Source organism: Pelomonas sp. Root1237, from assembly GCF_001425055.1.
GTDB lineage: Bacteria > Pseudomonadota > Gammaproteobacteria > Burkholderiales > Burkholderiaceae_C > Pelomonas.
In genome coordinates this window covers 1-56526 of the sequence record NZ_LMDK01000019.1, presented here as the reverse complement: position 1 = coordinate 56526, position 56526 = coordinate 1, and the positions used below count along the sequence as shown (strand labels likewise).

General features: G+C 68.7%; 47 protein-coding genes and 1 pseudogene (1 of these 48 only partly in view). 28 read left to right on the top strand and 20 right to left on the bottom strand.

All coding sequences use genetic code 11. From position 1 onward, the window contains the following. A protein-coding gene (locus tag ASC91_RS23135; protein ID WP_056202698.1) for a PAS domain S-box protein crosses the window boundary here: on the bottom strand, positions 1 to 2180 show its 5' portion. Its footprint begins 211 nt before the window's first position; only the first 2180 of its 2391 coding nucleotides appear in the window; the start codon lies at positions 2178 to 2180; its stop codon lies beyond the left edge, outside the window. A 94-nt stretch (positions 2181 to 2274) separates the two neighbouring features. Between ASC91_RS23135 and ASC91_RS23130 the strand changes: the two genes are divergently transcribed. Then, entirely contained in the window at positions 2275 to 3471 is a 1197-nt protein-coding gene (locus tag ASC91_RS23130; RefSeq protein ID WP_056202695.1) for a vanadium-dependent haloperoxidase, read from the top strand. Between the two features lie 6 nt (positions 3472 to 3477). Here the strand turns inward: ASC91_RS23130 and ASC91_RS23125 are convergent, their stop codons facing one another. The 3 genes from ASC91_RS23125 to uvrA all read right to left on the bottom strand — a co-directional run bounded on the left by ASC91_RS23125 (position 3478) and on the right by uvrA (position 12417). After that, positions 3478 to 6210: a prolyl oligopeptidase family serine peptidase gene (locus tag ASC91_RS23125; RefSeq protein WP_235532092.1), complete on the bottom strand. Its 2733-nt coding sequence runs from the start codon at positions 6208 to 6210 to the stop codon at positions 3478 to 3480. Positions 6211 to 6292: 82 nt separating this feature from the next. Then, positions 6293 to 6685, bottom strand: coding sequence for a hypothetical protein (locus tag ASC91_RS23120; protein ID WP_056202685.1), 393 nt, complete (start codon positions 6683 to 6685; stop codon positions 6293 to 6295). Positions 6686 to 6792: 107 nt separating this feature from the next. Beyond that, positions 6793 to 12417 carry an excinuclease ABC subunit UvrA gene (gene uvrA / locus ASC91_RS23115; protein WP_056202682.1) on the bottom strand — a complete coding sequence of 1875 codons (5625 nt, stop codon included), beginning with the start codon at positions 12415 to 12417 and terminating at the stop codon, positions 6793 to 6795. Between the two features lie 225 nt (positions 12418 to 12642). Between uvrA and ASC91_RS23110 the strand changes: the two genes are divergently transcribed. Beyond that, positions 12643 to 13155: a response regulator gene (locus ASC91_RS23110; protein ID WP_056202681.1), complete on the top strand. Its 513-nt coding sequence runs from the start codon at positions 12643 to 12645 to the stop codon at positions 13153 to 13155. Positions 13156 to 13167: 12 nt separating this feature from the next. On the opposite strand, the gene ASC91_RS23105 is transcribed toward ASC91_RS23110, so the two are convergent. Both ASC91_RS23105 and ASC91_RS23100 read right to left on the bottom strand, forming a co-directional pair. Next, positions 13168 to 16278 carry a ligand-binding sensor domain-containing diguanylate cyclase gene (locus ASC91_RS23105; RefSeq protein WP_162247853.1) on the bottom strand — a complete coding sequence of 1037 codons (3111 nt, stop codon included), beginning with the start codon at positions 16276 to 16278 and terminating at the stop codon, positions 13168 to 13170. A 148-nt stretch (positions 16279 to 16426) separates the two neighbouring features. Beyond that, a complete protein-coding gene (locus tag ASC91_RS23100; RefSeq protein ID WP_056202670.1) occupies positions 16427 to 17155 on the bottom strand; it encodes a response regulator in 729 nt (242 codons plus the stop codon). Between the two features lie 141 nt (positions 17156 to 17296). Here ASC91_RS23100 and ASC91_RS23095 point away from each other — a divergent pair, with 141 nt between their 5' ends. The 6 genes from ASC91_RS23095 (at position 17297) to ASC91_RS23070 (ending at position 25248) form a co-directional block, all read left to right on the top strand. Then, complete coding sequence (locus ASC91_RS23095) at positions 17297 to 17494, top strand: hypothetical protein (RefSeq protein WP_056202667.1); 198 nt, start codon at positions 17297 to 17299, stop codon at positions 17492 to 17494. Positions 17495 to 17507: 13 nt separating this feature from the next. Continuing rightward, positions 17508 to 17933 (top strand): globin family protein, encoded by a 426-nt coding sequence (locus ASC91_RS23090; RefSeq protein ID WP_056202664.1) that lies wholly within the window; start codon positions 17508 to 17510, stop codon positions 17931 to 17933. 39 nt (positions 17934 to 17972) lie between these two features. After that, complete coding sequence (locus ASC91_RS23085; RefSeq protein ID WP_056202663.1) at positions 17973 to 19964, top strand: PAS domain-containing sensor histidine kinase; 1992 nt, start codon at positions 17973 to 17975, stop codon at positions 19962 to 19964. A gap of 30 nt (positions 19965 to 19994) precedes the next feature. Then, entirely contained in the window at positions 19995 to 20945 is a 951-nt protein-coding gene (locus ASC91_RS23080) for a tripartite tricarboxylate transporter substrate binding protein (RefSeq protein WP_056202661.1), read from the top strand. Between the two features lie 109 nt (positions 20946 to 21054). Next, positions 21055 to 22569 (top strand): malonyl-CoA synthase, encoded by a 1515-nt coding sequence (locus tag ASC91_RS23075; protein WP_056202659.1) that lies wholly within the window; start codon positions 21055 to 21057, stop codon positions 22567 to 22569. 54 nt (positions 22570 to 22623) lie between these two features. Next, positions 22624 to 25248: a diguanylate cyclase domain-containing protein gene (locus tag ASC91_RS23070; protein WP_162247852.1), complete on the top strand. Its 2625-nt coding sequence runs from the start codon at positions 22624 to 22626 to the stop codon at positions 25246 to 25248. Between the two features lie 4 nt (positions 25249 to 25252). On the opposite strand, the gene ASC91_RS23065 is transcribed toward ASC91_RS23070, so the two are convergent. Then, the gene (locus tag ASC91_RS23065; RefSeq protein ID WP_056202650.1) at positions 25253 to 25747 is read right to left on the bottom strand and encodes a hypothetical protein; all 495 of its coding nucleotides are present in this window, start codon (positions 25745 to 25747) and stop codon (positions 25253 to 25255) included. Positions 25748 to 25805: 58 nt separating this feature from the next. Further along, positions 25806 to 26384, bottom strand: coding sequence for a hypothetical protein (locus ASC91_RS23060; protein WP_056202643.1), 579 nt, complete (start codon positions 26382 to 26384; stop codon positions 25806 to 25808). Between the two features lie 153 nt (positions 26385 to 26537). On the opposite strand from ASC91_RS23060, the gene ASC91_RS23055 reads away from it, so the two are divergent. The 5 genes from ASC91_RS23055 (at position 26538) to cfa (ending at position 33270) form a co-directional block, all read left to right on the top strand. Beyond that, positions 26538 to 28121, top strand: a complete 1584-nt coding sequence (locus tag ASC91_RS23055) for a methyl-accepting chemotaxis protein (protein ID WP_056202640.1) — start codon at positions 26538 to 26540, stop codon at positions 28119 to 28121. 224 nt (positions 28122 to 28345) lie between these two features. After that, complete coding sequence (locus ASC91_RS30810) at positions 28346 to 30064, top strand: methyl-accepting chemotaxis protein (RefSeq protein WP_082532946.1); 1719 nt, start codon at positions 28346 to 28348, stop codon at positions 30062 to 30064. 39 nt (positions 30065 to 30103) lie between these two features. Further along, positions 30104 to 31018 carry a dihydrodipicolinate synthase family protein gene (locus tag ASC91_RS23045; protein WP_056202635.1) on the top strand — a complete coding sequence of 305 codons (915 nt, stop codon included), beginning with the start codon at positions 30104 to 30106 and terminating at the stop codon, positions 31016 to 31018. Beyond that, the gene (locus ASC91_RS23040) at positions 31015 to 31950 is read left to right on the top strand and encodes a 4-hydroxyproline epimerase (protein ID WP_056202632.1); all 936 of its coding nucleotides are present in this window, start codon (positions 31015 to 31017) and stop codon (positions 31948 to 31950) included. The genes ASC91_RS23045 and ASC91_RS23040 overlap by 4 nt, the downstream gene beginning before the upstream one ends. Before the next feature lie 114 nt (positions 31951 to 32064). Next, positions 32065 to 33270 carry a cyclopropane fatty acyl phospholipid synthase gene (gene cfa / locus ASC91_RS23035; RefSeq protein ID WP_056202629.1) on the top strand — a complete coding sequence of 402 codons (1206 nt, stop codon included), beginning with the start codon at positions 32065 to 32067 and terminating at the stop codon, positions 33268 to 33270. 37 nt (positions 33271 to 33307) lie between these two features. Here the strand turns inward: cfa and ASC91_RS23030 are convergent, their stop codons facing one another. Continuing rightward, the gene (locus tag ASC91_RS23030) at positions 33308 to 34069 is read right to left on the bottom strand and encodes a hypothetical protein (RefSeq protein WP_056202626.1); all 762 of its coding nucleotides are present in this window, start codon (positions 34067 to 34069) and stop codon (positions 33308 to 33310) included. A gap of 24 nt (positions 34070 to 34093) precedes the next feature. Further along, positions 34094 to 34837 carry a YoaK family protein gene (locus tag ASC91_RS23025; RefSeq protein WP_056202624.1) on the bottom strand — a complete coding sequence of 248 codons (744 nt, stop codon included), beginning with the start codon at positions 34835 to 34837 and terminating at the stop codon, positions 34094 to 34096. A gap of 64 nt (positions 34838 to 34901) precedes the next feature. Between ASC91_RS23025 and ASC91_RS23020 the strand changes: the two genes are divergently transcribed. After that, the gene (locus ASC91_RS23020) at positions 34902 to 35078 is read left to right on the top strand and encodes a ribbon-helix-helix protein, CopG family (protein WP_056202621.1); all 177 of its coding nucleotides are present in this window, start codon (positions 34902 to 34904) and stop codon (positions 35076 to 35078) included. Positions 35079 to 35271: 193 nt separating this feature from the next. Here the strand turns inward: ASC91_RS23020 and ASC91_RS23015 are convergent, their stop codons facing one another. Next, the gene (locus ASC91_RS23015) at positions 35272 to 35616 is read right to left on the bottom strand and encodes a nuclear transport factor 2 family protein (RefSeq protein WP_056202618.1); all 345 of its coding nucleotides are present in this window, start codon (positions 35614 to 35616) and stop codon (positions 35272 to 35274) included. 105 nt (positions 35617 to 35721) lie between these two features. Between ASC91_RS23015 and ASC91_RS23010 the strand changes: the two genes are divergently transcribed. The 6 genes and pseudogenes from ASC91_RS23010 (at position 35722) to ASC91_RS22985 (ending at position 42529) form a co-directional block, all read left to right on the top strand. Next, the gene (locus tag ASC91_RS23010; protein ID WP_056202614.1) at positions 35722 to 37173 is read left to right on the top strand and encodes a peptide MFS transporter; all 1452 of its coding nucleotides are present in this window, start codon (positions 35722 to 35724) and stop codon (positions 37171 to 37173) included. Between the two features lie 273 nt (positions 37174 to 37446). Next, a complete protein-coding gene (locus ASC91_RS23005) occupies positions 37447 to 38676 on the top strand; it encodes a cyanophycinase (protein ID WP_056202603.1) in 1230 nt (409 codons plus the stop codon). Between the two features lie 99 nt (positions 38677 to 38775). After that, on the top strand, positions 38776 to 39864 hold the full coding sequence (locus ASC91_RS23000) for a substrate-binding domain-containing protein (protein ID WP_056202601.1): 1089 nt from the start codon (positions 38776 to 38778) through the stop codon (positions 39862 to 39864). Positions 39865 to 39981: 117 nt separating this feature from the next. Then, positions 39982 to 40527 (top strand): annotated as a pseudogene (locus ASC91_RS22995) (DUF1003 domain-containing protein); the annotation flags it as partial. A gap of 446 nt (positions 40528 to 40973) precedes the next feature. Next, entirely contained in the window at positions 40974 to 41708 is a 735-nt protein-coding gene (locus tag ASC91_RS22990; protein ID WP_056202599.1) for a Crp/Fnr family transcriptional regulator, read from the top strand. Between the two features lie 56 nt (positions 41709 to 41764). Then, a complete protein-coding gene (locus ASC91_RS22985) occupies positions 41765 to 42529 on the top strand; it encodes a Crp/Fnr family transcriptional regulator (RefSeq protein ID WP_082532944.1) in 765 nt (254 codons plus the stop codon). Between the two features lie 73 nt (positions 42530 to 42602). Here the strand turns inward: ASC91_RS22985 and ASC91_RS22980 are convergent, their stop codons facing one another. Further along, a complete protein-coding gene (locus ASC91_RS22980; RefSeq protein WP_056202596.1) occupies positions 42603 to 43067 on the bottom strand; it encodes a fasciclin domain-containing protein in 465 nt (154 codons plus the stop codon). Positions 43068 to 43150: 83 nt separating this feature from the next. After that, positions 43151 to 43987 carry a beta/gamma crystallin-related protein gene (locus tag ASC91_RS30805; RefSeq protein WP_056202593.1) on the bottom strand — a complete coding sequence of 279 codons (837 nt, stop codon included), beginning with the start codon at positions 43985 to 43987 and terminating at the stop codon, positions 43151 to 43153. Positions 43988 to 44181: 194 nt separating this feature from the next. On the opposite strand from ASC91_RS30805, the gene ASC91_RS22970 reads away from it, so the two are divergent. Continuing rightward, complete coding sequence (locus ASC91_RS22970) at positions 44182 to 45045, top strand: DUF6920 family protein (protein WP_056202590.1); 864 nt, start codon at positions 44182 to 44184, stop codon at positions 45043 to 45045. A gap of 35 nt (positions 45046 to 45080) precedes the next feature. On the opposite strand, the gene ASC91_RS29690 is transcribed toward ASC91_RS22970, so the two are convergent. After that, entirely contained in the window at positions 45081 to 45296 is a 216-nt protein-coding gene (locus tag ASC91_RS29690; RefSeq protein WP_157282001.1) for a hypothetical protein, read from the bottom strand. After that, positions 45293 to 45445, bottom strand: coding sequence for a hypothetical protein (locus ASC91_RS29685; protein ID WP_157281998.1), 153 nt, complete (start codon positions 45443 to 45445; stop codon positions 45293 to 45295). The genes ASC91_RS29690 and ASC91_RS29685 overlap by 4 nt, the downstream gene beginning before the upstream one ends. 188 nt (positions 45446 to 45633) lie before the next feature. Between ASC91_RS29685 and ASC91_RS22965 the strand changes: the two genes are divergently transcribed. Beyond that, complete coding sequence (locus tag ASC91_RS22965) at positions 45634 to 45921, top strand: BON domain-containing protein (protein WP_082532943.1); 288 nt, start codon at positions 45634 to 45636, stop codon at positions 45919 to 45921. 23 nt (positions 45922 to 45944) lie between these two features. Here the strand turns inward: ASC91_RS22965 and ASC91_RS29035 are convergent, their stop codons facing one another. Next, positions 45945 to 46103 (bottom strand): DUF3309 family protein, encoded by a 159-nt coding sequence (locus tag ASC91_RS29035; protein ID WP_082532942.1) that lies wholly within the window; start codon positions 46101 to 46103, stop codon positions 45945 to 45947. Between the two features lie 63 nt (positions 46104 to 46166). Continuing rightward, complete coding sequence (locus tag ASC91_RS29680) at positions 46167 to 46313, bottom strand: hypothetical protein (RefSeq protein WP_157281995.1); 147 nt, start codon at positions 46311 to 46313, stop codon at positions 46167 to 46169. Positions 46314 to 46714: 401 nt separating this feature from the next. Here ASC91_RS29680 and ASC91_RS22960 point away from each other — a divergent pair, with 401 nt between their 5' ends. Next, complete coding sequence (locus tag ASC91_RS22960; protein ID WP_056202586.1) at positions 46715 to 47086, top strand: hypothetical protein; 372 nt, start codon at positions 46715 to 46717, stop codon at positions 47084 to 47086. A gap of 11 nt (positions 47087 to 47097) precedes the next feature. Here ASC91_RS22960 and ASC91_RS22955 read toward each other — a convergent pair whose 3' ends face one another. The 3 genes from ASC91_RS22955 to ASC91_RS22945 all read right to left on the bottom strand — a co-directional run bounded on the left by ASC91_RS22955 (position 47098) and on the right by ASC91_RS22945 (position 52393). Then, positions 47098 to 47439, bottom strand: a complete 342-nt coding sequence (locus ASC91_RS22955; RefSeq protein ID WP_056202584.1) for a hypothetical protein — start codon at positions 47437 to 47439, stop codon at positions 47098 to 47100. 297 nt (positions 47440 to 47736) lie between these two features. Next, positions 47737 to 51756, bottom strand: a complete 4020-nt coding sequence (locus tag ASC91_RS22950; RefSeq protein WP_056202581.1) for an LAGLIDADG family homing endonuclease — start codon at positions 51754 to 51756, stop codon at positions 47737 to 47739. 67 nt (positions 51757 to 51823) lie between these two features. After that, entirely contained in the window at positions 51824 to 52393 is a 570-nt protein-coding gene (locus ASC91_RS22945) for a DUF1134 domain-containing protein (RefSeq protein ID WP_235532072.1), read from the bottom strand. Between the two features lie 101 nt (positions 52394 to 52494). Here ASC91_RS22945 and ASC91_RS22940 point away from each other — a divergent pair, with 101 nt between their 5' ends. Genes ASC91_RS22940 through ASC91_RS22920 form a run of 5 tightly spaced genes read left to right on the top strand, consistent with a single transcriptional unit; the run spans position 52495 to position 56333 of the window. Beyond that, a complete protein-coding gene (locus tag ASC91_RS22940; protein WP_056202576.1) occupies positions 52495 to 52932 on the top strand; it encodes a hypothetical protein in 438 nt (145 codons plus the stop codon). A gap of 33 nt (positions 52933 to 52965) precedes the next feature. Beyond that, positions 52966 to 53364 (top strand): PilZ domain-containing protein, encoded by a 399-nt coding sequence (locus tag ASC91_RS22935; protein ID WP_327082894.1) that lies wholly within the window; start codon positions 52966 to 52968, stop codon positions 53362 to 53364. A gap of 55 nt (positions 53365 to 53419) precedes the next feature. Continuing rightward, positions 53420 to 54517 (top strand): sensor histidine kinase, encoded by a 1098-nt coding sequence (locus tag ASC91_RS22930; RefSeq protein WP_056202570.1) that lies wholly within the window; start codon positions 53420 to 53422, stop codon positions 54515 to 54517. After that, a complete protein-coding gene (locus tag ASC91_RS22925; protein ID WP_157281992.1) occupies positions 54514 to 55566 on the top strand; it encodes a sensor histidine kinase in 1053 nt (350 codons plus the stop codon). Before ASC91_RS22930 ends, ASC91_RS22925 begins: the two co-directional genes overlap by 4 nt. After that, positions 55563 to 56333: a LytTR family DNA-binding domain-containing protein gene (locus ASC91_RS22920; RefSeq protein ID WP_056202566.1), complete on the top strand. Its 771-nt coding sequence runs from the start codon at positions 55563 to 55565 to the stop codon at positions 56331 to 56333. The genes ASC91_RS22925 and ASC91_RS22920 overlap by 4 nt, the downstream gene beginning before the upstream one ends. Positions 56334 to 56526 lie beyond the last annotated feature (193 nt).

The window sequence follows — 56526 nt, the reverse complement described above, 5'->3', positions numbered from 1 at the left end:
TCGAACTGCAGCACGGCGGGTTCATCAAAATCGATGACATGCAGGGTCACGGGGCTGACGCCGCGCGCGTACTTCAGCGCGTTGGACAGCAGATTGCGCAAGGCCAGGCGCAGCAGGCTCATGTCCATCAGCGCCGTGCGGGTGGCCGTGTGGCGATGCACGACGATGCGGTCGCGCTGCTCGCGCGGCAGGTCGGCAATGGTGACGGCGATCAGCGTGTCGATGTCGGTGTCCTCGCGCGCGATGCGCCCGCCGCCCGCCAGCAGGCTGGCCGCAGCCAGCGTGTTGTCGACGCCGGCCAGCACCTGGCCGAGCACGGCCTGGGCGCGGTTCAGCCTCTCCTGGGCCTGGCGCTCACCGCGGCCGGCCAGGCTGGCGGCCGCGCCCTGCAGGGCCGCGCTGGCGTTGTTCAGCGGCTGGCGCACCTCGTGGGCCAGTACGTCCAGCATCTCGGAGCGCTCATGCAGCAGTTGGTCCAGCTCCTGCACGTGGCGCTCGGTCTGGCGGCGCATGCGCTGCTCGTGCGCCAGCTCGGCGCGGCGCTGCAGGTCCTCGGTGATGTCATCCACCAGGGCGAGGGCACGCAGTGGCCGGCCGTCGGCCGTGTATTCCGCGACCGCCGAGACCAGCACGTCGCGCAGCCGGCCGTCGGCGCAGATCAGCTGCACGGGGCAGTCGCCGACATGGCCGTCGCGCCACATCGCCGGGCGGTAGACCTCGCGCACCTGCTGCGACGACTCCGGTGTCATGAAGTCGTCCATGGCGCGACCGATGACCTGCTGGCGCTTGTAGCCCAGGCGCTCGAGCCAGCGGTCGGACACGCTGAGCACCCGGCCGGCCGCATCTACCGAATGCATCAGCGCCGGCGTCGACTCGTACAGCGCGCGCAGGCGCTGGCGGTTGTGCTCCAGCTCGACAGCCGCGCGGTGGTGCTCGGTGACGTCCTGGAAGGCGCCTACCAGCCGCACCGGCACGCCGTCCTGCCAGTCGACCTGCCCCTGGGACAGCACCCAGATCTCACGCCCCTTGGCCGTCACCAGCGGCAGCTCCAGGCTCCAGGGCTCGCCGTGCTGCATGCCGCGCAGCACGGCCGCCTCGATGGCGGCGCGCGCCTCGGGCTTGTAGTAGCCAATGGCCTCCTGCAGCGTTGGCCGGTGGCCGGCCTCGAGGTCGTGGATGCGGCAGGTCTGGTCGCTCCAGACCAGCTCCTCGGTCTGCAGGTCCAGGCTCCAGCCGCCGATGCCGGCGACGCGGCCGGTGCGGTCCAGCAGGGCCTTGCTGTCGCGCAGCTCGCGTTCGGCGGTGATGCGGTCGGTGACGTCCTCGGTGATGCCGACATAGCCGCGCAACCCGCCATCGGGCGCCAGCAACGGCCGGGCACGGGTCCAGACCTGGCGCACGCCGTGGCCGTTGCCGCCGCGGCGCAACCGGTAGCGCATCTCGAATGCCTGACGCTGGGCAACGCAGCGCCGCCAGTGGGCCAGCACCGACGTGCTGTCCTCGGTCGTCAGCGTGGCTGCCCAGCCCTCACCCAGGGCAGCACGCGCCGGCAGACCGCAGATGCGCTGCCAGTTTGCGTTCGTGAAGATGAAGTCCCCTGCCGCGTCGGTACGGAAGATGCCCAGCGGTGCCGTCTCGGCCAGCACCTGGAAGGGCTGTTCCGCCGCCTCGAGGTCGGCGCCACGCAAGGCGCGCTCGCGCATCATCAGCGCTTCGGCTGCGGCGTCGGCCAGGCGGGTCAGGGCCTCGCGCTGCGCCTCGGTCAGCTCGCGCGGCTGGAAGTCGACGACACACAGGGTGCCGGGGTGGCTGCCGTCGTCCAGGCGAATGGGCACGCCGGCATAGAAGCGCAGCGCGGGGCGGGCCAGCACATCGGGGTGGTCGACGAAGCGGGCGTCCAGCCGGGCATCGCGCACTTCGAAGAGGCCATCGGCCAGCAGCGTGTGGGCACAGAAGGTCTGGGCCCGCGGCGTCTCGCTGCGGCCAAAACCGACGGCGGCCTTGAACCACTGACGGCGCTCGTCCAACAGGCCGAGCAGGGCGACGGGCGTGCCGCAGATCTGCGCCGCCAGGGCGGTGAGGTGGTCGAACAGCGGCTCGGGCTCGGTGTCCATGACGCTCAGCGCCGCCAGGCGGGCGAGGCGGCGGTCTTCGTCGGGCGGCAGGGGCGGGGTCACCATGGCCGACAGCTTAGGGCAGGTCAGGGCGTCGCTCCTCATTGCGCAGGCCGTCCGCGCGGCGTAGCGTCGCCGTCTTTCTTCCAGGGAGAACCTCATGCTCAAGCTCTGCGCCCTGCTGCTGGCGCTGCTGATCGCGCCGGTGCGCGCCGATGTCGTCAGCGACTGGGCCGAAGCCACGCCCAAGGTGCTGCAGAAGTCGCCGCGTGGTCAGGTCCTGCCCGCGACGCTGCTGACCGACCTGGCGATGTTCAACGCGCTGAATGCGATCACGCCGCGCTACCAGGCCTATGGCGCAGCGCCGGCGGCGGTGCCGGATGCCTCGCCGGAGGCGGCCGTCGCCTCCGCCGCCCGCGTCGTGCTCGGCAACGTGCCGGGCGCCGACCAGGCCCTGCTCGACAAGACCTACGAGGCCTCGCTGAAAGCCGTGACCGACGCGGCCGCGCGTGCCAAGGGCGTGGCGCTGGGCCGGCGCGTCGCGCTGGCGCTGCTGGCCGCGCGGGCGGATGACAGCTTCGCGCGCGTCGAGCCGCCCAAGGTCGAGCCGGCGCCGGGCATCCATGTGCTGACGCCCGAGTACAAGCAGGAGTCGGGCATCGGCCTGGCGCGCATGAAGCCCTTCGCGATCAAGGACGTGGCGGCCTACGACCCTGGCCCGCCGCCGGCCGTGGGCAGCGCCGTGGCGCTGCGCGACCTGGCCGAGGTCAAGGCCGTCGGCGGGCGCGTCAGCACGCAGCGCACGGGCGAGCAGTCGGTCATCGCGCTGTTCTGGAACTCCGGCGAGGGGGAGGACGCCGTGGCGATGCTCAAGAAGCTGGCCGAGAGCACCAAGGCCACGCCGCTTGAGTTCGCGCGCATGCTGGCCCTGATGGACATGGCCGACCTGGACTCGCGCATCGTCTACACCGGCATCAAGACCAAGTACCGCCACTGGCGGCCCTACAACGCGCTGCGCGGTGCCTTTGCCGATGCCAAGCTGCGCGACGCGAGCTGGGAACCGCTGATCCACACGCCGCCCAACAGTGACTACCCCTCGGGCGGCGCGGTCGGCGGCGGCACGCTGCAGGCTCTGCTGAAGGACTTCCGCGGCGACAGCCAGGCGCCACTGGTCTGGGTCAACTCGGCGCTGTCGATGACGCGCAGCTGGAGCTCGCCCGAGGCCATGGGCCAGGAGCTGGCCAATTCACGCGTCTGGAGCGGCGTGCATTTCCGCAACTCGGTGGACGTGGGCTACCGCCTCGGCCAGAAGGTGGCCGAGGAGGTGCTGGCGACGCAACTGCGGCCCTTGCCCTGATTTTTCTCAGGGAGTCGCGCGGCCCAGGTTGCGCAGCCAGAAGGCCTCGTACCTGCGGTGCCAGCCGGCGGGCTTGACGACACCACCCATGGCATGCACGCCGTCGGGGTCGAGGAAGAGCTCGACCAGCGACTCCTTGCCCGAATCCAGCAACTCGCGGTAGACGTTGACGGTGTCCTGGTACAGCACGTTCGGGTCCTGCATGCCGTGCACCAGCATCAGCGGCTTCTTCAGGCCCTTGGCCAGCGGCAGCAGCGAGTATTTGCGCAACACCGGCTTGGTGCGATCCGTGGCCTTGCCAATGGTGCGGCCGCTGTACCAGCTGTTGTAGTTCTCCCATTCGGTCGGGCCGGCGCCCGCGATGCCGGCGGCGAACAGGTCGGGTCGCGTATACATCGTGTACTGGGTCTGGAAGCCGCCAAAGCTCCAGCCGTTCAGGCCGATGCGCCGGGCGTCCACGCCGAACTGCGTGGGCAGCAACTTGACGAGGTCTTCCAGGTCCTCGGCCTGGGGCTCGCCGGGGCGCTCCCAGTTGGCGTCAGAGAACTTGCGGCCATAGTTGCTGTGGCCGCGCGGGTCGACGGCGATGGTCACATAGCCATGCCTGGCGGCCATGTATTGGCCGAACAGATAGGCGGTGTTCTGGAAGCTGTCGACCTCGACGATGTGGCGGTCGTTCAGCGGGCCGCCATAGACGTAGACGATGGCTGGGCGCTTGTCGGCCGCGGTCCAACTGGCGGGCTTGAAGGCATAGGCCTCGATGCGGTCGCCATGACGGTTGGTGAAATTGAAGCGTTCGGGCCGCAACAGTTTCAACTCGCCCCAGGCCTTGTCATTGCTGTCGGTCAGCGTGCGCGCCGGCGTCTTGCCGTCAGTGGCCAGCAGCTTGAGCTCCGGGCGCTGGGCCCAGTTACCGGCCACGGCGCCGACCCATCGGCCGTCCTCCGAGGCCGCCGCGGCGCGGTGGTACTCGCCCGCTGCACCCAGGGCCTGGGTGGCGCCGCTGGCCAGGTCGACACGCAGCACATTCATGGCCGCCATGTCGCCCTGGTTGGCCAGCACGAACATGGCCTTGCTGTCGGCCGTGAAGCCGATCACCTGGTGGGCCTCGAACTCGCCCTTGACGAGGGGGCGCAGCGCCTTGGTGGCCACGTCGATGGCATAGGGCTGGCGCCAGCCGGCTTCGTCCAGGGCCAGCACCAGCGTCTTGCCGTCGGGCGTGAAGCGGGGCTTGAGCACGTTGACAACCTCGTGGCCGACCTCGCCGCGGCGCTCCAGCACCATCTCGGGCTTGGCGGATTCGTCGCAGGCCGCCGGGCCGCTCCCAAGGCCTGCAGCGCCCCCTTGGGGGGCAGCCGTCGTACCCGACGGCTGGGGGCAAGAAGTCTTACCGATGTAGACGCGCAGCAGCTCCTTGTCGCGCTCCCAGGTCGTGAAGGCATAGCGGCTGCCGTCACGGGCCCAGGCCACATCGCTCATCTCGAACCAGACATCGCCACCGTTCTGCGTGAACACAGGCGCAGGCTGCTTGCGGGGCGGCTCATTGCCGGTGGGCAACTGGCGGATATAGAGGGCCAGCGGCTGCTGGTTGCGCTTGTCGTCGGACACCTCGCGGTTGACCTTCTTGGCCGTGGCCCAGCGCTCGCTGTAGTTCATGATCTCGACCTGCTTGGGCGGCGGCGCCGGCTTGTCGTCGGCCGTCTTCAGCGGCGCCTTGGCCAGCAGCGACATCCAGCGGCCGTCCTCGCTGATGGCCGTCTGGTCGATCTTGTATTTCTTCTGCTCGTCGTCCGGGTGGATGAGCTCGCGGTTGATGACCTGCACGCCGGTCTGCTTGAAGCCGCTGCGCAGCACGCGGGTCTCGTCCGTGTAGATGACGCCGCTGTCGTCGGCCGTGTAGGCGACGAGCTTCAGGTCGCGCTGCGTGGCCACCAGCGGCTGAACGGTGGGGATCTTGTCGTCCGCCTTCCAGCGGTAGAGGCCGCCGCGGTACTGGAAGACCAGTTCGTCGGCCTTGTGTGCCCAGGCGAACTGGCTCGGTCCGGGATAGAGATCGGCGGGCTTGAGCTTGTCGCGGGCCAGCTTCTTCTTCAGCTCGTCGCGGAGCTCCCACAGCTCTTTTTCCTTGTCCTTGTCGGGCGACGAGGCGGCCGATGCCGGTGCTGCCGCAGGCACCGGCTTGCCGGCGCGCTTTGCAGCCAGCGCGGCCATGGCCTGCTTCTCGAGCTCAGCCTCGGCCTTGTCCGCAGCCTTTTGCGCGTCGTCCTTGGCCTTCTTCTCGGCCAGCTCCTTCTTCAGCGTGGCAATCGCGGCGGTTTCCCACTGCGCCAGGTCGACTTTCTCGCCGCGCAGATAGGCCTGCTGCGCCACCTCACGGGCCTGGCGCTCGGCGTATTCGGTGTTGCGCTGCCGGAGCTTCTTGTCGAAGCGCTCCATGTCCTCCGGCGCCTCGAAGGCCGCCATGACCTGGGGCGACGTGATGCGCTGCGTCTTGCCGGTCTTGGTGTCGTGCACCCAGAGATCGGTGCCGGGCTCGCCGAACGGGCTCCACAGCCAGGCGAGGTAGCGGCCGCTGCGGCTGAAATCGGCGTCCTTGGCGGGCTCGCTGCGATAAGGCTCGGCACGGAAGATCTGCTCGAGACTGGGAACGGGCTTGGGCGGCGCGGTCTGTGCCTGCAGGGGGGCTGCGGCCGACAGGGCCACGGCAAGGGCCAGGCTGCTGATGGCAGCGAAGGTCACGGGCTTCAAGGGATCTCCTGAATCTACCCCCTAGGGTTAGGGGCAACGAATTCTAAGAAGCAGGCGCGGCGACCCCCATTCGTCACGGGATCGTCGTGGCAGGCGGCGACGTGGATGCCTTTGACTTGCGCCACAGCGCCACGCCGACGTGGATGGCCAGGCCAAGGATGAACAGCGCCACGGCACCGAGCAGCCAGACGACCCAGGCCAGCACCGTGACGCCGCCCGCCAGCGACGGCAGCGCCCTGGCCAGGGATTGCAACTGCGGCGACAGCGTCTCGACCGTCGACACCAACCAATCCGCCACCGCCGCGGGCAGCCAGTCTCTCAGCGATTCCGGCAAGCTCCAGCCACCCGAGCCGACACTGCCGGCATGGGCCAGCAGGCCGGTGAGAAACGACTGCACCGCCCACACGAGGCTGGACCACAAGGCCAACAGCAGCAAGACCAGCACCCAGCCCACAACGAACGCCATCGCAAACCTCTCCGGTCAATTGAACGGTGCAGTTTGTCCGGTCCGATGCCTCGGACAAAGCAGGCGGAGCCGCAACCGGACTTCTGGAAAACCGAAGCGCGGCCGACTCAGCCCAACCGTGCCAGCACCGGCTTCAACGCCACACCCGTGTGACTGCCGCTCGCCACCACCTGTTCCGGCGTGCCTTCGATGACGACACGCCCGCCCGCATCCCCACCTTCCGGCCCCAGGTCCAGCACCCAGTCGGCTTCCGCAATCACATCCAGGTCATGCTCGATGACGACGACCGAATGCCCGCCTGCCACCAGGCGATGCAGCACGCGGATCAGCTTCTCCACATCCGCCATGTGCAAACCCACCGTCGGCTCGTCCAGCACATACAGCGTGTGCGGCGCCTTCTGCCCCCGCCTCGCCACGTCGTCCCGGACCTTGACCAACTCCGACACCAGCTTGATCCGCTGCGCCTCCCCGCCTGACAAGGTCGGCGAAGGCTGACCCAAGGTGAGATAGCCCAGCCCCACGTCCTTCAACAACTGCAGCGGATGCGCAATCGACGGCATCGCTGCGAAGAACTCGACGGCCTCGTCGACCTCCATCGCCAGCACGTCGCCAATGCTCTTGCCGCGCCAGGACACGCCCAGCGTCTCCGGGTTGAAGCGCTGGCCATGGCATTGGTCGCAGGGCACCTTCACGTCGGGCAGGAAGCTCATCTCGATGGTCTTCATGCCCTGGCCCTCGCAACCGGGGCAACGGCCCGCGCCGGTGTTGAAGCTGAAGCGCGCCGGCGCATAGCCGCGCGCCTTGCTCTCCAGCGTCTCGGCGAACAGCTTGCGGATCGCGTCCCAGAAGCCGATGTAGGTGGCCGGGCAGGAGCGCGGGGTCTTGCCGATGGGGGTCTGGTCGACCTCCAGCACGCGGTCCACCTGCGCATGGCCTTCGATGCCGTCACAGCCGGTCCATTTGGCGGGGGCCTTTCTCAACGGCACCGCAACGGCCATGCCTGCCAGCAGCACGTCGCGAGCGAGCGTCGACTTGCCCGAACCGGACACGCCCGTCACGGCCACCAGCCGATGCAGCGGCACGTCCACCGTCACGCCCTTGAGGTTGTGCAGGGCGGCGTTCAGCACGGTCAGCTTGGGCGCATCGGCCTCGATGGGTCGGCGCGCCTGCAGCGGGTGGATCAGCGGGTGGGCCAGCATGCGGCCCGTGGTCGACTCAGGCTCCAATGCCAGCTGCGCCGCCGTGCCCTGAGCCACCACGCGGCCACCGCGTTTGCCGGCGCCAGGGCCGATGTCGATGATGTGATCGGCGCGGCGGATGGTGTCCTCGTCGTGCTCGACGACGACCAGCGTGTTGCCCTTGTCGCCAAGTGTCGCCAACGCCTTCAGCAGGATCTGGTTGTCGCGCGGGTGCAGGCCGATGGTGGGCTCGTCCAGCACGTAGCAGACGCCTTGCAGGTTGCTGCCGAGCTGCGCGGCCAGACGGATGCGCTGGGCCTCGCCGCCCGACAATGTGGGCGCCGCACGGTCGAGCGTCAGATAGCCCAGGCCAACCTCTTGCAGGAACTCCAGCCGGCCGAGGATTTCGCTGACCACGTCGCGTGCGATGTCGGCGTCGCGGCCATGCAGGTGCAGGCCCTTCACCCAGCTGTGCGCCTCGCCGACGCTCCAGGCGGCGACGTCGCCGATGCCCTTGTGCTCGAACTCCACCGAGCGTGCGGTCGGATTCAGGCGCGTGCCGTGGCAATCGGGGCAGACCGCGTCGGTCAGACCTTCGACCTCGACTTCTTCAGAAGGGAAGCTCTGCTCGCGGCCGCGGTTGTCGTCGGACTGCACGCTGTCGTCGAGCTCCTTGCGCTGCTCGCGCGTCAGCGCCAGGCCCGTGCCGACGCAGCCCTTGCACCAGCCGTGCTTGGAGTTGTAGGAGAACAGCCGCGGGTCCAGCTCGGGATAGCTGGTGCCGCAGACCGGGCAGGCGCGCTTGGTGGAGAACACCTTGACCGTGCCGACGCCGGCACCGGTCGAGCCTTCCTCCACGCTGAGGCCGTCCAGCGGTGCCAGCAGGTGCAGCACGCCTTTGCCCACGTCCAGCGCCTTGGCCAGCAGCTCGCGCAGCTCGGCTTCGCGTTCGGGGGCGATGACAAGGTCGCCGACCGGCAGCTCCAGCGTGTGCTCCTTGAAGCGGTCGATGCGCGGCCACGGCGACGTGGGCAGAAACTCGCCATCCACGCGCAGGTGCGTGTGGCCGCGGCCCTTGGCCCACTTGGCAAGGTCGGTGTAGACGCCTTTGCGATTCACCACCAGCGGTGCGAGCAGGCCCACGTGCTGGCCGCGGTAGTCACGCATCAACTGGGCAGCAATCGACTCGACGCTCTGCGGCTTGACCGGCGCACCGTCGTTGATGCAGTGCTGCACGCCCAGCTTCACGTAGAGCAGGCGCAGGAAGTGCCAGACCTCGGTTGTCGTCGCCACCGTGCTCTTGCGGCCGCCGCGGGACAGGCGCTGTTCGATAGCGACAGTGGGCGGGATGCCCCACACCGCGTCCACCTCGGGCCGGCCGGCCGGCTGCACGATGCTGCGGGCGTAGGCGTTCAGCGATTCGAGGTAGCGGCGCTGGCCCTCGTTGAACAGGATGTCGAAGGCCAGCGTGGACTTGCCGGAGCCGGACACACCGGTGACGACGTTGAACTTGCCGCGCGGGATGTCGACGCTCAGGCCCTTGAGGTTGTGCTCGCGGGCATTGACGATCTTGATGGCCTCATCGGCCTGGCGGCGGCCGCGGATGATGGACTGCAGCGCGCGGCCTTCTTCCACGGCCATGGCCGGGCGGTCCATGTGCAGCGCGTAGTCGCGCAGCGCGGCGGCGGTGTGCGAGCTCGCATGCTTGGTGATCTCCTCGGGTGTGCCGACGCAGACGACCTCGCCGCCGGTCTCGCCGCCTTCGGGGCCGAGGTCAATGAGCCAGTCGGCCGCGCGGATGACGTCGAGGTTGTGCTCGATGATGATCAGCGAATGGCCGGCCGAGAGCAGCTTGCGCAGCGCGCGCATGAGCTTGGCGATGTCGTCGAAGTGCAGGCCCGTCGTCGGCTCGTCGAACAGGAACAGCGTGCCCTTCTTGGCGACGCCGAAACGCGGTGACGCCGCCGCCTCGGCCAGGAAGCCCGCAAGCTTGAGGCGCTGCGCCTCGCCGCCCGACAACGTCGGCACCGGCTGGCCCAGGCGCACGTACTCCAGGCCCACGTCGACGATGGGCTGCAGCTTGGCCAGCACGGCGCGGTGCTCGCTGAACAGGTTCACCGCCTCGGCCACGGTCAGCTCCAGCACGTCGGACACGCTCAGGTCGCGATCCTTGAGCGCCAGCTTCACATCCAGCATCTCGGCGCGGAAGCGCTTGCCGTCGCAGTCCGGGCAGCGCAGGTAGACGTCGCTGAGGAACTGCATTTCGACATGCTCGAAGCCCGAGCCGCCACAGGTCGGGCAGCGGCCGTCGCCGGCGTTGAAGCTGAACATGCCGGCCGTGTAGCTGCGCTCGATGGCCAGCGGCGCGACAGCGAACAGCTTGCGGATCTCGTCGAAGGCGCCGACATAGCTGGCCGGGTTGGAACGCGCCGTCTTGCCGATGGGCGACTGGTCGACGAACACGGCGTCGGCGAGGAAGTCGCCACCCAGCAGCCGCTCGTGCGCGCCAGGCGTCTCGGTCGCCTTGCCGAACTGGCGGGCCAGCGCGGGATACAGCACGTCCTGCATCAGCGTGCTCTTGCCCGAACCGCTCACGCCGGTCACGACGACGAGGCGCTGCAGCGGGAACTCGACTGTCACGTCGCGCAGGTTGTGCTCGCGCACGCCTTCGAGGATGAGCTTGGGCGTCGATTCGTCCACCAGGCGCTTGAGCCCCATGCCGACATGCTTGCGCCCGCCAAGGTAGGCGCCGGTCAGCGTGTCGGCCGAGCGGATGCTCTCGGGCGTGCCGTCGTAGACGATCTGGCCGCCGCGCTCGCCGGGGCCTGGGCCCATGTCGATGAGGCGGTCCGCCGCCAGCATGACCGCCGGATCATGCTCGACGACGACCAGCGTGTTACCCGCATCGCGCAGGCGCTGCATGGCCTGCACGATGCGGCCCATGTCGCGCGGGTGCAGGCCGATGCTGGGCTCGTCCAGCACGAACAGCGTGTTGACCAGCGAGGTGCCCAGCGCCGTCGTCAGGTTGATGCGCTGCACTTCGCCGCCGGAGAGGGTGCGGCTCTGGCGGTCCAGCGTCAGATAGCCCAGGCCCACGTCGCACAGGTAGCGGCTGCGGTGGCGGATCTCGTCGAGCAGCAGCTTCAGCGCTTCGTCCAGCATGGTGCTGGGCAGCTGCAGACCGTCGACAAAGTTGCGCAGGCGCTGGATGGGCAACTGCATCAGGTCGTGCAGGGACAGGCCCGGCAGCGTCTCCAGTTGCTGGCGGCTCCAATCCACGCCGACCGGCAGGAAGCGTTGCTCCGCGGGCAGTGCCACGTCGGCCAGTTCCTTGGCGCCGACGCGCCACAGCAGCGCCTCGGTCTTCAGCCGCGCGCCGCGGCAGGAAGGGCACTCGGTATAGCTGCGGTACTTGGACAAGAGCACGCGGATGTGCATCTTGTAGGCCTTGCTTTCGAGGTATTCGAAGAAGCGCTTGACCCCGTACCACTGCTTGTTCCAGTTGCCGTTCCAGTTCGGCGTGCCGTTGATGACCCATTCGCGGTGGGCGGCGGAAAGATCCTTCCACGGCGTGTCGCGCGGGATGCCGGCCTCGCCGGCGTACTTCAGCAGGTCCTCCTGACAGTCCTTCCACGCCGGCGTTTGCATGGGCTTGATGGCGCCGTTGCGCAGGGTCTTGCGGTCGTCGGGAATGACGAGGCCAAGATCGACGCCGATGACGCGGCCGAAGCCGCGGCAGCTGTCGCAAGCGCCGAAAGCGGAGTTGAAGGAGAACAGCGCCGGCTGCGGGTCAGCGTAGCGGATGTCGCTTTCGGGACAGTGAAGGCCGGTCGAGAACCGCCAGAGTGTGGCGCCGTCGTCACCGACGTGAACATTCACCCGACCCGCGCCGCGCTTCAAGCACAGCTCGATGGCTTCCATCGCGCGCTGCTTGTCGGCCCCCTGGATGCGGAAGCGATCGGCCACCACATCCAACACCTTCTTGCCCTCAACCTCGCGCTCGCCCTGCACCCGCGTGAACCCGCTGGCGGACAGCCACTGCTGCACCTGCTCCGCGCTCGTGTTGCCGGGCAATTCCACCGGAAAACTGAGCACCATCCTGGGGTCCCCGGCTGCTTCGCCACGAGCCAGCAGTTCCACATAAATGCTCTGGGCCGTGTCATGCCTGACCGGCAGCGCCGTCTTGCGGTCAAACAGCTCCGCCGCGCGCGCAAAAAGCAGCTTCAGGTGGTCATTCAGCTCCGTCATGGTGCCCACCGTGGAGCGGCTGGTGCGCACCGGGTTGGTCTGGTCGATGGCGATGGCGGGCGGCACGCCATCCACCTTGTCCACCGCCGGGCGGTCCATGCGGTCCAGGAACTGACGGGCGTAAGCGGAAAAGGTCTCCACGTAGCGACGCTGGCCCTCGGCATAGAGGGTGTCGAACACCAGGCTGGACTTGCCCGAGCCGCTGGGCCCGGTGACGACGGTCAGCTCCGCTGTGCGCAGATCGAGGTCAAGATTCTTGAGGTTGTGCTGCCGAGCGCCTCGGATGCGGATCAGACCGTCAGACATTGATGGGGGCCAAAACGACAAAGGCGAGCAGTGTAGGGAGACGCATGGACGAAAACTGTCAGCACCCGCGACCGACGAGCGGTCGTTTCAGGCGACATGAGCGGCCCAAGTCGCACTGCATTCATGGGGCATCCGGTTGCGCTGCGGCGCCAGCTGAGGCAACAATGGCTCACGGCTCCTCGAGGGCCGCATAAGAAAAGAACAAGCTGACACAAGGACATGGGGATGGACAAGTCGAGGTTGCCCGAGCCGGCGCAGGTGCTGGTTCCCTTCTGGCTCAATGCCGCCACCGACGGTGCGGGTGTTGACGCGCCGGAGCCCGACGAGGGCGGTACCGCCCCGAGCCAACGACAAGCCCAGGTCCTGCTCGTCGAGGACAACCACATCAACCAGGTCGTCGCGCTGGAATTCCTCGCGCTGATGGGCGTTCAGGCCCGCCTGGCCAGGAACGGCCTCGAAGCCCTGTCGGCCTGTGCCGAGTCCGCCCCGGATCTCGTGCTGATGGATATCCAGATGCCCGGCATGGACGGCCTGGAATGCGCCCGCCGCATCCGCACCCAGCAGCGCGAAGGCAAGCTGCCCGCATTCCCCATTCTGGCCCTGACGGCCCATGCGCTGGATGCCGACGTGGCCGCCAGCCTCGAGGCCGGCATGGACGAGCACCTGACCAAGCCGCTGGACTTCGTCGCACTGCGCACGCGGCTGCAGCGCTGGCTCCAGTTGCCCGAGCCGAACTGACAGACCCAGCGCCTAGACCCGCGGCCCCGCATACAAATGCCAGCGGGATCGCCCCGCACGCTTGGCGTCGTAGAGCGCCAGGTCGGCCGCCTTGTACAACCCGTCCACATCCTGCGCGTCGCGCGGATAGCAGGCGGCACCGATGCTCGCGCTGGGCAGCGTCAGCGACGACTGCCCCTGAGGCAGTACCTGGGCCAGCGCCTGGGCAATACGGCGGCATACCGCTTCCGCTGCAGCCGGCTCGATGGTGTCGGGCAGCAGCACGGCGAACTCGTCGCCGCCCAGCCTGGCCGTGCGATCCGCTTCCCGCACGGCGAGCCCCAGGCAGGCGCTGACCGTCCTCAGCACCGCGTCGCCGGCGTCGTGTCCCTGGGTGTCGTTGATCTGCTTGAAATGGTCAAGGTCGATCAGCAGCAGGTACAGCCCCAGCCCGTTGCGCTGCGCCTGGGCCATCAGGTGGCGAAGGTCGTCGTTGAACAGGCGCCGGTTGGCCAGCCCGGTCAGGCCGTCGTAGTAGGCGAGTTGCTCCAGCTGCTGCTGGCTTCTCTGGAGCTCGCTCGTGCGCTGCTCCAGCGCCACCGTGCGCTCGGCCACCAGCAACTCCAGCGTGCGCTGGCGCCGCCGCAGGATCAGCGTGCGCGCCTGCATCATCGCGACGAGCAGCGCGGCCACCGCCACGCCCAGGCCGACGCGAAACCACAGCATCTCGTGCCAGCGCGGCCGCACATGCAGCGGCAGCCGCAACACCTCGGACCACCCGCCCTGCGCGCCGGCGCCGCGCAGCTCCAGCACATGGTCGCCGGGCGGCAGATTGGTGTAGGTGGCGATGCGCCGGTTCGGCTCGGTGGCGACCCAATCGGCGTCGACACCCGGCAACCGGTATTCGTAGCGGTTGCGTTCAGGCGCGCCGTAGTCGAGCACCGAGAACTCGACCAGCAGGCTGCGTCGCTGTGGTTCGAGAGTCAGGGCTTCGTCGCCGGGCGAGGCCGGTGGCACCACGGCCCGCACACCGCCCAGCCGCACTTCAGTGATCACCAGCGGCGCCGGTTCGGCGCGGGCCACGGGCTGGCGCGGGTCCACGATGGTCAAGCCGCCGATGCCGCCAAACAGCAGCATGCCGTCGGCACTGGACGCGCCCGCGTTGGTCCAGTAGGTGGGGATACCCACCCCCTCGGCCGCGCGCAGGCTGCGCACGCGCAGGCTGTCCTGTGCGATGTGGGCGATGCCGCCGTCGGTGCTGGCCCAGACGTCGCCGTTCGGCGCCAGCACCAGCGCATCGACGCCGTTGTGCGGCAGTCCTTCGGCCAGGGTGATGCGCCTGACCTGCGGTTGGGCTTGCGGCGCCTGCGCGGCCTCCATCACGCGCACGCCGGCGCCGAAGCTGGCCACCCACAGGCGGCCAAGGCGGTCCAGCAGCATGGAGGAGACATAGCCAACGGGAAAGCCCACCCGGCCGGGCGCGTCGGGCGCCAACCGGCTCAGTGCCATCGTGGCCGTGTCCAGCCGCAACACGCCCGTGCGCGTGCCCACCCACAGCACGCCGTCCCGGCCCGCCAGCAGCGCGGTGACGCGCTGCTCGTCCAGGCGGCTGCCGTCCTCATGCGCCAGCACGCCCAGTTGCAGGCCATCGGCCGGGGCCACCGCCCACAGGCCGTCGAGACCGCCCAGCCAGAGCCGGCCGTCCTGCATCGCCATGGCCCACACCGAGGCAGTGGGTGAGCGGCCGGGGATAGCCAGCCGTTGCACCGCTCGGCCATCGGCCGTGGCGCGATACAGCCCGCGCTGGGTACCGAGATAGACCACGCCGTCGGGCGCGCGCACCATGCTCAGCACGCGGCCTGGGGGCAGCGCGGTGGCCGGTATGGCAGCGTCGGGCCGCAATGCCGCCATGCGGCCCTGATCGGCCCTGACGATGTCGATGCCACCGTCGCCCGTGCTGAGCCAGACGCTGCCATCGGGCATGGGCAGCACGCAAGGCACGTTGAGGTGGCTGATGCCAGCCGTTGCGCCGGGGCCGCCGAACCAGGTGCTGACCGTGACCTGGCGCGCGTCGTGGTGGCTGAGCCCCGTGTCGGTGGCGACCCAGAGCAGCCCGCTGCGATCGCGGTACATCGCAGCAACGTCGTCGTCGGGCAGGCTGGCCGCGCTGTCCGAGCGGTGCCGCACGCGACGCATCTCCCAGCGGCGGGTGTCGATGCGCAGGATGCCGCCCCCATCGGGGGCCAGCCACACGTCACCCGGCGCGGCCTCGGCCATCACGCGGATCGGCGCGTTGCCCAGCCCCGTCACGTCGGCGCCAGCCGCCTGCAACAGGCGATGCAACGGCACCGCTTCGGCCTCAGGCTCGGGCTCGATCACGAAAACGCCATACGAGCGCGTGCCGACCCAGACCCGCCGCTGGCTGTCCAGCAGCAGCCTGGCGACGAATGGCGCGTGCTCTTCGGCCGGCAGCCCCACCTGCACGAAGCGCTCGCCGCCGGCGGCGCGACGGAAGAGGCCCTTGTCGGTACCCACCCACAGGCCGCCCGTCGAGTCGCGCAGCAGCGCCAGCACGGCGCCATCGGGCAGGCCTTTGGTCCCGGCCAGTACCGCGTGGCGCTGGACCGTACCGCGACTGGTATCCAGCAGGTCCAGACCGGCACCGGTGCCGACCCACAGCAGGCCGTTGCCCTCGTCGAGCATGGCGTGCACGCTCTTGCGGCTCAGCGCCGCGCCGGCAGCCAATGGGGCGACGAAACGGTCGGTGCGCGCCTCGTACCGCACCAGGCCACCGGCGCTGGTGCCTACCCAAAGACGCCGTTGGTCATCGACATGCAGCGCCTGCACGTAGCTGTCGGGCAAGGCACCGGACGAAGCCATGTCGCTGACGTAGTTGCGAAGCTGATAACCATCCCAACGGGACAGCCCGGATTGCGTGGCGATCCAGAGGAAGCCTTCGCCGTCCTGGGCCAGCGCGGTGAAGGACATCGGCGCGACCAGCACCTGGTGGAACACCGCATCCGAACGGGCGGCCCAGGGCGTGGGGGCGGGCTCGTCTGCCGCCCATGCGCCACCGCCCAATGCAAGCCCAAGCAGGGCGGCGAAGCGCAGCCCTCTGTTGATCAGCGAGAAAAAGTGACCCATGCCGTCGCAAGGCGCATGCACGGCTGCAGCTTGCGCGCAGCGGCGCATTTCGCGCGTCCTCTGACGGTCAGGATACGGTACAAAACCACTGCGACACCAGCTGCCGCGGACTTGTTGCAACTGCGGCTGGCGCCGGGAAATCGCCCGCTCAGCCCGCCACCGGCACGTAGACGTAGCCGACGTTGCGCACGGTCTTGATGACCTCCGGCTTGTCGGGGTTGCGCTCCACCTTGCGGCGCAGGCGCATGACGCGCAGGTCGATGCTGCGGTCGAACACGTCCCAGCCGCGGTTGTGGGCCTGCTCCATGATCTGGTCGCGGTTCAGCGGGCGGTTGGGGTGGCGGGCGAACAGGGCCAGCAGGTCGAACTCGGCGGCCGTGATGTCGATCTCCTCGCCCACCGCGCCAAAGAGCTTGCGCTGGGCCATGTCGAGCTCGCACAGGCCAAAGGCGACGCGCTCCGGATCGCTCGGTGCGAGCACAGGTGCCGGCGCGGCCGTGACCTGCAGGCGGCGCAGCACGGCGCGCACGCGGGCCAGCAGTTCGCGCAGCTCAAAGGGCTTGGCGATGTAGTCGTCCGCCCCTACCTCCAGGCCGACGATGCGGTCGATGGCCTCGCCGGCCGTCGTCAGCATCAGCACAGCCAGGCGCGGGTGAGCTTCGCGCAGCGCGCGGGCCAGCGACAGACCGTTCTCGCCCGGCATGTTGATGTCGAGCACGGCCACGTCGGGCACGCGCTCGGCGACCCTGGCGCGCGCCGCGGCGGCGTCCTGGGCCTGCATGACCTCGAAGCCGTTGCGGCCGAAATACTCGGCCAGCAGGGCACGCAATTCGGGCTCGTCGTCGACGAGCAACACGGTGGGGGTGGTGTCTGGCATGGCGGCGAATGATAGGCAGGCCGGCCTTGCTCGGGGCAAGGCAGCGTGGTGTTGAAACAAACGCAACACAGTCGAGCCGACGTGAAGCGCGCTTGAAACCGGCGCGGCCGACAGTGGCGACACACCAACCGGAAGACCCTCATGCACTACCGCAGCGACAACCCCTCCACCGACTGGCCCGAAACGATGCTCGTCGGCTGCCGCAGCGAAGCCTTCGCCGAGGACCTCGAGCACGCCCCTGCGCCCTCGCCCCGCTGGAACCTGCTCGAGCGCCTCATCATGGCCTTGCCACTGCTGTGCGTGTTCGCACCCGTCGCCGACGCTTACCTCATCCATTGACACCGAGGCTGCCATGACCCCGCACCAAATCCACCTGATCCGCAGCAGCTTCGCGCCGCTCATGCCCCTGGCGCCCACCGTCGCCGAGGCCTTCTACGCCCAGCTGTTTGCCCGTGACCCCGCCCTGCGCGCGCTGTTCCGTGGCAGCGCCATGGTCGAGCAGGGGGCGCGGCTGATGCAGATGATCGGCGCCGCCATCGACCTGCTTGACCGCCCCGCCTCGCTGAACCCCGTGCTGCTCAAGCTCGGCCAGCGCCATGCCGGCTATGGTGTCGTCGAGGCCCACTACGCCAGCGTCGGTGCCGCGCTGCTGGACACCCTGGCCGCCGGCCTTGGCGATGGCTTCACGGCCGAGGTGCGCGAAGCCTGGACGGTGATGTACGGCCATGTCGCCCGGACCATGCAAGAGGGTGCCGCTACCGAGGCGCTGGCCGCCTGAGCCTGCTTATCATCGGCGCGCCCAGGGAGAGCGCGCCGCATGACAGAGACCTTGCATTTCCACCCCACGCCCGACGCCGGCGTGGGCGAACTCGGCAGCGTGCTCAAGGCCACGCTGCCGCTGCTGTCGCAGCTGCTGGAAGCCGTGCCGGCGCGCGTCGTCGTCATCGACGTGGCCGAGCGCTTCGTCTGGGCCAACCACGAGTTCTTCAAGTTCACCGGCCTGCATCCCAAGCAGGTGCTCGGCCAGCCCATCGGCCGCATCATTGGCGACGCCGCCTATGCCGACTACGGTGCCGTGCGCTCGCGCCTGGCCAGCGGCCAGACCGTCGCGTGGGAGGGTTGGACCGAACTGGCTGGTGCCGGTCGGCGCTATATGCGCGAGCACCTCATTCCCGTCGACGTGCAGGCCGGCGTGCCGCAGGCCACCGTCGTCATGAGCCTGGACCTGACCGAGCTGAAGCGGCGCGACGCCGAGCTGTCGGCCAAGGTCACCGAGCTGCAGGCCAGCGAGGCGCTGAAGTCCTCCATCTTCGACCACGCGATGGCGGCCCTGGTCTCCACCGACAGGACCGGCCACATCGTCGAGTTCAACCCCGCCGCGGCGGCCATGTTCGGGCTGGCGCGCGCCGAGGCTATTGGCCGCCCGGTGTCCGACGTGATGATTCCGGCCCGGCTGCGCGCGGCCCACGAGGCTGGCATGGCGCGCGTCTCGGCCGGCGGCGAACAGCGCATCATCGGCAAGCGCATCGAGATGCAGGCCCAGCGCGCCGACGGCAACGAGTTTCCCGTCGAGATGGTGCTGTGGCGCACCGATGTAGCCGGCCAGGCCTTCTATACGGCGTCGCTGTTCGACCTGTCCGAGCGCCAGACGGCGCTGAGCGAGATCGAACGCCAGCGCGAGGCGCTGCGCCAGAGCGAGAAGCTGACGGCCATGGGCAGCCTGCTGGCCGGCGTGGCCCACGAGCTCAACAACCCGCTGTCCATCGTCATGGGCCGCGCAGCCCTGCTGGCCGAGAAGATGAGCGGCGACCCGCGCGCCGCCGACGCCCAGCGCATCCACGAGGCCGCCGAACGCTGCGGCCGCATCGTGCGCACCTTCCTGAACATGGCGCGCAGCCGGCCCGCCAACCGCAGCGAGGTGGCACTGAACGACCTCGCCACCGCCGCCGTCGACATGCTGGGCTATGTGCTGCGCAGCCACGGCATCGCCGTCACGCTGGACCTGCTACCGGGCCTGCCACCCGTCAAGGCCGATGCCGATCAGATCGGCCAGATCGTGCTCAACCTCATCGTCAACGCCCAGCAGGCCCTGGGCGCTCGAGACAACGGCCGCCGCCTGACCGTATCCACCGGCGTGGCGCCCATGACCGACGGCGACCGCCGCCGCACGCCGCGCGTCTGGATGCGGGTGCGCGACAACGGCCCCGGCATCGACCCCGAGCTGCGCGAGCGCATCTTCGAGCCCTTCTTCACGACCAAGAGCGAGGGCGTCGGCACCGGCCTGGGCCTGGCCGTGTCGCGCTCCATCGCACGCGACCACGGCGGCGAGCTGACGCTGCAGGACGATGGCAGCGGCGCCTGCTTCTGCCTGCAGATGCCCGTCAGCGGCGAGCCCGAGGCCAGTGAGACCGAACCCGTACCGCTGCCGGCGACCGACGAGTGCAGCGCCCGCGTCCTCGTCGTCGATGACGAGACCGAGATTGCCGAGCTGATCGGCGAGATGCTGTCGGGCGCGGGTTATGAGGTCATGACGGCCGAGTCCGGCGCGGTCGCACTGGCCATGCTCGCCGAGGCGCGCTTCGACGCCATCGTCAGCGACCTGCACATGCCCGACATTGACGGCGCCCAGCTCTGGCGCGAGGTCAAGGCCCGGCACCCGTCGCTGGCGCGGCGCATGCTGTTCGTCACCGGCGACACGCTGTCGCCCATCGCCCGCCAGTTCCTGCACGAAGCGCGCTGCGACAGCCTCAACAAGCCCTTCTCCAAGCCGGAGCTGCTCGCCCGTGTGACCGCATTGCTGCAACCATAATTGCCGCACAACACTGACGGAGACAAGCCGATGAAGCGACGCATGCTGCTGCCCGCGCTGTGCAGCCCCTGGCTGGCGCTGGCCCAAGGCAACAAGCCTCAGACCTGGATCGTGCCCTTCCCCGCCGGCGGCGGCACCGACGCCTTCGCGCGGCCACTGACCGCGCTGCTGACCCGGCAGCTGGGCCGCCAGGTCATCATCGACAACAAGGGCGGCGCGGGCGGCACGGTGGGTGCCACCATCGCCGCCAAGCTGGCGCCGGACGGCAACAACTTCTTCATGGGCGCCGTGCACCACACCATTGCGCCGTCCATGTACCCCAGGCTGGACTACAAGCTGGAAGAGGACTTCATCCCCGTGGCCCTGCTGGCCAGCGTGCCTCAGGTCATCGTCGTGCACCCGGGCCAGGTGCCTGTCAGCGATCTCAAGGGTCTGCTCGCCACGGTGCGCGCCAAGCCCGGCAAGCTGAACTACGGCTCGGCCGGCAACGGCACTTCCCACCATCTGGCCGGCGAGCTGTTCAAGCTGCAGACCAAGACCTTCATCACCCACATCCCCTACCGCGGCGCCGGCCCGGCACTGCAGGACCTGATCGCCGGCCAGGTGGACCTGATGTTCGACGGCCTGGGCTCGTCGGCCAACCACATCAAGAGCGGCCGCATCAAGGCGCTGGCGGTGGCGGCTCCCAAACGTGCTGTCGGCTTCCCCGATGTGCCGACGGCCGCAGAGGCCGGCGTGCCGGGCTATGAGGTGTCGACCTGGTACGGCCTGTGGGCACCCAAGGGCACGCCCAAGGAAGCGATCACCGCCATGCAGGCCGAACTGCGCAAGGCCTTCGCGACGGACGACATCCGCAACATCTGGCACGGCCTGGGCGCGGAGACGCCCAATCTCTATGGCGACGCCTTCGGGCAATTCGTCAGCTCTGAAGTCAAGCGCTGGGCAGAGGTCGTCAAGCGCTCAGGCGCAAAAATGGACTAACCCCCTACCGGCTTCGCCGGCCCCCTTTGAAAGGGGGCACTGCCAGTGGCCCGGCAAAGCCGGTTCCACGGCAGTCACTTGGTAAGACACCACCCCGTCAACCAGCACCATGAATCTCTACTCGGCCCTGCGCGCCGGCTTCCCGGCGGACCTGGACGCGACCGCCATCGACGCCGACGGCCTGCTCTACAGCTGGCGCGACCTCGACAATGGCAGCGCGATGCTCGCCAACTGGCTGGGCCGGCTGGAGCTGCCCGCTGGCAGCCGCGTCGCCGTCCACACCGACAAGAGCGTCGAGAACCTGATGCTCTACCTGGCGGTGCTGCGTGCTGGCCTGGTCTACCTGCCGCTGAACCCGGCCTATCACGCGGCCGAACTGGAGCACTTCATCGGCGATGCGGCACCAGGCGTCGTGGTCTGTGCGGGCAAGCACTTCGGCTGGGTCAGCAAGCTGGCCTTCCAGCGCGGCGTGCGCTGGGTCTTCACGCTGGACGACGATCGCACGGGCACGCTGCTGGACCGCGCCGCGCAGATGCCGCTCGCACACGAACCCGTCAAACGAGCCGCCACCGACCTCGCTGCCATCCTCTACACCAGCGGCACGACCGGGCGCAGCAAGGGCGCCATGCTCAGCCACGGCAATCTGCTGAGCAACGCGCGGACGCTGATGACCTTCTGGGACTGGCAGCCCGATGACGTGCTGCTGCACGCCTTGCCCATCTTCCATGTGCACGGCCTGTTCGTCGCCTCGCATGGCGCGCTGCTGAATGGCAGCAAGATGCTGTGGTTCAACAAGTTCGACGCCGGTTCAGTAGCGCGCCGCCTGCCCGAGGCCACCGTCTTCATGGGCGTGCCGACGCTCTATGTGCGGCTGTTGCAGGAGCGCACACTGGATAGCAGCCACATCCGCCTCTTCATCAGCGGCTCCGCGCCATTGCTGATCGAGACGTGGCGCGAATGGCAGGCCCGCACCGGCCATGCCATCCTGGAGCGCTACGGCATGAGCGAGACGCTGATGCTGACCTCCAACCCGTGCCGCCCGGAGGACGGCGACCAGGGCCAACGAGTAGGCGGCACCGTCGGCCCGGCGCTGCCGGGCGTGAGCCTGCGCATCGTCGATGACGAGGGCCGCCCCTGCGCGGCGGACGAGATCGGCCATGTGCAGGTGCGCGGGCCGAACGTTTTCAGCGGCTATTGGCAGATGCCCGAGAAGACGGCCGAGGAGTTCACCGCGGACGGCTGGTTCAAGACCGGCGACGTCGGCCGCGTCGGCGCCAATGGCTATCTGACGCTGATCGGCCGCAGCAAGGACCTCATCATCAGCGGTGGCTTCAATGTCTACCCGGCCGAGATCGAGGGCTTCCTGAACGACCTGCCCGGCGTGGGTGAATCGGCCGTCATCGGCGTGCCGCATCCAGACTTCGGCGAGGCCGTCGTCGCCGTCATCACGCCCGACGGTCAGCCTGACCCCGAGGCGCTGATCCAGGCGCTCAAGGCCCGCATTGCCGGCTTCAAGGTGCCCAAGCGCATCCTGGTCGTGCCGGAGCTGCCGCGCAATGCCATGGGCAAGGTGCAGAAGAAGCTGCTACGGGAGCAGCAGGCGACGCTGTTTGCGCCGAAATAGCGGCGCCGGATGGCGGAGGCCGCGGCGCACAATGGCCCGCAACCCCTGCCCCCGATGAGCGCCTCCACCCCGCCCACCGAGCCGCTGAAGCAGGCCCGCCGCCGCCGCTGGCGCGAGCGTGCCCTGCTGCTGGCGCCCGCCCTGGCCTTCGGTTCCGTCGTGCTGACGATCTGGGCCTTGGTGGGCTGGTATGCCGTCGAGAAGCCCCGTGAACTGCTGGCCCAGCAGCGCCAGGAGCTGGCCACCGGCGTTCGCGCCGTCGCGATGCAGACCGAGCCCGTGCTGCGCCAGGCCGAAAGCGCGCTGCGCGTCGTGGACCTGTGGCTGCTGACACGTCGCGCTGATGGGCAGGAGGGGCGGCCGCAGGCCGACGCCATGCTGCGCCAGTTCGTCGACAGCGTGCGCAGCGGCTCGCGCCAGATGGTCGACATCGTGCTGGTGGCGCCCACCGGCCAGGTGCGCCGGCTGCAGGCGGGCGCTGAGGGCGACGACGCCAGCATCGCCGGCACCGCGGCCTTCGGCGAGATCGCCGGCCTGGTGCCCGAGGGCATTGCGCTGGGACTGCCGCTGCGCCTGGGCGGCCGCGCCGACGACGGCCGGCTGCGCCTGCCGCTGCTGATGCGGCTGTCGCGGCCGCTGGACGACTACGAGTTCGTCATGGCCACCATCGACCTGCAGCGCCTGCATGACATTCAGGGCCTGTTCGTGCCCTTGCCGCCATCCTCCCTCGTCATGCTGCGCACCGACGGCCTGGCCCTGTCGCGCCGGCCTGAGGTGCCGGGCTTTGTCGGCCGCAACCTCTTCGAACAATTCCCCGCCGCCCGCCGCAATCTCAGCGGTGAAGAAGGTTTCTACGCTAGCAGCGGCGCGGCCACGGACGGCCGGCCCCGCACCGGCGCCTTCGTCACCCTGTCCGACTACGGCCTGAAGCTGCTGCTGTCGGGCACCGAGGAAGACGTGCTGGTGCCGTTCTGGCGGCAGCGCAGCCTGGTGGTGGCCGCCGCGGTACTGGCCACGCTGGGCCTGGTGCTGCTGGCGCGCTGGCTGGGCCAACTGCAGCGCGCGGCACGGCTGCGCGAGGCGACCCTGCAGGCCACCAGCAATGCCATGCCGCTGGGCCTGTTCCGCACCGATGAGACCGGTCGAATCGTCTACGTCAACGACAGCTATCTGCACGTGCACGGCCTCAGGCGCGAGAACGTCGAGTGGGGCTGGACCACCCTCGTGCAGCCAGAGCAGCGCGACATGCTGATCCAGCGCTGGAAACACCAGATGGCCACCGGCGAGCCCATCGACATGGTGCGCAAGATGAAGCGCGGCGACGACGGCCGCATCCGCTGGATCGCGGTGCGCACGGCGCCGCTGTATTTCGACGGCCGGGTGGCCGGCCAGGCCGGCACCGTGGAAGACGTGACCGAGCGCGGCGAGCAGGAGAAGGCCCTGCAGACGCTGACCGCCATCTTCGACATGACGCCCGACTTCGTCTGCCAGGCCCGCGAGCATGGCCAGGTCACCTATCTCAACCCGGCTGCGCGGGCCCGCCTGGGGATGGCCGCCGATGCGCTGCTGGGCGACGCCCACATCGCCGACTACTTCTCGGCCGAGCAGCTCGACCTCTACGAAAAGCTGGTGCTGCCCGCCGCCATGCGCGAGGGCCACTGGCGCGGCCGAATCGGCTTGCAGCTGGGCGACGCGAAGCTGCCGATGGACTGCCTCATCATCATGCACCGCGACGTGCGCGGCCGTGTCGAGACCGTGTCGGTCATCCTGCGCGACATGTCCGAGCAGCTGCACGCCCAGCGCGAGAGCGAACGCAACGAGGCCATGCTGCTGGCCGTCGCCCACACGGCGCGGGCACAGTTCCTCGTCGGCGACACCGAGGCACGGGTGATCTTCTTCAACGCCGCCTTCGAGGAGCAGCGCCGCGTCGAGCTCAAGGACTGGGTCGGCCGGCCGCTGGCCGAGCTGTTCGGCGTGCAGGACTACGCAGCCCGTGCGCCACTGATCGAAAGCGCCCTGGCTGGCGAAACGCGCCGGCTGGATCTCGTCGACCACAGCGAACGCGACGGCCACAGCTTCGATGCGCAGTACGCACCGCTGCGCGTGCAGAGCGGCAAGATCGAAGGCCTGATCGGCATCGAGGTCGATGTGACCGAAGCCCGGCGCGAGGAGGCGCGGCTGCGCCTGGCCTCACAGACCGACGCGCTGACCCAGGCGCTCAACCGCACCGGCTTCGAGGAGGGCGCGCGCCGCTTGCTGACCGCCCCACCGGGCCAGCGCCTGACCCTGCTCTACCTCGACCTGGACAAGTTCAAGCCCGTCAACGACCTGCACGGCCACCCGACCGGCGACGCGCTGCTGAAGGCCGTGGCGCTGCGCCTGCGCCATGCGTTGCGCCCGGGCGACCTGGTGGCCCGTCTGGGCGGCGACGAATTCGCCGTGCTGCTGCCGCAGGTGCACGAGGCCAGCGACGCCGCCACGGTGGCCGACAAACTGCTGCACGCCCTCTCCACGCCGTATCACATCGGCGAGCTGGAGCTGGAGATCGGCGTCAGCATCGGCTACTGCGTCGCGACGACGGGCGCGGTCAACCTGGAGCAACTGGTGGCACAGGCCGATGCCAGCCTCTACGAAGCCAAGCGTGCCGGGCGCGGCTGCCACCGCGGCGGCGAAATCTAGGAGCCTAGACAGCCACGCCGTTCTTGATCTCGTCCAGGGCCAGCTGCAGCACGCGCGCATCGCTGCTGGCGCGGTGACGGGTCAGGCGCTGTCGCTGACGCACGATTTCGGTGACGCCGCGCCAGCGCTGGGCCTCCTGCTCGTCGAGCAGCCGGCGCAGGTCATCCAGGCGAAAGTTCTGCCGCATGCCGGCCGCGTCGTAGAGACGCGCCAGCCAGGGGTAGTCCTGTCCCCAGCCATCGCAATAGACGGTCTGGCCGGCCAGCCGCTCATTGAGCTGCTCAGCCATCCAGCGAACCGGTCTGCCGTGGCGCTGAAGCAGTTCGCGGCTGATGCCGTGCAGGGCTTCGGCGCTGGGGTCCCAATGCAGCCAATCGGGCTCGGGCGTGACCAGGCCACAGAACAGCCCGCCGTCCACCGCGACGAATCCGACCTCGATCGGATAGCTGCCGCGGCCGAAGCCCGAGGCTTCGATGTCCAGGATGGTGGGAAGCTGCATACGGACGCCAGTTTGTCAGGCCCGACACAGAAGTTACACAGGGTTGTCGCCGAGATGGCTAGCCCGCCTCGTTCTCGATCACCTGTTCGTTCTCGAACAGCTGCAGCGCTGCCCGCCCGACCTGGCGCGTGTCCCAATACGCATAGGCGCCGACCCCCGCCGCGCCGATCAGCGGCACCCAGCGCGACAGCATCCGGCTGGCGGCCTTCTTGCCCAGGTGCACGCCGATGGCCTCGGCCACGCGTTGCAGCAGCACCTGCGCGGCCGGGCGCACGATGACGCGCTCGCCGACGCGCACCGTCAGGTCGCGCAGGGCCTGCGCAGCCGTGTGGCGGAACAGGCACCACAGCATCTGCGCCGGGCCGAGGTCGGCGCTGCGGCCATAGAGGGCGGCAATGTCGGCCACCAGTTGGCGCTGGATCTGCCAGACGGCCAGCATCTCCGGCGCGATGGTGGCCCAGCCCAGCGGCCCCGGCGGCAGGGCCAGCGTGCCGGCGGCCAGGCCGGCCTTGGCTGCGGCGCCCTCGATGGCGCGCGCCGCCGCATCCCGGGGCCGCGCGCTGGGCGTACATCCGGTGTCAGGCGGCTGCGCTACCAGCGCCAGCACCCTTTCGCCCAGGTTGGCTTGCGTCTCCATGCCTTTGCTCCAGTGCCGCGAACTGCACACCACGTGCACTGTCCCTTGCGCGGCATCAAAGATTCGCATAGTTTCACATCCTCGTGCTAACTTCGATTCAACATGGAGCCTGGCGGCGGATGCACGCGCCGCCATCACACAGGGAGAACAACCATGAATATCTTCAAGGACCTTCGCATCGGCCTGCGCCTGGGTCTCGGCTTCGCGGTCTCCATCTTGTTCAGCGTTGCGCTGGCGCTGTATGCACGTGGCCAGCTGAGGCAGATCAACGACGAGCTGGCGCTGATGGTCAAGGACCGTGTCGTCAAGGTCGAGCAGCTCGAACAGGTCAAGCACAACGTCAATCTGACGGCGCGCACGGTGCGCAACATCGTGCTGCTGAGCGATCCAGCCGCCATTCAGAAGGAACTGGACACGATTGCGGGCAACCGCAAGAGCACGGGTGACCTGTTTCAGAAGCTGCAGGCCTCGATCACCTCCAGCCAGGGCACCAAGCTGCTGGCCGCCACCGCCGAAGCACGGGCGCCCTATGTCGCAACGCTGCAGCGCGTGACCGACCTTGGCGTGCAGCAGCAAAAGGACGCCGCACGCGATCTGCTCCTGGGCGACGTGCAGGCCAAACAGCAGGCCTATTTCGCCGCGCTCGACGCCCTGATCGACTACCAGAAGGAGCTGATGCGCACGTCGGCGCAGCTTGCCGATGGCACCGTGAGCTTTGCCTCGGCAGCCATGCTGATCGCGGCGGCATTGGCAGGCGCCGTGGGTGTGGCGCTGGCGCTGTTGATCACGCGCTCGGTGGTGGGCCCGATCCAGGACGCGGTGCGCGCTGCCGAGACCGTGGCAGCCGGTGATCTGAGGCTGCATCTGACGACCGATCGCCGAGACGAAGCGGGCCAGCTGTTGGCCGCGCTGCAACGCATGAACGACGCGCTGGTCGACATCGTCGGCACGGTGCGCGGCAACGCCGACAGCGTCGTCATGGCCAGCGGCCAGATCGCCCAGGGCAATGCCAACCTGAGCCAGCGCACCGAGCAGCAGGCCAGCAATCTGCAACAGACGGCTGCGTCCATGGAGGAGCTGACCGCGACGGTCAGCCACAACACCGACGTCTCCCGCCAGGCCGCCCAGCTCGCCAGCAGTGCGGCGCGCGTGGCCGAGAGCGGCAGCCAGGTCGTGGGCCAGGTGGTGAACACGATGGAGCAGATCACCGCCAGCTCCAAGAAGATCGCCGACATCACCGGCGTCATCGACGGCATCGCCTTCCAGACCAACATCCTGGCCCTGAACGCAGCCGTGGAAGCTGCGCGCGCCGGCGAACAGGGCCGGGGCTTTGCCGTCGTGGCCGGCGAAGTGCGCAGCCTGGCCCAGCGCAGCGCCGAAGCCGCGCGCGAGATCAAGGTCCTGATCAACGCCAGCGTTGAACGCATCGAGACGGGCAACGGCCTGGTCGGCGACGCCGGTCGCACGATGGGCGAAGTGGTCGGGCAGGTGCAGCGCGTGGCCGACCTGATCAGCGAGATCAGCGCGGCCAGCGTCGAGCAGAGCAAGGGCATCGGCCAGATCGGCGAGGCGGTCAGCCAGCTCGACGAAGTCACCCAGCAGAACGCCGCCCTCGTCGAGGAGAGCGCCGCCGCGGCCGAGAGCCTGCGCATCCAGGCCAGCCAACTCGCCGGCACGGTTGCGGCCTTCAAGCTCGACGCCGTGGCCGGGCCCAGGGCGGCGCCTGCCTCGTTCTAGACGCTGCGGCCGCGCGCACACCGTCATTGGCTGCCGGCTGTGCCCACGGGCGCTAGGCACCCCCCAGCACGGGCAGCGGCGGTAGTTGTTGGCTTTTCGCGGCGGTAACGCCGCTAAAAACGTCTTGCGTGGCGCCGGCCTGAAGGAAGAGACTCGGGGCACGGAATACGGCTCGACACGAAGCCCAGGCCGATCAGGGAGCGTCACCCACAAGGAGACCCACCATGAACCTCCTCACGCGCCTGCGGATCGGCCAGCGACTCGGCCTGGCTTTCACCATCTCCATCGCCTTCACCGTGTTGCTGGCCGCCTATGCGCGAACGGCGCTCCTTGGCATCGACCACGAGCTTGAGGTGATGGTCGAAGACCGGATGGTCAAGGTCGAGCAGCTCGAACAGATCAAGGACAACGTCAATATCAACGCACTGGCCGTGCGCAATGTGCTGCTGCTGTCTGATGCCGAGGGCAAACGCAAGCAGCTGAGCGATGTCGACGCCGCTGCCAAGCGCACGGCCGAGCTGTTCGAGAAGCTCGACGCCAGCGTGCCGCCGGGGCGGGGGCGCGAAATATTGGGCGGCGTCGTGCAGGCCAGGCAGCTGTTCGTGGCCTCGGTGCGCAGGGTCATCGATCTGGGCCTGAAGGACGACACGGAGAAGGCCCGCAACCTGCTGCTCAGCGAGACGCATGAGTTGCAGCTCAAGTATTTCCAGCAGCTCGACGCGCTGATCGCCTATCAGAAGGAGTTGATGCACGCCGCGGCCGCCGCGGCGAACGCGACCGTTGACTTTGCCGGCATCGCGGTCATCGTCGCGGCCGCTGCCGCGCTGGCCCTCGGCGTGGCCATGGCCCTGCTGATCACCCGCTCGGTGGTGGGCCCGATCCGCCAGGCCGTGGCCGCCGCCGAGACGGTGGCTGCAGGGGACTTGCGCCTGCATCTGTCCACCGACCGCACGGACGAGGCCGGCCAGTTGCTCAACGCGCTGCAGCGCATGAACGACTCCCTGGTGGGCATCGTCGGCGCGGTGCGCGGCAATGCCGAGAGCGTCGCCACGGCCAGCGGCCAGATTGCCCAGGGCAACGCCGACCTGAGCCAGCGCACCGAACAGCAGGCCAGCAACCTGCAGGAGACCGCCGCCTCCATGGAGGAGCTGAGCGCGACGGTCAAGCACAACACCGACACCGCCCACCAGGCCGCGCAGCTGGCAGGCAGCGCGGCTCGCGTGGCCGAGAGCGGCGGCCAGGTCATGGGCCAGATGGTGTCCACCATGGATGAGATCACGACCAGCTCGAAGAAGATTTCCGACATCATCGGCGTCATCGACGGCATCGCCTTCCAGACCAACATCCTGGCGCTGAACGCGGCCGTCGAGGCGGCACGGGCCGGCGAGCAGGGGCGCGGTTTCGCCGTCGTGGCCGGCGAGGTGCGGGCCCTGGCGCAGCGCAGCGCCCAGGCCGCGCGGGAGATCAAGGCGCTGATCGGTGCCAGCGTCGAACGTGTCGAAGCCGGCAACAAGCTGGTGGGCGAGGCCGGCAGCACCATGGACGAGGTCGTTGGCCAGGTGCGCCGCGTGGCGGACCTGATCAGCGAGATCAGCGCCGCCAGCAGCGAGCAGGGCAAGGGCATCGGCCAGATCGGCGATGCCGTCAACCAGCTCGACCAGGTCACGCAGCAGAACGCCGCCCTGGTGGAGGAGAGCGCGGCGGCCGCCGAGAGCCTGCGCATCCAGGCCGGCCAACTGGCCGAGACGGTGGCGGCCTTCAAGCTGGACGCCGTCAACGCGGCCCGTCCGGCTGCGGCGCCCGTCAGCCGGGCCAGGACGGCCAGCGTGGCCAGGCCGGCTCTTGCGCGCCCGGCGAAGGCGCGCGCGGTGGCGCCCAGGGCTGCTCCGGTTCCGGCCGCCGTTGCGGTGGCCGCCGACGGCGACGACTGGACGTCGTTCTAGTTGAGCGAACATGGGGCTCCCCATCCAGGAGCCCCACAGATGCACAACGTCCCCTGGCGCGGCGTGTTCCCCGCCGTCACCACCAAGTTCCATGCCGACGAAAGCCTCGACTTCGCAGGCACGGCGCGCCACATCGACTTCCAGATCCGCAACGGCATTCATGGCGTCGTCTGCTGCGGCTCGCTGGGCGAAGCCAGCACGCTGACGCTGGACGAGAAGCTGGCCGTCGCCCGCTGCGCGCTGGATGCTGCCAACGGCCGCGTGCCGGTGCTGGCCACGGTGTCGGAGGCGAGCACCCGCGAAGCGCTGCGCTTCATCGAAGGCGCCAATGCCTTGGGCGTGGCCGGCTACATGGTCATGCCCTCGGTCATCTACGTGGCCGATGCGCGCGAGGCGATGGCCAATGTGCGCACCTATGCCCATGCCGCCCAGCGGCCACTGATGGTCTACAACAACCCGGTCGCCTACCGCGTCGACCTCAAGCCCGAACACTTCGCCGAACTGGCCGACTGTGAACATGTCGCCGCCATCAAGGAAAGCAGCGGCGACGTGACCCGCATCACCGACCTGCGCAACCTGCTCGGCGACCGCTACCAGCTCTTCATGGGCGTGGACGATCTCGCCTTCGAGGGCCTGGCGCTGGGCTGCGACGGGCTGCTGGCCGGCGTCGGCTGCGCCTTCCCGCGCGAGACGGTGGCCCTGTTCAACCTGATGCAGGAAGGCCGCTGGGACGAGGCCCGCGCCATCTACCGCTGGATGACGCCGCTGCTGCACCTGGATGTGTCGACCAAGCTGGTGCAGAACCTCAAGCTCATCGACCTGCTGGTGGGCGTGGGCAGCGAGCACATGCGCCGGCCACGGCTGCCCGTCATCGGCGCGGAGCGGGAGCGCATCGAGGCCCTCGTCGCGAAGGCACTGGCGACACGGCCGGCTCATTGCCAGTCGCAACCATGAAGCGCATCCAGATCATCGACTCGCACACCGGCGGCGAGCCGACGCGTGTCGTCATCGACGGCTTTCCCGATCTCGGCGCTGGCACCATGGCCGAGAGACGGGAACTGCTGGCCCGCGAGCACGACCGCTACCGCCGCGCAACGCTGCTGGAGCCGCGTGGCAGTGAGGTCCTCGTCGGCGCCCTGCTCTGCCCGCCACAGGACCCAGCCCACACGGCCGGCGTCATCTTCTTCAACAACGCCGGCTACCTGGGCATGTGCGGCCACGGCACCATCGGCCTGATGGCGACGCTGGCCCATCTGGGCCGCATCGAAGCCGGCGAGCACATCATCGAGACGCCGGTGGGCCAGGTGCGGGCCACCCTGCACAAGGACGGGAAGGTGAGCGTGCGCAATGTGCCGGCCTACCGCCTGGCCACCGGCGTCAGCGTCGACCTGCCGACAGGCCAGACGGTGACGGGCGACATCGCCTGGGGCGGCAACTGGTTCTTCCTGTGCGCCGACCATGGCCAGGCCATCGCGCCCGCGCACGTCGCGGCACTGACCGACTACGCCGCCATGCTGGGCCAGGCCCTGCAGGACCAGGGCCACCGCGGCACTGACCAAGCCGTCATCGACCACATCGAACTCTTCGCCGACGTCGACCCGGCCCTCGCCGACTCGCGCAGCTTCGTGCTCTGCCCCGGCCGCCAGTACGACCGCTCGCCCTGTGGCACCGGCACCAGCGCCAAGCTGGCCTGCCTCGCGGCCGCGGGCAAGCTGAGCGCCGGCGAGGTGTGGCGCCAGGCCAGCGTCATCGGCAGCGTCTTCGACGGCTGGTTCGAGAAGGACGGAGCAAGCATCATTCCCACCATCCGCGGCCAGGCCTACATCAGCGCGGAGGCCACGCTGCTGATCGCGCCAGATGACCCGTTCGGCTGGGGCCTGCCGTAGCGCCAACAGAGGCCCTGGCGATATCCCCGCGCGCCGTGAGTCATTGAAACTTGGGGCTGCACCGCGGCGCAAGCGACGGCAAACTGAGGGCGTCGTTGAAAGGAGTCGTTGCGCATGCCAGCGGAGCAAGCCACGCTATCCCGCCCCGAGGGCCCCAAGCCGCATTCGGCACCGCAGCCGCCCACCGTGCTGCGCGAGCTGCTGGCACGCGCCGATGTGCAGATCAACGGCGCACGGCCCTGGGACATGCGCGTCAACGATGCCCGCTCCTACCGCCGCATCCTGACGCAATGGTCACTGGGCGCCGGCGAGGCCTATGTCGACGGCGACTGGGACTGCGAGCGGCTGGACATGATGTTCGACCGCCTGCTGCGCGCGCAGCTGGACCGCACCGCGCCGGCCTCGGCGCGCTGGAAGCTGCTGCTGGAGAGCCTGCGCCATCGCCTGTTCAATCTGCAGAGCGAGGCACGCGCCCACCAGGTTGGCGAGCACCACTACGACGTCGGCAACGATGTCTTCGAAGCCATGCTGGACTCGCGCATGATCTATTCCTGTGCCTACTGGGAGCATGCTGAAGGTCTGGAGCAGGCTCAGGCGCACAAGCTGGAGATGATCTGCCGCAAGCTCGAACTGCAGCCCGGCGAGACGCTGCTGGACATTGGCTGTGGCTGGGGCGGCCTGGCGCGCCATGCGGCCGAGCGCTTCGGCGTGCGCGTCACCGGCATCACCGTCAGCAAGGAACAACTGGCCCTGGCCGAGAAGCGTTGTGAAGGCCTGCCCGTCACACTGCTGCTGCAGGACTACCGCTCGTTCCAATGCACCGATGACCGTCGCTTCGACAAGATCGTCTCGGTCGGCATGTTCGAGCACGTGGGGCTGAAGAACTACGGCGTCTACTTCGACACCGCCCGCCGGCTGCTGGCGCCCGAGGGCCTCTTCCTGCTGCACAGCATCGGCGTTGACCAGCGCGCGCCGCATACCGACCCCTGGATCGAGCGCTACATCTTCCCCAACGGCAAGCTGCCCTCGCCCGTCGAGCTGGCCGGCGCGCTGGAGGGCCGCTTCATCATCGAGGACTGGCACAACTTCGGCCCCGACTACGACCGCACGCTGATGAGTTGGGCCGAGCGTTTCGAGGCGGCCTGGCCGCGCCTGGCCGCCCGCTACGACGAAGGCTTCCGGCGCATGTTCCGCTACTACCTGCTGAGCTGCGCCGGCTTCTTCCGCTCCCGCCAGGGCCAGCTGTGGCAGCTGGTGCTGAGCCGGCCGGAGCGGCGCGGCGTGTACCGCTCCGTCAGGCCGCCATCACCGCACACCTGACTGCAGGGCGGCATCAAGACGTTGCCCGCCCTCGGGCTCAGCCACCTTCGCGCTGGTGTTGCAGCGTGGCTGCGACATGGGCAAACGCGGGCAGGAGTTCGTCCCAGGCCTGGCGAGCAAGCGGCCGCGGCTTGCGCAGCGCGCCGGCCTGCGCTGGCGCCCGCAGCGCGCGCCGGCCAGCGAAGGCCACGGTGTTGCTGCATTCCTTGTCGCCCACCAGAAGAACCGCGCCGTCGAAGGCGCGATCCAGGCGGGCCACATGGCGCTGGAACTCGGGGTGGGCGGTGTGCAGGTTGACCACCAGCAGGCCGTCTTCGCGCAGCGCCGTGCGGCAGTCGTCGTAGAAGGCCTGCGAGCACAGGGCCGGCGGCTGGCCTTCATGGTCGAAGCCATCCACCAGCAACACGTCCAGCCGGTCCTGGGTGTGGCGCACGAAGTCGGCCCCGTCGCCGCGCCGCACGCGCAGGCGCGCATCGTCCGGTGGCACCTGGAACTGCTCGCGCAACGCGATGACGTGGGGGTTGATCTCGACGACCTCGATGCGCGTGTCCGGCAGCTCGCGGTGGCAGAACTTGGCCATGGAGCCCCCGCCCAGCCCGATCATGGCCAGCGTCTCGGGCCGCGGCACGAACAGCAGGAAGGCCATCATCGTGCGCGTGTAGGCCAGGTCCAGCGCATGCGGGTGCTGCACCTTCATGCGGCTCTGGATTTCGCAGATCGTGAAATGCATGGCCCGGGTATCCAGCGTCTCATAGACGAAGGGCTTGACGAACTGGTGTGGGTCGGCGGTGTCGGGCATGGCGTGCGGGAAAGGCAGCAGCGCTCAGGCGCGCTGCAGGTCGTTGATCAGCGGCGGCGAGGCCATCAGCACCAGCAGCAATGCGATGGGCAGGGTGGCCGAGAAACCGAAGTGCTTGAAGGCCAGCGCGCCGACGAGGCCGCCGACGAAGAACAGGCCCAGCACCAGGCTGTGGATGAAAAGCTTGTCGCGATTGGCGCGGACGAAGTGCACAGAATCGGGCGACGTGGCGCGGTTCCAGTACAGCAGCCGGCCCAGCTCGATGCCCAGGTCCGTCACCACGCCCGTCATGTGGGTGGTGCGGATCTCGGCCTGGGAGATCTTGGTCACGATGGCGTTCTGCAGGCCCATGATGAAGCACAGCAGCAGCACGGCTGTCGGCACCAGCAGGTAGGCCAGCGTGTCGAGGTGGGCCCCCAGCAGGCCGAAAGCCAGCAGCAGCGCAGCCTCCAGCAGCAGGGCGAGCGCGTACCGGCTGTGCATGTGGCGCCGGCGCGCCCAGTTGATCAACAGGGCCGAGCAGGCCGCCCCCGCGATGAAGGCCAGCAGCGAGGCCAGCCCGGTCAACGCCAGCGCGACGCCGCCGGTGGCGAGATCGTCGGCCACGCCGGAGATCACGCCGGTCATGTGCGAGGTGTAGCGCTGCACGGCCAGGAAGCCGCCCGCGTTGACCGCCCCGGCCACGAAGGCCAGCACCGCGCCGAGCTGCCGATTGGCCGACCGCGTGCGGTGCCTGCCGGTGAGGCGGTGCAGGAAGCTGATGGTCACAGCGCTAATTTAGTTTGAATTCAATATGATTGCAATTATCATTTGATGAACATGAGGAGCCGGCATGGAACAAAAGACCGCCCGCCTGACGGTGCTGATTGATCCGGACAAGAAGAAGGCCTTCGAGACCCTGTGCGCGCAGCAGGACCAGACACCCTCGCAGGTGGTGAGGCGCCTGATTCGCGACTACCTGGCCGCGCACGGCGTGGACTACAAGCCGGACACAGCGGCGTCTCGCTGAGCCGAGCCGGTGCGTCGGGGCCGTGCGTGCGGCTCAGAGGGTGAGAGTTTTTCAGACGCGCCCGAAAGGCGCGTCAAAACGCCCTCGAACTAGGCGCAAAGCACAGCCATAGCGGGCTATGGCGAGCATTTGCAACGACGGGCGAGGGTGTTTTGGCGTGCAAGGCGGGCGTGGATGAAAAGCTCTCGCCCTCTCAGTCGTCGCCGCGGCCGATGTAGGCGCGGATGGCCGCGATGCGGTTCGAGGGCTCGAACTCGAACACGTCGACGACGTGAATCGTGTCGCGGCCATTGACGGTGATCTTCAGCTCGGCCGCGGCACCATCCGGTCGGTCGTAAGCCGCCAGCACATCGATCGCCAGGCTGGCGACGGATTCGAAGTTCTTGCGCGTCTCGGCCAGCGCCGCAGCCTTGCCGACGACGCGGATCTTCCAGTCACGCAGCGTGATGGCGTCGGCGAACATGGGCTCGATGGCGGCGAGGTCGCGCGCTGCATAGGCGGCCAGGTAGGCGCGCACGAGGTCGAGTCGGTCCGTCATCCCCAGCTGTCCATGAAACGGTGGTTGTCCAGGGCTGGATGATCGCCGAGGCACGGGATGACACCCACACGAAACCTCGCTTCGCGCCAGGACAATCCGCGCCCCATGAGCCGACTCCAACAACTCCAGGCACGCATTCCCGAAGGGTCTGCCGTGCTCTTCCTGATCCAGGTCTTCGCGACGCTGGGCTTCGCAGTGCTGCAGTTCACGTTGACGCTGTACACCACGCGCCACCACGGGTTTACCAGCGAGCAGGCCGCATTGATCACCGGCGTGTTCGGCGCCTTCAACTATGGGTTGCACCTGTTCGGTGGCTACCTGGGCGGCCGTTTCCTGAGCAACCGCAACCTGTTCGTGGGCGGCATGCTGCTGCAGGTGCTGGGCTGCGGCACCGTCGCTGGCGGCAGCCTGGAAGGCCTGTACTGGGGCATGGCCCTGTTCCTGACCGGCAGCGGCCTGAACGTGACCTGCGTGAACATGATGCTGACGCAGCGCTTCACCCCCGAGGACAACCGCCGCGAGGCCGCCTTCCTGTGGAACTACGCCGGCATGAACGTCGGCTTCTTCATCGGCTTCACGGTGTCGGGCGTGTTCCAGCTCAGTGAGGACTACCCGTCGTTGTTCTGGTTCGCGACGCTGGGCAATGCCGGCGCCATCGCGGTGGCGCTGATTTTCTGGCGCACGCTGGCCGACCGCAACACGCCCCTCGCCCACCGCCGTGGCCTGGCCTTCTGGGGCCGCTTCGCCGCCGGCGCCGCCGTGCTGGTGGGGTTGGTGCCGCTGCTGGTCTGGCTGCTGAAGCAGCCGGGCGACACCGCTATCGGCATGAAGGCCTTCTGCGCGCTGGTGGCCATTGCCCTGGTCGTCATCACGGTTCGCCACCCGGTGCCGGCCGAGAAGCAGCGCATGAAGGCCTATCTTGTGCTGACCCTGGGCTCGCTGGTGTTCTGGTCGCTCTACCAGATGGCCCCGAACGGCCTGCAGCTCTATGCGGTGGGCAATGTGCTGATGAACGTCTGGGGCGTGGCCGTGGCGCCGCAATGGGTGCAGAACATCAACACCGTCACCATCGTCATCGGCGGGCCCCTGCTGGCCGCCCTCTTCACTCGCTGGCGCGCCCGCGGCTGGCCGGTGGACATCCCGATGCAGTTCGCGGCCGCCATCGTGCTGATGGGCCTGGGCTTTCTCGTGCTGCCTGTGGGCATCCACTTTGCCGATGCCTCGGGCCGCTCGGATTTCTCCTGGCTCTTCCTCAGCTATGTGCTGCAGTCGGTGGGCGAGCTGCTGATCTCGCCCATCGGCTACGCCATGATCGGTCGCCTGGCGCCCAGGCAATACCAGGGCGTCATGATGGGCAGCTGGATGCTGGTGACCGGCCTGGCGTCACTGTTCGCGGGCGACTTCTCGGGCGTGGTGTCCCAGCCGGTGGATGGCTCACCGCTGACGACGAATGCCGCCTACGCGACGCTGTTCACGCAGCTCGCCGTCGGCAGCCTGGTCACGGGCGCCGCGCTGTTCGCGCTGCGGCCGTGGCTGCGGCGCCTGATTGGCGCCTGAGCCGCGGCGGCGCACCAGCTTGCAGCGGCCTGTCCAGGGCCTGCCTGCCGTTGCCAAACAGTTGACGCTGCGCATTGCATCAGCGCGGCAACGGCATGACATCCCGTCGTCGCGCCGCTAGGCCGCCACTCAAGGGCGAAGGTCGCGTAGACATGAGCGGCCGCCCAGGCCTGCCGGACGCGCTTCGGGTGCGGCAACCTGCCTTGATGGCATGATTTTCCGCCCGGGCCTGACCCGCTGGTTCAGTCGCCCCGACGCTGACAAGATGGGCGCATGAGATTCCTCGTTGCCCTGCTCCTGTCCGCTGCGCTCGCGCTGAGCGCCACTGCCCATGCCGGCACCGCCATCGTCATCGGTGGCGCCCTGAAGAACGACAACGATGCCGTCTGGCAGCGTATCGTCGATGAGTCCGGCGGCGCCGGCGCTCGCATCGCCGTGTTCGCCACGGCGGCGGCCAACCCGGAGCGCAGCGCCGGCCTCATCGTCGCGGCGCTGAACCGCCGCGGCGCCAATGCCGAGGCCATTCCCGTTGCGCCGCGCCAGAAGGACATCGACCTGCAGGCCAACCTCAACGACCCGGTACTGATCGCCAAGGTCGCGGCCTCGAAAGCCGTGTTCTTCTCCGGCGGCGCGCAGGAGCACATCGTCGACACACTGCAGCCCGGCGGCGAGCCGACGGCCATGCTGCTGGCCATCCGCCAGGTCTTCGACGGCGGCGGCGTCGTGGCCGGCACGAGCGCCGGCGCGGCCATCATGAGCCGCATGATGTTCCGCGACGCACCGGACAACATGCAGGTCCTCAAGGGCCAGTGGCGCGACAGGCGGGAGTTCGACCGCGGCCTGGGCTTCATCGGACCGGACTTGTTCGTCGACCAGCATTTCCTCAAGCGCGGCCGCATCGGCCGCATGCTGCCAGCCATGCGGGCACTCGGCTATACGCTGGGCCTGGGCGTGGAAGAGAACACAGCCGCCGTCGTCAAGGGCAGCGAGGTCGAGATCGTCGGCGCGCGCGGTGCACTGCTGGTGGACCTGTCCGAGGCCAGCGCCGACACCAAGTTGCCGGCCTTCAACCTGCGTGGCGCGCTGATCAGCTACCTGGACCGCGGCGACCGCCACGACCTCAAGACCGGCGTCACGATACCCGCCGCACACAAGCTGCGCGAGCCCAAGATCGACCCGGCCGCGAGCGACTACAAGCCCTATCTGCAGAACGACAACTACTTCCTCGACATCCTGGCCGACAACACCATCGTCACGGCGATGGCCCAGTTGCTGGACGGCCGCGCGCCCGAGGTGCGCGGCCTCGCCTACCGCGCGAAACCCCGCCCCGGCGACCTCTCCCCCGAGCTCGGCTTCGAGTTCCGCCTCTACAAGGGGCCTGGGCTCGTCGGCTGGTTCAGCGGCGCCCTCGGCGGCGAGGACTACACGGTGCTGAAGGCTCGCCTGGACGTCATCCCGGTGCGCATGGCCGTACCGCTGTTCACGCCGCTGGTCGCGAATTGACGGTCGAGCAAGCACTGGCTCGCCGTCGGGCGATGTGATTTACCCGAGGTCCGATGCTCAAGCGCGCATATCGGGCCATGGCAAGTTAGGCTCGCGCCCATGGCCGCCCCTTCTTCCGAACCGCGCTCGGCGCCCCGCCTGCCGCCGCTGTGGCTGTGGCTGCGCCTACCGGTGCTGATCCTGCTCGCTGCCTGCGCGGCCATGGCATCGGCAGCGCAGGCCGAACCGCCGCTATCCGAGGCCCCGAGGCGGGTCGTCTTCCTGGCCCAGGACTTCCGCAACGGCGGCATCACCGCCGTCTACCGTGGCTTCGAGCAGGCCTGCCAGGAACTCGGCTGGACCTTGAGCATCGTCAACGGCAAGGGCGACAAGGCGACGATCAGGCGTCAGTTCGACGAAGCCTTGCGTGCCGGCCCTGACGGCATCGTGCTGGGCGGCTTTGACGAAGCCGATATCGCCGACCGTCTGGCCCTGTCTTCGCGGCCTCTTCCCGTGCTGGTGGGCTGGCACGCGGCCCCGCGCCATGGGTCGACGCCTCATCTGTTCGCCAACGTCAGCACCGACCCCGCGGTCGTGGCCGACATGGCCGCGGCCTTGGTCGCCCAGCCCGGCGGTGCCCGGGCGGGCGTCGTCATCTTCAACGACAGCCGCTTCGACATCGCCAACGTCAAGACCCTGCGCATGCGCGAGGCCTTGTCGCGTTGCGCCTCATGCGAACTGCTCGCCGTGGAAGACCTGCCGATTTCGAACGCCTCCAAGGACATGCCGGCCGCGCTGGAACGGCTGCATCGGCAGTTCGGCACGCGCTGGACCCATGTGCTGGCGATCAACGACGTCTACATGGACTCCATGCACTTTCCGCTGCTGGCCCTGGGCCGCCGCGACGTCGTTGGCATCGCGGCCGGCGACGGCTCACGCACGGCACTGAGCCGCATCCGCTCGGGCCGCTCACAGCAGCTCGCGACCATCGCCGAGCCCACTGGCCAGCAGGGCTGGCAACTGGCCGATGAGCTCAAGCGCGCCTTCGCCAGGCAGCCCCCCAGCGGCCGCGTCGCCCGCCCGATCGCCATCACGACGGAGTTGCTGCGGCAACTCGGGCAATTGGAGGTCGATGACCTGCTGCCTTACCGGGCCGAGTACCGCCAGCAATGGTCGATCAGCCCACCGAGTGCGGCGAAAGCGCCGTAAGCGCCCTGGGATTCGGCCGCCAGCGGCCCGGCCAGGCGCCGTCTTGTGTGCGCCAGCAGACGGTGCGCCGGCCAGGCCGCGGGCAGACTCGCCGTCACCCCCGCTTCCTCGTCCCCCATGTCGCTCCCGCCAGACGATGCCCACGACGCGCAGGCCACCGCCCTGCTGGGCCGGCCGTTTGCGGAACTCGACGTGCGCGCGCAGCGCGTGGCTCGGCATATCGGCCTGCGCCAACCCATCACGCAGCATCCGGAAGCCGCGGCAACCACGCCGCCGACCCGGGGCCAGCGCGCCGCCGATGCGGTCACCGCGTTTGGCGGCTCCTGGCTGTTCGTCAGCCTGTTCGCGGCCGTGATGCTGGTGTGGGTGGGCATGAACGTCGTGTTGCTGGCCGCACGAGGCCAGACCTTCGATCCCTATCCCTTCATCCTGCTCAACCTTTTCCTGTCCATGCTGGCGGCGGTGCAGGCGCCCATCATCCTGATGTCGCAGAACCGCCAGTCCGAGAAGGACCGCGTCACGGCGGGGCATGACTACGAGGTCAACCTCAAGGCCGAACTCGAAATCATGCTGCTGCACGACAAGCTGGATCAGCTGCGCCAGCAGCAATGGAGCGAACTGCTGGCGCTGCAGGCCGAACAGATGCGCCTGCTGGCCGCGCTGGCGGCCGGCCTGCCGCCCATGTGCGACACCGCACAGACGCCGGCGGCCATGCCCTTGCAGCATGGCGGCGCCGTCGGCCCCGCGAACGAGCCTGGGAACCGTGCCTGGTTTGCCCAGCCGTAGCACGGCGGCCGGCGGCGCCTCTGTGCGATAGCGCACGGTCCTACCCAACAGGCACCGTCAGGATCGACGTCTTAGCGGGAGTCAGCCCATGTACGTCGTCCAGCCACGCCCAACGGCGTGGAACCTCCGTTGCTTGCCTGCACCCAGGTGAGCACCTTCATCGGCCCTCGGCTACCGCTGGCGCTGGCGCTGGCGCTGGCGCTGACGCAATAAGGGCGACGCCCCCAGCATGCCAAAAATGTTTATGTGCGATGCCGTACACACGGCAGGCCAGGCGCTGGATAGAGTTGTTGCTTCTAAGTCGCGCCAGCGCGGGAGGATTGATGTCTGCACCGCTTGACGCCCTGGCCCCTCGCAGCAACCGCCTGCTGGCCGCCCTGCCGGGCGAGGAATGGGACCGCTGGGCCGACCAGCTGGAGTTCGTGCCACTGAAACTGGGCCAGGTCATCTACGAGTCCGGCCGGCCACAGAGCCACGTGTATTTCCCCACCACGGCCATCGTGTCGCTGCTCTATGTGCTGGAGGACGGCGCCTCGGCCGAAATCGCCGTGGTGGGCTACGAAGGCGTGGTCGGCGTATCGCTCTTCATGGGCGGCGAGACCACCCCGAGCCGTGCAGTGGTGCAAAGCGCCGGCGGCGCCTTCCGGCTGCGCGCGGCGGCCATCAAGGTGGAGTTCAACCGCTACGGCGTGGGCATGCACCTGCTGCTGCGCTACACGCAGGCGCTGCTGACGCAGATGGCGCAGACGGCGGTCTGCAACCGCCATCATCTGCTGGAGCAGCAGCTGTGCCGCTGGCTGCTGCTCAGCCTGGACCGCATCGCCGGCGAGCAGCTGGTGATGACGCAGGAGCTGATCGCCAATATGCTGGGCGTGCGCCGTGAAGGCGTCACCGAGGCGGCGCTGAACCTGCAAAAGCTCGGCCTGATCGACTACGCGCGGGGCCACATCACCGTGCTGGACCGCGCGGGGCTGGAACAGCGCAGCTGCGAATGCTATGGCGTCGTCAAGCAGGAGTACGACCGGCTGCTGAACTGGCCGGCAATTCCCTTGCCCTGACCCGCAGCGTGTGCTGGCGCACAGCGGCAATCAACAAGTGATGTGCAGACTGGTGCATGACTGCCAACCAGTTGCTCGATCACCTGCCCGCCGCCGAGTTGCGGCGCCTGCTGGCGCAGAGCATTCAGGTGCCCTTGCGCAGCGGGCAGCGGTTGGGCACCCAGGACCAGCCTGCCCGCGTGCTGCTGTTCCCGCTGCAGGGTTTCCTTTCGCTGGTCACGCTCATGGACGCTCACCCGCCGCTGCAGGTGGGCATGGTGGGCTGCGAGGGCGTGGTGGGCGTGCAGTTGCTGCTGGGCGTGGCCACCAGCCCGGTGAGCGTGATGGTGCAGGAGGACGGCCAGGCCTGGAGCCTGACCGCCGCGGCGCTGCGCAGCCAGTTGCCCGACAGCCCGGGGCTGCGCCGGCTGCTGATGCGCTATCTACTGGTGCAGCTGAGGCTTTCAGCGACGGCCGCGGCCTGCCTGCACTTCCATGCCCTGCAGGCGCGGCTGGCACGCTGGCTGCTGATGGGGCAGGACCGAGCGCAGGGCGACGGCTTCGCGGTCACGCAGGAAGGCATGGCCCACCTGCTGGGCGTGCGGCGCGTCGGCGTCACGGTGGCGGCGGGCGCGCTGCAGGAGGCTGGCCTGATCCGCTACCACCGGGGCTGGGTCACGGTCAGCGACCGCGCCGGCCTGGAGGCGGCGGCCTGCGGCTGCTATGCGCAGGACCGGGCGAGCTACCGCGCCGGCATGAAATTCCCCCCTGGAAACGGCGCTCCGCACGCTGACGAACATGCGCCGGTGGCCGCGTTTTCTGCAAGCCACGTCATCCCATGACGCCGCGGAGTTCCCTCATGAGGCCACGCATCCCGCAACTGCACCGGCGGCACTGCGGCAAAGCCGGGACGGGTCAGCTTGCAGCCGGCATCAACACGGTGTCGATCACATGGATGACGCCGTTGGTGGCTTCGATGTCGCGCTCGACGACGCGGGCCTTGTTCACGCGCAGGCCGGCCGGGGTCATGTCGATGGCCAGGTCTTCGCCTTGCAGCGACTTCAGCGTGGCGGGCTGGCCGCCCGCCGCAGCGGCCTTCACATGGCCCGCCACCACGTGCAGCAGCAGGATGGCCGTCAGCCTGGCCTTGCTCTCGGGCTTGAGCAGGTCGACCAGCTCGTTCCTGGCGAGCTTGTCGAAGGCCTTGTCGTTGGGTGCGAAGAAGGTGTAAGGCCCCGAGCCGTCGAGCACGTCGGCCAGGCCGGCGGCCTTGACGGCCGCCATCAGGTGCTTGAAGTGGCCGGTCCTGTGGACCGTGGCCAGCAGGTTGTCCTGCAGGGCGGCCTTGCTCGGGTTGTTGGTGACGACGGCGGCAATCATGAGAGCTTTCTGGTGGAGGGATGCATGCAAATGCTGCCCCTCAGGATTGCCGGGGTCTGTGCGCTGGAGCACCCGCCCGTGGTTCAGGCGCGCGGTTCGCCGTTGGCATTGACCGTCACGGTGGCGCCGGGCGGCGTGGCAACCTGCATGTGGTGCTGCTGGCCGCGGAAGTTGTAGGTCACGTCCCAGTAGGCAGGGTTCTGCGCAACCGGCCGGTCATCGCAGCGCTGCACGTCGCGGGTCACCACCGATTCGCCACTGTTGTTGCGGCCGATGTTGTTGCCCACCACGCCACCGGCCACTGCACCGCCGGCCGTGGCCAGCACTCGCCCCGTGCCGCCGCCGACCTGATGGCCGAGGATGCCGCCAATGACCGCGCCGATGACGGTGCCGGGCACGCTGTTGTCGCTGCGGCGGCCGTCGCCGACCTGCTCACGCTCCGTCCAGCAGCGCCGCTGGCCGGACTCGCCGTAGATCGCCCGCACATCGCTCACGGTCGCCTGGTACAGGCGCTCGCGGTCGCGGCGGCGGTAGTCGGCCGGCACGCTCGGGTAGGGCGCATAGCTCAACTCGTCATCGCGGGCATTGCGCTGCACGGCGCGCACCGACGAGATCTGCTCGTCCAGCCCCATGGCTTCGAGCGACGGGTACTGGCCGGGTCGCAGCACGCGGCAACGGCCCGAGTAGCGCTGGTCCACGCAGACCTCCCAGCGCTGGCTGCGCACCACCACCGACGAGGCCCTGTCGTTGAAGTTGTTGCTCCTGAAATTGCTGACGCTGCCGTTGCTGGTCATGGAGCGGCCCTGGAAGTTGGCCTGCTCATAAAAGGTGATCTGCGCCAGCGCGGGCGTGCTGGCCGAAAGGGCCAGCAGCAGGCCAAGGGCGTTGCGGCGCAGGGAGTGTGTTTGGGGGGTATGCATGGCGTTCTCCGGTGTCGGGGCGAGGCCCGTGAGGAAAGTCTGTGCCGTGTCGGGCAACCCGTCTGTACGGTGGCGGACCCAGCCGGCGCTGAAGCACTGACGCGCGAGCGCTCCAGTGTTCGGCAGCGCACAGACCGTTGGCCCAGGCTCGGCGAGCCTTGCGCCCCTTCACCCGACAAACCGGCAAACACCGCATGGACTGGCTGCTCGCCGCTTTTGTCCTTCTCGCCGCCCTGGCCCTCGCGATCACGCTGCTGCTGGGAGCGCGTCGCCAGCGCCGCTGGCGCTCACGGTCCAGCGCGCTGATCGCCAAGCTCAATGCCGAGCCAGGCCCGGCGGGCGTCACCCATTTCGACCCCGCGGAACTCATCCATTTGCCGGCACCGGTGCAGCGCTATCTGCGCATCGCGCTGACCGCCGGCCAGCCACTGGTGCGCGGCGTGAGGTTGACGCAGAGCGGCTTCCTCAACCTGTCGGCCGCCGGCGACCGTTGGCAGCCCTTCACGGCCGAGCAGCAGGTCGCCACGCGCGGACCGGGCTTTCTGTGGAATGCCCGTGTCGGGCTGTTCTCCGGCCTGAGCGTGCGCGTGCAGGACAGCTATCTGGCCGGCGCGGGCCTGCTGCATGCGGCCCTGCTTGGCGCGCTCGACATGGCTCGCCAGCAGGGCGGGGGCGAGCTGGCGCGCGGGGAGCTGATGCGTTTCCTGGCCGAGGCGCCCTGGTACCCCACGGCCCTGCTGCCCAGCCAGGGCGTGAGCTGGGCGGCGGTGGACGCGCGCCAAGCCGATGCCACGCTGGCCGACGGCACCGTCTCGGTGACGCTGCGCTTCAAGTTCGGCGATGCCGGCCTGGTGGACACGGTGCGCGCCGAGGCGCGCGGGCGCAAGGTGGGCCGGATGACTGAAATGGCCCCCTGGGAAGGGCGCTGGAAGGAGTGGACGACCCGCGACGGCATGCGCGTGCCTCTGGCCGGCGAGGTGGCCTGGCTGCTGCTCAGCGGGCGCCAGACCTATTGGCGCGGACGCCTGGGCAAGCTGCGCTACCGCTTCAGCGCTTGATGGGGGCGGGTCCTTGTGGCTTCCTTGTCGGAGCCCTAGGCCAAGGCGACGAATGCCTGCCCGAGCAGGCCACCCATCAGCACCGCGCCCAGGCCGATCAGGAACACCCAGGGCGAACGGCGTCTGGCCATGCTCAGGAAGCTTTCCTCGCGGCAAGCTGGTGGGTCTTCGTTGCGGTAGATGGGGACGGGCGGGCCGTCGGTGCGCATGCGAACGCGAGCCGAAGGATCGGCTTGGAGGGTGGCGTTCATCGCGACCCCTTCTGGCCCTTGCGGCCGGCGTGCTTGTGGCGCTCGGGCATGTGGGCCGACGGCTTGGGCAGCTCGGGCTTGATATCCAGCACGGGCGGGTGGCCGGCGGGTTCCGCGGGCTTGTTCTTGGCCTTCATCGACTGCTTCATGGGGTGCTCCGGCATTGAGGTCCAGGCGACGAAGGATTTCTGGCCAGGACTGCCCAGACCTTAGGGCGGCCGCGCGCGCTTGACTGTGCGGCAGCGCACCCGTGGCATGCCGCGCTGTGTGCGCCGCCGCACAGACCCGTCGTAGCGCACGCGTCCAAGCTCCTCCTGCCCTTGCTGCACAGGCCCCCATGAAAGCAGAGCCACAGCGCCGTTCGCCCGCGATGCCCGCACCCAGCGATGCCGATCTCGCCTACATGGCGCAGGCGGCATTGACGTGGAACCCGTCTCTGCCCCCGGGGACGGTCCGGGCCAGCGTTGAAGCCGGCTGGCTGACCTTGTCGGGTGAAGTGCGCTGGCACTGCCAGCGCCAGGACGCGGTCAATTGCGTGCGCCATCTGCCCGGTCTTGCCGGCGTCAACAACTGCATCACGGTGCAACCGTTAGTGCCGCAAGCGCCCTTCAGGGACACGACCTGAAGCGTGGAAGGCATGAGGCGCGCCTACAACCGGCCCATCAGCCAGAGCACGATGAGGATCAGCAGCAGCAAGCCGATGCCGCCCGAGGGCATATAGCCCCAACTGCGGCTGTGCGGCCAGGTCGGAAAGGCGCCGACCAGCAGCAGGATCAGCACGATCAAAAGAATGGTTGAGATGCTCATGACGTTCTCCTTGAGCGAAGGCGCTCGGCCTGATTCATGCCGACGCCGCCGAAGCGGCGGGTGTCACGACGACAACGGCGGCGGCCCCGGTTCGCCCGCAGGGCCGGGGGCGACGATGACCGTGGGCGGTGGTTCATTGCGCTGGCAACCGCCCAGCAGCAGCGCCAGCATGGGCAAGCACAGGGCCAGCGCTGTTGAGCGTGAAGACATGAAGATTCCTTTGCGACAGACCACACCGGGAGGTGCTCCAGCGCAAGGTAGCCACGCGATGCGGTCGTGTCGGTGCGGTAGCGCACCAGAGGTGCACCGGCAGTTCGGACTACCCCGCTGCCGGCCCGCCGGTATGTAAGCGGCTCAACGTCCTACAGCCACGCGCTGGCGCTGAGGACATTGTTGAGGGGCGCTCAAGGTTGAGCAGTGCAGGTCTCAGGCATGAGAACCCCCTTCCGACTGAACGTGCCGAATTGGTTCGACAACCTCGGCTCCGAGTTGCTCCGGTCGCACGCGGCGCCGAGGCCGCTGTGGCGTCGCGCCATTGAACAGCGCCGTAGAACGCGCCGACTGGCGCCGGCGGCCACCACTCGCACGCAACCACCACTGCCGGCACGCCCATGAGCGGCTTCTGGATCTCCACGCCCTTCTCCCAGGAGCCGCGCATCGTGCTGGTCCGCTGGCGGGCCTGGGAGGTGCAGGTGCCCAGCTACGACGCCCCCACCTGGCATCTCGTCGGCTACATCGAGGACGAGCACTGCGCCAAGGTCTCGTCGGCCGTGGCCTTTGTGCACATCGACACCGAGGAAGTGACCACCAAGACGGGCCGCACCTATGCGCTCAACGGGCCGCCCAGCATCGATGCCGACGCGGCTCATCTCTGGGACAGCTGGCGCAAACAGCATGGCGCCGTGGTGCTGCGGGAGGTCACGACGGATGTGCTGGATGGGCGGCAGCCGGTGGCGGTGAACTTGATCCAGCCGCCGGGATAGTCTCCTTCCGTTTACCGGCGTGCCTTGAGGCCTGCCCAGGCCCCATAAATGGCCGCGGGGATGGTGACGAGGGTCGCCAGCGCCGTGAACCAAGCCGACTGCGCCGCGTCGGAGAGCAGCAAGCCGGTGGCAATGCTCAGTACACCGAACGCAGCTGCGTGCCAGTACGGCACGGTTGGAGCCAGGCGGGCGCAGATTGCGCCACCCATGGCAGTCGTCAACGTCCCGAGCACAAAGACAACTGCCAAGTACTCGGGTTGGGCGGGAAGCGCAGCGACATCAGCCGACGTCGAAACACTGCCTGGCCAAAGAGCAAGGACGGCAAAGCCCGAGACCATGTCCAAGGCGAGCATGCTGATGAGCCCGACTGCAAGGGCTCGTAAATTGAGGCGAGGTAACTCCATTGATTCCCTGTTGGCAAACCGAAGCGCCCGGCGCGGGCGCCTGAAGCCGCTATTCCTTGACGATTCGTCGGGCTGGCCAAGTCGGCGAGACCATCTCCGCGGCCACGCGGCTTTGCGGCCGCCCGCCCCTATTCCTCGAGGCGCTCTCGAGAATGCGAGGCCTCCCGGCGCTTCGAGCCAGCGACTGCCTTCGCCGGCAACCTCATGGCCCGCGGGTACTTTCACAAATTGGTGCAGCGCACACTCTCACCCGCACTGCCCCACATAGCCACACGCCGTACAAAAATCGCAGCCGTCCTTGTGGATCATGGTCGCGTTGCCGCATTCCGGACAGGGCTTGCCGGCCTGGACTTGCAGGGTGCCAGCGGCCGCCGCGAGCTTGGGTGCGGGCGTCTGCAGCAGGCCCATGTCGCTCAGTGGCTGGCCGGCTTCGTCGAGGATGCCGAGCATCGCGTAGCGATGGATGACGAGGCGGGCCACATAAGCCACGGTCGAAGGCCAGACCTGCTGGCGGCGCTCACCGTTCAGTGACGGCACCGGCGCCATGAAGTGGCCCAGCGGCTCGCCGACATTGAGCAGCTTGCGCAGCTTCATCGCGATCCAGCCGGGGTCCATCACGCGCATGTCCAGCGACAGCAGTCGCGCCAGGCCGTCCAGGGCCTTGGGGTAATTGCCCGAGAAGCCCATCGCGCACGGCCGCATGACGCTGCCGCCTTCGGGCGTGGGCAGCACCACTTCCTTCAGCGTCAGTGTGAACTGCTCGTTGGTGGCTGGGTTGTCCACGTCCACCGCCCAGGCCAGGGTGCCGGACACGCCGGTGCGCGGCTCGTTGCGGCTGAACATGGCGTCCACCACGGGCGTGGCGCCGCCTTCGGCCAACGCGCCGAGCTGCTCGCAGCGCCAGCGGATGACGGCCGCCGTCGCGGCGACGACGCCGGGGAAAAGGCGCTTCTCACCGCTGGGCGGCATGGGCATCTCGAAGGCGCGCTCCTCGGCGACTGTCGCGAGCGCATCGAGCTTGAGGCGCAGCCAGGCCGCATCGTTGGTGCGCAGATCCATGGACAGGGTCTTGGCCAGAGCCGACAGGCCACGCGGTTGCTCGGCGCCGTTGACCCAGACCTCAAAGGGCAGGTTGCGGCCGAACAGGCCGGCGTCAGGCCCCTCCAGCGGCAGCTCGCCGATGAAGAGGGCGAAGTCGCCGTGCGGGTGCTGGATCAGATAGCTCCAGGCCGGGTTGCCGCCGGGCATGTCGGGGCGGCTGGGCCAGCGCAGCGAGGCCACCACCGCATTGGGCAGGCGCTCCACGCGCAAGCGCTGGTTGGCGCCGCCGACGTCGGCTCGCAATGGCTCCGGTTGCTTGACCTCGGGCGTGACCGACAGCACCGAACCCAGCACGCTGTTGGGCCGATAGGTGGCCAGGCCCTTGAGCTTGGTTTGCCAGGCCTGGATGTAGAGGTTCTGGAAGTCCTCGTACGGATAGTCGGCCGGCACATTGACCGTCTTGCTGATCGACGTGTCGATGTACGGGGCGACGGCCGCGACCATGGAGGCATGGTCGGCCGCGCTCAGTTCGAGTGCGGTGACGAAGGCATCGCTCAGCGGCGCGTCGGCGCCGAACAGGTGGCGGTACAGCCGCCAGGCATGGTCCTCGACCGCGTATTCCTTGAAGCCACCGCCCTCGGTCTGCGGCAGGCGCTTCTTGCGCGTGTAGGTCCACGAGAAGGCCGGCTCGATGCCATTGCTCGCGTTGTCGGCAAAGGCCAGGCTGATGGTGCCGGTGGGCGCGATGGACAAGAGGTGGGAGTTGCGCAGACCTTGCGAACGGATCTTGTCCTTCAACCCCTGCGGCAGGCGCGACGCAAAGCTGCCGCCGGAGAGATACAAGTCGGCATTGAACAGCGGGAAGCTGCCTCGCTCGGCGGCGATGTCACTCGAAGCCGAATAGGACGCGTCGCGCATGAGCTCGCTGATATGGCTGGCCATGTCACGCGCCTCTTGCGTGTCGTAGCGCAGGTTCAGCATGACGAGGGCATCGCCCAGGCCCGTGAAGCCCAGGCCGACACGGCGCTTGTTGGACGCCTCCTGCGCCTGTGCGGGCAGCGGCCACGGCGTCACGTCGAGCACGTTGTCCAACATGCGCGTGGCCACGGCCACGACCTCGGCAAAACCGGCTTCATCAAACGCGGGCTTGGCGCTGAAGGGGTCGCGCACAAAGCGCGTCAGGTCGATGGAGCCGAGGCAGCAGCAGCCGTAGGGCGGAAGTGGCTGTTCGGCGCATTGCCCGGTCACCAGGCCATTGAAGATGACCGTGTTGCCGTCGGCTTGCGTCGTGTCGTAGACGGGCTCGATGCCGGCAGCCTCGATGGATGTGATCTTCGCGGCGAAGCGCTGGGTCTTCAGCAGCGCCTTGCCTTCAACCCAGGCCTCGTACTTCTCTCGCTTGGTTGGTAGCAGGAAGCCGACTTCGCGCATGAAGACTTCGCGCGACTCGCCATCGACGATCAGCTCATGCAGCGTCTGGCAGAGATAGTCGCGTCGGCCACCGTGGCCATCCGGCAGGCTGCGCGCGCCGCCTTGGCGCCGCTCGTGAATGCGCGAGAACACGCCGAAGTTGGCGAGCAGCACCTGCACGTCCTGCAGCAGGCGCCGATGAATGGACGACAGCCGCACCGAGCAGCTCTGGCTGAACGAAGACACATTGACCGTGCCGTCGGTCTGGAACAGCGCGCGCAGATAACCGCGCATGCAGTCCTCGCTGCCCTGCCAGACGACCTCGGGCACGGCCAGCTTGGTCTTCGCGTTGAAGCCATAGCCGTCCAGCACGCGGGCCAGCATGATGGAGCGAATCATCACCAGATTGCGTTCGGCAATGGCGACCGGCTTGACGTGGTACTCACGCGGTGCCTGAGCGATGCCAGCAATCAAGGTGTTGACGAAGCCGGCGATGCCGTCGGCAAGCTGGCGCTCTTCGTTCCACAGGTTGACGACTGCGGCCTGCTCGCCCTTGCCGCGGTTGGTGAAATGGCCGTCGCCGGTGATCAAGCCGAGCAATGTGCCAAGTGCCTCGCTACCCTGGGCACCGAACTGGCCCTTGCCGGACTGCACCCACAGCTCGTCGCCCGGCTTCAACTCGGACAGCTTGAGCTTGCCGCGTGCTGTGTAGAACTCGTGCCAGGCCGTTGCCTTGATCTCATAGCCTTCGGCCGTCGTGACCTTGAAGACCTCGGCCTGGCCGGCGCTCAGGAAGGCGGGTACGGCGGGGCGAACCACGGTGCCGCGTTCTTCGGCGCCAAGGGCGCGCCGGTCCACCGTGCAATCCAACGCCGCGCCATTGGCTTGCAGCCAGGCGATGGGCACAAGGCCGTGCTGGGTCGCCAGCCGCGTATCGCCCGTCACGCACGGGTTGGTCGCCGCAATCGTCTCGCAGTAATGCAGGTTGTTGTCAGCGTTGATGCGGTCCAGGAAGAGCACGCCCGGCTCGGCGTGGTCGTAGGTGGAGCGCATGACCTGGTCCCACAGCTCGCGGGCGCGCACCTTGCGGTAGACCCACTGGCCGTCGCCGCGCTGGTAGGCGCCGGCCTCGATCTGCTCGGCGCTGGGCTGGGCCTTGTGCGCCAGCTCCACCGTGCCGTCGGCCTGCACGGCTTCCATGAAGGCGTCGGTCACGCCGATGGAGATGTTGAAGTTGCGCAGGTCGCCCTGGTCCTTGGCGTGGATGAAGGCCTCGATGTCGGGGTGGTCGCAGCGCAGCACACCCATCTGCGCGCCGCGGCGGCTGCCGGCGCTCTCCACCGTCTCGCAGGATCGATCAAACACGCGCATGTAGCTGATAGGGCCGGAGGCGTGGCTGCGCGTGGAGCCGACCCAGGCACCCATCGGGCGGATGCGGCTGAAGTCGTAGCCGACGCCGCCACCGCGGCGCATGGTCTCGGCAGCTTCGGTCAACGCGGTATAGATGCCGGGCACGCCGTCCTCGGGCGTGGCGATGGAGTCGCCCACCGGCTGCACGAAGCAGTTGATCAGCGTGGCCGACAGCTCGGTGCCGGCGGCGGACATGATGCGGCCGGCCGGCACGAAGCCACGCTTTTGCGCGTCGAGGAAGGCCGCCGTCCAGTGGGCGCGGTCGGCCGGCTTCTCGGCCTGGGCGAGGGCGCGGGCGACGCGCTCACGCAGTTCGTCGGGCGTCTGCTCGCCGCCCTTGGCGTATTTCTCGATCAGAACTTCGCTGGAAATGTCCTGCACGGACAGGTCGTTGGTGGTGCTCACGTTGGCCCCGGAAAATGCTGTACAAAAATACAGTCTACGCCTGCCGGCGCGGACGCGGAATGGCCGCTCAGAACGGGTTGATGCTCTTCTCGCGGCGGTAGTGGATGTAGCCGACGCTGGCCCCGGCGCGCAGGCCCACGCCCAGGCGGATGGGCGCCAGCGTGATGCCATTCAGGCGCTGGTAATTGATGCCGGCGCCGCCGATGTAGTAAAGGCTGCCGTCCACACCGGGAAAGCGCTGGTAGATCGCGCTGGCCTTGGGCAGCTTGTAGACCAGCGTGAAGACCTTGGACGCATTGGCGCCCAGGTCGAAGCCGATGGACGGGCCGGCCCAGTAGACCCTGGACGCGCCGCCGCCCTTCATCAGCAACTCGCCGTCGCCATAGCGCAGGCCCACGGTGATGGCGGCGGCGGCTTCCTCGCCCTTGATGTAGGCATTGGGCCGCCCTTGCTCCTTGAAGGCTTTCTCGATGACCTTGGCCAGGCCCTCCGTCGTCTGGCCGAAGAAATCGGTGGCAGCCTTGAGGACGGACTCCTCGTCATAGGTGCCGTCCTTGTCATCCGCGGCAAAAGCAGGCACAGCCGCAGCAGATGCCAGGGCTGCGAGGTGTTGCAGATGCTGGCGACGATCGATCACGGCAGCTCTCCTTGAGGCCCTCATTGGAGGGGCCAGCATAAACAAAACAGCGTGAAGTTTGGCCGCCCGTTGCCCCTTCACACAACCTAGACTCGACGATCATGTCGTCCAACCCCGACCTCCAGCGGCTGTCCGCCGCCCTCGAATACGCCGACCTCGCCGCCGGCCTCTATCTGGCGGGCGGGGCCGACCAGGCCGCCCGGCTGCTGGCCGCCGCGGCCGAGCAGCAGCTCGGTGATCTGGTCAGGCTCATTGATGCCCCCAGCGCAACGGTCGACACCCGCGAGCTGCTGGCCCGCATCGCGCGGGCGCACCGGCCCGCCGTGGTCGCGCCACGCCAGGCCCAGCAGGAGCGCGGCTGGGATGACTCCCCGGTCGAAATCGACGGCACCCGCGACGAAATCGTCGCCCTGCTGCGCGCCGCCTGGTTCATGCTGGAAGCCATGGGCCTGGCCTCGCTGGCGCCGGAGCGGCTGCAGCAGGCGGTGGAGCACAGCACCGTCTTCAGCAGCAGTGCCGCGCTGGAACCTTTCATCTAGGATCGGCCGAACCCATTCGCCCGGGCTCGCCCGATCAGGGAGACCATCATCAGCACCGAACGCCGCCAATTCACCCGCGTCGCCTTCGCCTCGGGCGCCGAGCTGATCACGACCCAGGAACACCTGCGCTGCCAGGTGCTGGATATTTCCCTCAAGGGCGTTCTGCTGCAACTGCCGGCCGGTCACCCGCCGCAGGTCGGCATGCCCTGCCTCGTCAAGCTCCCCCTCGGCGCCGGCGCCCCGGGAGACATCGTCATCTCGATGGCGGGCGAGCTGGCCCATGTCGAGGGCAGCCATGCCGGCGTGCTGTGCCGCAGCATCGACATCGAGTCCATCACCCATCTGCGCCGCCTCATCGAAGTGAACCTCGGCGATCCATCGGCATCGGAGCGGGAACTCAAGGCGCTGATTGCCGCGGCCGGCAGCCCCTGAGGGCAGTTCGTCGCATCCCACACCGGGCGGCGATGGCCCACCGAGAATCGCCCGAATGGAGGACCTCAGCCCGCTGCAAGCCTTTCGCCGCGTCTGCAATCTGCGCATGCTGGCGGGCGTCTACTACTTCTGCCTGTTCTACGCCATTTCGCGCGCGCTGACCTGGTTCGGCGAGGGCGACGGGGGCCTGGACGACGCCCTCTTCGACCTGATCCGTTTCAGCCGCCAATGCCTGCTGACCGGCATCTCCCTGCTGCTGATGGTGGCCCTGGCCGAAGCGCTGCTGGCCGGCCGGCACTGGAAGCTGCCTGCCGCGCTGACGGTGCAGGCCGGCGCCGTCGGTTTCGGCGCGGCCCTCGGCACCTGGCTGCGCTATGCAGTCTCGTCGATGGGCGACCCCGGCAACAAGGTCAAGCCCGCCTGGGTGATGTCCACCGTCTTGCTGTGGGCCCTGCTCGGCGGTATCGCCTATGCGCTGCTGCTCGTCAGCCGCGCCCAGCGCCAGGGCCGCGACGAGCTGACCCGGCTGTTCCGCGAGCGCGAGGCGCTCAAGACGCAGCAGACCGAGGCTCAGCTGTCGGCGCTGAACGCCCAGATCGAGCCCCACTTCCTGTTCAACACGTTGGCCAACGTCAAGCGCCTGTACGAGACCCAGCCCGAGCGTGGCCGCAACATGCTGGTGGCCCTGATCGCCTACCTGCGCGCTGCCCTGCCCGGCATGCGCCGGCATGAATCCACGCTGGCCGAAGAGCTGGAGCTGGTGCGCCACTACCTCGCCATCCTGCAGATGCGCATGGGCGAGCGCCTGTCCTTCGACATCAGCGCGCCGCCCGAGCTGTTGACGGCCCGCCTGCCGACGCTGGTGCTGCCGACGCTGGTGGAGAACGCCATCAAGCACGGCCTGTCGCCGCTGCCCGAGGGTGGGCGCATCGAGATCCGCGCTGCACACGCGGCCGAAGGCGGCCTGACCGTCGAGGTGGCCGACAACGGCCAGGGCTTCGGCACGGCCAGCGGCGGCGCCGGCGTCGGCCTGGCCAACACGCGCGCACGGCTTGCGGCGCGTTTTGGCGACATGGCCACGCTGGCTCTGGAGGCCGTCCAGCCGCGCGGCGTCGTGGCCCGCGTGCATCTGCCGGCAGAAGCTCTGGTATGAATGCATTGCGTCATGTGCTGCAGTCCTGGCGCTCCCTGAGCCTGAACGAGGCCCTGGTCTTCGTCAGCGCGGCCCTGCTGTTCGGCGCCATCGACCTGACCTCGCTGCTGGAACTGCGTGTCGGCGACCAACTGCCCCAGGTGCTGGCCCGCCAGCTCAGCCTGCCCCTGGTCAGCTGCGCCGTGCTGCTGCTGTGCTGGCTGCCGGCCGCGCGCAGCAGCCCCATCCACCCGGCGCGCCGCCAGCGCCTCGTGGCGGCCACCTTGCTGGGCTCCGTGCTGGCCATGGCCGTCATCTACCCGCTGGCCGCCGCCCTGCCCTGGCCGTCGCTGTGCGACATCTATGCCCAGACCCACGGCAAGATGAAGTGCACGATGTTCCGCGTCAACGCCGTCATCGGCGACACGCTGTGGGTCTTCATGCCGGCACTGATGATCGTCGGCGTGCTGGAGTTCCGCACGCTGCGCCGCCGCCAGGACCAGGCCGCGCAGGACCTGCTGCGTGAGCACAGCCAGCTGCGCCGCCACGCGCTGGCCTCGCGCCTGGCCGCCCTGCAGGCCCAGGTCGACCCGGCCTTGCTGTTCGACGCCCTCGTCTCCGTCGAGCAGGCCTATGGCCGCGAGGACCCGACCGCCAGCGCGCGGCTGGAGCGGTTGATCCGCCATCTGCGCGTGGCCCTGCCGCGGCTTCGCGACGCCGGCGCCACGCTGGGCAGCGAGGCCGAGTTGATCGCCAGCTACCTTGACCTTCTGCGCGATCTCAACGGCGACCCGCCCGCCTTCGACTGCGAACTCGGCCCGCACGGCGCGACCCAGCTGCCACCGATGCTGCTGCTGCCCCTGGTCCAGCGTGCGGTGCGGCTGGGTCACCCAAGCCGCTGCTGGCTCAGCGTCAATGGCAGCATCACGCTGGGCTTCGACCAGGAGGGCCTGTGCAGCGATGACGCCGACCTCGCGTCGCTGCGCGAGCGCCTGGCGGTGCTTGGCGCGAAACTTGTCTGCACGAGTGGCAATGGCCGCACCGAATTCACCTTAGAACTTTCTGCATGAGCCTGTTTGCCCCCACCGCCGTCGTTGCCGAGGACGAAGCCGCGCTGCGTGGCGAACTCGTCGAGCAGCTCGGCAAGCTCTGGCCCGAACTCAGCATCGTCGGCGAAGCTGCCGATGGCCTGGAGGCCTTGCGCCTGCTGGACCGGCACCAGCCCGACATTCTTTTCCTCGACATCGAGATGCCCGGCGCCACCGGCATCGACGTGGCCCGCCAGGTCAATGGCCGTGCCCATGTCGTCTTCGTGACGGCCTATGACCAGTACGCCATCGCCGCCTTCGACCAGGGCGCCGTCGACTACCTGCTCAAGCCGCTGGCCGGCGCGCGCCTGTTCACGGCCATCTCGCGGTTGAAGGCGCGGCTGGGGCAGGCACCGGCCCAGCTCGGTGGCGTGCTCGACGAGCTTGTCGCTCGCCCCGCCGCCACACCGTCTGCCGCGCGCGCACCGCTTCGCTGGATCAACGCCTCGGTGGGCCAGACGCTGCGCCTCATCACGGTCGACGAGGTCATGTTCTTCCAGAGCGACAACAAGTACACGCGGCTGGGGCTGAAGGACGGCGAGGCCTTGATCCGCAAGCCGCTGAAGGAGCTCATCGACGAGCTCGACCCGCAGCAGTTCTGGCAGATCCACCGCTCGACGCTGGTCAATGTGAACTCGATTGCCACGGTCAGCCGGGACTTTCGGGGAAGGATGCAGATCAAGTTGAAGCATGGAGCGGAGATGCTGTTGGTGGCGGAGAGCTGTGCGCATCTGTTTCGGCAGATGTGAGGGTGGGGTGGGTTGCTTTTGCGGAGAGCGCGTCTGCTCGATGCATTGCCGGGGGTCCGTCCCGGCGGCCGGGTAACTTTCTTCTGCGGGGCTGTATAGACCGGGGACATAGGTAACGGGTGTGCCAGGACATGGGTAACGCTTTCGGGGTTTAGAAGCCCCGGAAGAAGCCCATGGTCTGGACGGAGAAGAG

What these genes read in the sequence shown, in the direction of transcription:
- ASC91_RS23015 (WP_056202618.1), bottom strand. Translation starts at nt 35,616, where the DNA reads ATGACGGACCGACTCGACCTCGTGCGCGCCTACCTGGCCGCCTATGCA.
- ASC91_RS23055 (WP_056202640.1), top strand. Translation starts at nt 26,538, where the DNA reads ATGAATATCTTCAAGGACCTTCGCATCGGCCTGCGCCTGGGTCTCGGC.
- ASC91_RS23010 (WP_056202614.1), top strand. Translation starts at nt 35,722, where the DNA reads ATGAGCCGACTCCAACAACTCCAGGCACGCATTCCCGAAGGGTCTGCC.
- ASC91_RS22965 (WP_082532943.1), top strand. Translation starts at nt 45,634, where the DNA reads ATGAAAGCAGAGCCACAGCGCCGTTCGCCCGCGATGCCCGCACCCAGC.
- ASC91_RS23130 (WP_056202695.1), top strand. Translation starts at nt 2,275, where the DNA reads ATGCTCAAGCTCTGCGCCCTGCTGCTGGCGCTGCTGATCGCGCCGGTG.
- ASC91_RS23095 (WP_056202667.1), top strand. Translation starts at nt 17,297, where the DNA reads ATGCACTACCGCAGCGACAACCCCTCCACCGACTGGCCCGAAACGATG.
- ASC91_RS29680 (WP_157281995.1), bottom strand. Translation starts at nt 46,313, where the DNA reads ATGTCTTCACGCTCAACAGCGCTGGCCCTGTGCTTGCCCATGCTGGCG.
- ASC91_RS23000 (WP_056202601.1), top strand. Translation starts at nt 38,776, where the DNA reads ATGGCCGCCCCTTCTTCCGAACCGCGCTCGGCGCCCCGCCTGCCGCCG.
- ASC91_RS22920 (WP_056202566.1), top strand. Translation starts at nt 55,563, where the DNA reads ATGAGCCTGTTTGCCCCCACCGCCGTCGTTGCCGAGGACGAAGCCGCG.
- ASC91_RS29685 (WP_157281998.1), bottom strand. Translation starts at nt 45,445, where the DNA reads ATGAAGCAGTCGATGAAGGCCAAGAACAAGCCCGCGGAACCCGCCGGC.
- ASC91_RS30805 (WP_056202593.1), bottom strand. Translation starts at nt 43,987, where the DNA reads ATGCATACCCCCCAAACACACTCCCTGCGCCGCAACGCCCTTGGCCTG.
- ASC91_RS23085 (WP_056202663.1), top strand. Translation starts at nt 17,973, where the DNA reads ATGACAGAGACCTTGCATTTCCACCCCACGCCCGACGCCGGCGTGGGC.
- ASC91_RS22955 (WP_056202584.1), bottom strand. Translation starts at nt 47,439, where the DNA reads ATGCTCGCCTTGGACATGGTCTCGGGCTTTGCCGTCCTTGCTCTTTGG.
- ASC91_RS23005 (WP_056202603.1), top strand. Translation starts at nt 37,447, where the DNA reads ATGAGATTCCTCGTTGCCCTGCTCCTGTCCGCTGCGCTCGCGCTGAGC.
- ASC91_RS22970 (WP_056202590.1), top strand. Translation starts at nt 44,182, where the DNA reads ATGGACTGGCTGCTCGCCGCTTTTGTCCTTCTCGCCGCCCTGGCCCTC.
- ASC91_RS23040 (WP_056202632.1), top strand. Translation starts at nt 31,015, where the DNA reads ATGAAGCGCATCCAGATCATCGACTCGCACACCGGCGGCGAGCCGACG.
- ASC91_RS22990 (WP_056202599.1), top strand. Translation starts at nt 40,974, where the DNA reads ATGTCTGCACCGCTTGACGCCCTGGCCCCTCGCAGCAACCGCCTGCTG.
- ASC91_RS22925 (WP_157281992.1), top strand. Translation starts at nt 54,514, where the DNA reads ATGAATGCATTGCGTCATGTGCTGCAGTCCTGGCGCTCCCTGAGCCTG.
- ASC91_RS23075 (WP_056202659.1), top strand. Translation starts at nt 21,055, where the DNA reads ATGAATCTCTACTCGGCCCTGCGCGCCGGCTTCCCGGCGGACCTGGAC.
- ASC91_RS23080 (WP_056202661.1), top strand. Translation starts at nt 19,995, where the DNA reads ATGAAGCGACGCATGCTGCTGCCCGCGCTGTGCAGCCCCTGGCTGGCG.
- ASC91_RS23065 (WP_056202650.1), bottom strand. Translation starts at nt 25,747, where the DNA reads ATGCAGCTTCCCACCATCCTGGACATCGAAGCCTCGGGCTTCGGCCGC.
- ASC91_RS22930 (WP_056202570.1), top strand. Translation starts at nt 53,420, where the DNA reads ATGGAGGACCTCAGCCCGCTGCAAGCCTTTCGCCGCGTCTGCAATCTG.
- ASC91_RS23070 (WP_162247852.1), top strand. Translation starts at nt 22,624, where the DNA reads ATGAGCGCCTCCACCCCGCCCACCGAGCCGCTGAAGCAGGCCCGCCGC.
- ASC91_RS23030 (WP_056202626.1), bottom strand. Translation starts at nt 34,069, where the DNA reads ATGCCCGACACCGCCGACCCACACCAGTTCGTCAAGCCCTTCGTCTAT.
- cfa (WP_056202629.1), top strand. Translation starts at nt 32,065, where the DNA reads ATGCCAGCGGAGCAAGCCACGCTATCCCGCCCCGAGGGCCCCAAGCCG.
- uvrA (WP_056202682.1), bottom strand. Translation starts at nt 12,417, where the DNA reads ATGTCTGACGGTCTGATCCGCATCCGAGGCGCTCGGCAGCACAACCTC.
- ASC91_RS22985 (WP_082532944.1), top strand. Translation starts at nt 41,765, where the DNA reads ATGACTGCCAACCAGTTGCTCGATCACCTGCCCGCCGCCGAGTTGCGG.
- ASC91_RS23105 (WP_162247853.1), bottom strand. Translation starts at nt 16,278, where the DNA reads ATGGGTCACTTTTTCTCGCTGATCAACAGAGGGCTGCGCTTCGCCGCC.
- ASC91_RS23020 (WP_056202621.1), top strand. Translation starts at nt 34,902, where the DNA reads ATGGAACAAAAGACCGCCCGCCTGACGGTGCTGATTGATCCGGACAAG.
- ASC91_RS23110 (WP_056202681.1), top strand. Translation starts at nt 12,643, where the DNA reads ATGGACAAGTCGAGGTTGCCCGAGCCGGCGCAGGTGCTGGTTCCCTTC.
- ASC91_RS30810 (WP_082532946.1), top strand. Translation starts at nt 28,346, where the DNA reads ATGAACCTCCTCACGCGCCTGCGGATCGGCCAGCGACTCGGCCTGGCT.
- ASC91_RS23100 (WP_056202670.1), bottom strand. Translation starts at nt 17,155, where the DNA reads ATGCCAGACACCACCCCCACCGTGTTGCTCGTCGACGACGAGCCCGAA.
- ASC91_RS22960 (WP_056202586.1), top strand. Translation starts at nt 46,715, where the DNA reads ATGAGCGGCTTCTGGATCTCCACGCCCTTCTCCCAGGAGCCGCGCATC.
- ASC91_RS23045 (WP_056202635.1), top strand. Translation starts at nt 30,104, where the DNA reads ATGCACAACGTCCCCTGGCGCGGCGTGTTCCCCGCCGTCACCACCAAG.
- ASC91_RS23120 (WP_056202685.1), bottom strand. Translation starts at nt 6,685, where the DNA reads ATGGCGTTCGTTGTGGGCTGGGTGCTGGTCTTGCTGCTGTTGGCCTTG.
- ASC91_RS23090 (WP_056202664.1), top strand. Translation starts at nt 17,508, where the DNA reads ATGACCCCGCACCAAATCCACCTGATCCGCAGCAGCTTCGCGCCGCTC.
- ASC91_RS29035 (WP_082532942.1), bottom strand. Translation starts at nt 46,103, where the DNA reads ATGAGCATCTCAACCATTCTTTTGATCGTGCTGATCCTGCTGCTGGTC.
- ASC91_RS22940 (WP_056202576.1), top strand. Translation starts at nt 52,495, where the DNA reads ATGTCGTCCAACCCCGACCTCCAGCGGCTGTCCGCCGCCCTCGAATAC.
- ASC91_RS29690 (WP_157282001.1), bottom strand. Translation starts at nt 45,296, where the DNA reads ATGAACGCCACCCTCCAAGCCGATCCTTCGGCTCGCGTTCGCATGCGC.
- ASC91_RS22980 (WP_056202596.1), bottom strand. Translation starts at nt 43,067, where the DNA reads ATGATTGCCGCCGTCGTCACCAACAACCCGAGCAAGGCCGCCCTGCAG.
- ASC91_RS23060 (WP_056202643.1), bottom strand. Translation starts at nt 26,384, where the DNA reads ATGGAGACGCAAGCCAACCTGGGCGAAAGGGTGCTGGCGCTGGTAGCG.